We start from the raw sequence: 55,853 nt of genomic DNA, 5'->3' as shown, positions 1-55,853 counted from the left end.
CCGAGTAGTGGGCAAACAGGTCTTCTGTCTTGCCCTCCTCATTGATGAAACCGTAACCCTTGGCATTGTTGAACCATTTCACTTTACCAACAGCCATACCCAACTCCCTCTGCAACAGACTCCATCACTGGAGTATCATCCAGTACATCCGCAGTCACTTCTTAGGAAAAAAGTTGACTCCGCGGACCTTTTTTACCCACTGTGGGCTCTATTGGTTGTAACACCGTTTTGCCGATAGTCAAGGTGACCAGGCAGTCGGAGTTGAAATCGCCCAAGACCGCCCCCACCACTGTATTTGCACAACTGACGAACCTTTCTTTCCATGCATGCAATCAGCCAGATTCGACTAACATTCAATCAGGATCGCCCGTTTCTCCAGAAAGACCGCCCGGAGGAACACGACGACGATTCCGCAGGCATTGCTGTTCAGGAGGCCAAGCCTGCTTTACAGGCACCGCCGATGTACAAGGTGGTTTTGTTCAATGATGACTACACACCGATGGATTTCGTCGTCGAAGTGCTCGAGGTGTTTTTTAACCTGAATCGCGAGCTGGCGACCAAGGTCATGCTGGCCGTCCATACAGAAGGACGGGCAGTATGTGGAGTGTTTACCCGCGACATCGCCGAGACAAAGGCCATGCAGGTCAACCAGTACGCCAGGGAAAGCCAGCATCCGCTACTCTGTGAAATCGAGAAGGACGGTTAATCGCCGACCACTTGGGTATGAGGTGAAGCTATGTTAAACCGCGAGCTCGAAGTCACCCTCAATCTTGCCTTCAAGGAGGCTCGTTCGAAGCGTCATGAATTCATGACCGTCGAACATCTTCTGCTGGCCCTATTGGACAATGAGGCTGCCGCCACCGTTTTGCGTGCGTGCGGCGCGAACCTCGACAAACTCAAGCATGACCTGCAGGAGTTCATCGACTCCACCACGCCATTGATCCCCGTGCATGACGAGGATCGCGAAACCCAGCCAACCCTGGGCTTCCAGCGTGTACTGCAACGTGCTGTGTTTCACGTACAGAGCTCGGGCAAACGCGAAGTGACTGGCGCCAACGTGCTGGTCGCGATCTTCAGTGAGCAAGAGAGTCAGGCAGTGTTCCTGCTGAAACAGCAGAGCGTTGCCCGTATCGATGTCGTCAACTACATCGCCCACGGCATTTCCAAGGTGCCAGGGCACGGCGATCACTCTGAGGGTGAGCAAGATATGCAGGACGACGAGGGCGGTGAGTCTTCATCTTCAGGCAATCCACTGGATGCTTATGCCAGCAACCTTAATGAACTCGCGCGCCAGGGTCGAATCGATCCATTGGTAGGCCGTGAGCTGGAAGTCGAGCGCGTCGCCCAGATCCTGGCGCGTCGTCGCAAGAACAATCCGTTGCTGGTGGGCGAGGCGGGCGTGGGTAAAACCGCGATTGCCGAAGGCCTGGCCAAGCGCATTGTCGACAACCAGGTACCGGACCTGCTGGCCAACAGCGTGGTTTACTCCCTTGACCTGGGTGCCTTGCTGGCCGGGACCAAATACCGCGGCGATTTCGAGAAGCGCTTCAAGGCGTTGCTCAATGAGCTGAAAAAACGTCCGCAGGCGATCCTGTTCATCGACGAAATCCACACCATCATCGGTGCGGGTGCCGCGTCCGGTGGCGTCATGGATGCCTCGAATCTGCTCAAGCCGCTGCTGTCGTCCGGTGATATCCGCTGCATCGGTTCGACCACCTTCCAGGAATTCCGCGGGATCTTCGAGAAGGACCGAGCCCTGGCCCGGCGCTTCCAGAAGGTTGATGTGTCGGAGCCTTCGGTGGAAGACACCATCGGTATCCTGCGCGGCCTGAAAGGGCGTTTCGAGACCCATCACAATATCGAATACAGTGATGAGGCCCTGCGCGCCGCTGCCGAGCTGGCTTCGCGCTACATCAATGACCGGCACATGCCGGACAAAGCCATCGACGTCATCGACGAAGCGGGTGCCTTCCAGCGCTTGCAGCCGGTGGAAAAGCGGGTCAAACGCATCGAAGTGCCTCAAGTCGAGGATATCGTCGCGAAAATCGCACGGATTCCGCCAAAACACGTCACCAGTTCCGACAAAGAGCTGCTGCGTAACCTTGAGCGTGACCTGAAGCTGACGGTGTTTGGTCAGGACGCGGCGATCGATTCGCTGGCGACCGCGATCAAGCTGTCCCGTGCCGGCCTCAAGTCGCCTGACAAGCCAGTCGGTTCGTTCCTGTTCGCAGGTCCTACCGGTGTCGGTAAAACCGAAGCGGCGCGTCAGCTGGCCAAGGCGCTGGGTGTCGAATTGATTCGCTTCGACATGTCCGAGTACATGGAGCGCCACACCGTATCGCGTCTGATCGGTGCGCCTCCAGGCTATGTCGGGTTCGATCAGGGCGGTCTGCTGACCGAAGCCATCACCAAGCAGCCACACTGCGTGCTGTTGCTCGATGAGATCGAGAAGGCGCATCCGGAAGTCTTCAACCTGCTGCTGCAGGTCATGGACCACGGGACGCTGACCGATAACAACGGGCGCAAGGCCGACTTCCGTAACGTGATCGTCATCATGACGACCAACGCCGGTGCCGAAACCGCAGCCCGCGCTTCGATCGGTTTCACCCATCAGGACCACTCGTCCGATGCGATGGAAGTGATCAAGAAGAGCTTCACCCCAGAGTTCCGCAACCGTCTGGACACCATCATCCAGTTTGGTCGCCTCAGCCATGAGGTCATCAAGAGCGTGGTGGACAAGTTCCTTACCGAACTTCAGGCGCAGCTGGAAGACAAGCGCGTGCAGCTGGAAGTGACCGACGCTGCACGAGGCTGGCTGGCGGCAACTGGCTACGACACGGCTATGGGCGCTCGCCCAATGGCACGTTTGATCCAGGACAAGATCAAGCGTCCGCTGGCGGAAGAGATCCTGTTTGGCGAACTGGCCGACCATGGTGGCGTGGTTCATATCGATCTGAAGGACGGCGAGCTGACCTTCGAGTTCGAAACCACGGCTGAAATGGCCTGACGTTCAGAAGCAAAATAAAAAGGCGCCAATTGGCGCCTTTTTGTTGCCTGTCAAATCACCGCGATCCCCTGTAGGAGTGAGCCTGCTCGCGATGGCGGTATGTCAGTGACATCAATGTTGGCTGAAATGACGCTATCGCGAGCAGGCTCACTCCTACAGGGGGGCAATGAAATCCCAGGCAAACAAAAACGCCCGGCATAAGCCGGGCGTCTTGTATTGACTTGATTAGCGAGCGCGGTAAGTGATGCGCCCTTTGCTCAAGTCATAGGGCGTCAGCTCGACGCGCACTTTGTCACCGGTAAGAATACGAATGTAGTTCTTGCGCATCTTGCCGGAAATATGCGCGGTTACGACGTGCCCATTTTCCAACTCCACACGAAACATGGTGTTGGGCAGGGTGTCGACGACAGTGCCTTCCATTTCGAAGCTGTCTTCTTTCGACATGCAGTAAAGCCCTCGGTGTCCAATGAATGGCCCGGTGCAACTGCGCCAGGCAAAAGCGGCGTGCATTGTGCCCGAAAAGTGGTGTTTAAGCCAAGGGGTTTAGGGCCTGCTCTAGTTCAGGACGACCCAGCGCTGGTTTATCAGCAGTTCGATGGGTCGATACTGGGTCTTGTAGCTCATTTTTTTGCAGTTCTTGATCCAGTAGCCCAGGTAAACCGCGTCCAGCCCCAGGCGCCGGGCTTCGGCGATTTGCCAGAGGATGGCGTAGCGCCCCAAGCTGCGGCGCTCTTCGGCAGGCTCATAGAAGGTGTAGACCGCCGACAGACCGTTCGGCAGAAGATCGGTGACGGCGATGGCCAGCAGTCGACCCTCAAGGCGAAATTCGTAGAACCGCGAAAACGGCAGGTCGCGAACCAGGAAGGTGGAAAACTGATCGCGGCTGGGCGGGTACATGTCGCCATCGGCATGGCGTTCTTCGATGTAGCGCTGGTAAAGATCGAAATATTCTTCGCTGAAACCCGGCTTGGCGGGGCGCACCTGCAAATCGGCGTTGCGTTTGAAAATACGTTTTTGCTGACGATTGGGTGTGAATTGCCCTACAGGGATGCGCGCCGGTACGCACGCATTGCAATTCTGGCAGTGCGGGCGATACAGATGGTCGCCGCTGCGCCGAAAACCCATTTCAGACAGATCTGCGTACACGTGCACATCCATGGGCTGGCTAGGGTCGAGAAACAGGGTCGTGGCCTGCTCCTCGGGCAGATAGCTGCAGGAGTGGGGTTGAGTGGCATAAAACTTCAAGCGCGCCAACTCGGTCATGATCAACCCTCGGGATAAGCTTTTGAATAAGTGTAAGCCACACGGGCAAAAGTCGCTCAGCAAACCCAGGTTGCACGATTGGGCTTATCCAGATGCTGCGCCAGGTAATCGGCGAACACCCGGCGCGGAATCGCTCGTGCACCCAGGCTGTGCAAATGATCGGTGGGCATCTGGCAATCGATGAGCACGAAACCCGAGTCTTTCAGATGTCGCACCAGTGTGGCAAAGCCAAATTTCGAGGCATTGTCGGCCAGGCTGAACATGGATTCGCCGAAAAATAGCTGGCCCATCGCCAGTCCATACAGCCCGCCCACCAGTTCATCCTGGTCCCAGACCTCCACCGAATGCGCATGGCCGCGTTTGTGCAGTTCGATGTAGGCGTCCTGCATGGCTTCGGTGATCCAGGTGCCGTCCGCATATTCCCGGGGGGCGGCGCAGGCGCGGATGACCGCGGCAAAATCCTGGTCGAAGGTCACCTGGTAGCGTTGTTGGCGCAGCAGTTTGTTCAGGCTGCGGGACACGTGCAGTTCATCGGGAAACAGCACGGTGCGAGGGTCCGGCGACCACCAGAGAATCGGCTGGCCTTCGGAAAACCAGGGGAAGCAGCCATGGCGGTAGGCCTGGATCAGTCGATCGGCGGACAGGTCGCCACCGGCTGCCAGCAACCCATTGGGATCGCGCATGGCCTTTTCCAGGGCCGGGAACGTCAGGGTGTTGCGTTGTAACCAGGTCAGCATGGCGTCAGGGCTTACAGAAGGGGAGGGCGATGGCGGGCGTCGGGCCCGCCGTGAAGTGTGCCGTCAAACGGCGGGAATGTCGTCGAGGTATTTTTCCGCGTCCAGGGCGGCCATGCAGCCGGCGCCGGCGGAGGTGACGGCCTGGCGATAGACGTGGTCGGCGACGTCACCCGCGGCAAACACGCCTTCGATGGCGGTGGCCGTCGCATTGCCTTCGCTGCCACCGTTTACCAGCAGATAGCCGTCACGCATCTCCAGTTGGCCGGCGAACAGGTCGGTATTGGGCTTGTGACCGATGGCGATGAACACGCCAGTCAGCGCAAGCTCGGTGATGGCGCCGCTATGACTGTCGCGCAGGCGTGCGCCGGTCACGCCACTGGCATCGCCCAGCACCTCGTCCAGGTTCTGGTTCCAGTGCAGGCGAATATTGCCCTTGGCGGCTTTTTCGAAGAGTTTGTCCTGGAGAATCTTTTCCGAGCGCAACTTGTCGCGACGGTGGATCAGATGGACTTCGCTGGCAATGTTCGACAGGTAGAGCGCCTCTTCAACGGCGGTATTGCCGCCGCCCACCACCGCGACCACCTGGTTGCGATAGAAGAAGCCGTCGCAGGTCGCGCAGGCAGAAACCCCTTTGCCGGCAAAGGTCTCTTCCGAGGGCAGCCCCAGATACTGTGCCGAGGCGCCAGTGGCGATAATCAACGCGTCGCAGGTATAAGTGCCGCTGTCACCGATGAGTTCGAAGGGGCGCTGTTGCAACTTGGCGGTATGGATATGGTCGTAAACAATCTCTGTGGCAAAGCGCTCGGCGTGTTTTTGCATGCGCTCCATCAGGACCGGGCCGGTCAGGCCTTCGACATCGCCTGGCCAGTTATCGACTTCCACGGTGGTGGTGAGCTGGCCACCGGCCTGTATGCCGGTAATGACAACGGGCTTGAGGTTGGCGCGAGCGGCATACACGGCTGCGCTGTAACCCGCGGGGCCGGAACCGAGGATGATCAGGCGGGAATGCTTCGCTACACTCATAAAAACACCTCATAAGCCTTTGTCACAAAAGAGAATGCGTGCTCAAATTGAGTCGCACGTAATGTGCTGTTGACTATGCTACACCCAAGAGTTGCCAGCATGGCATCGGACGTACAAACCCGTACAATGCCTGGCTGTAACAGTGTTTGTAACAAAATTGGCATCGCGTTTCGTGTTTATGAAAACCGATGCGCAGTGTTAAAAGTAGTCCCGGTTACGCCTGTTAACTTTTTTACCTGCCTGGATTGGGCAGTTTTATAGTCATTCAACAGATGGACGCGCCCGTGGCGCAGGAAAAACAGGTTTTGAAGAAATCCACCGCAGCACCCAAGACAGTTGTTCCACTCTGGCGTCAGCACTTGCACTACCGCCTCAAGGAAGGTGCATTGATCGCCATCGGTGCGCTGTGCCTGTTCCTGATGATGGCCTTGCTGACCTATGGCAAAGATGATCCGGGCTGGAGCCATAACAGCAAGATCGACGACGTTCAGAACTTCGGCGGCCCGGCAGGCTCCTACAGCGCCGATATCCTGTTCATGGTGCTGGGTTACTTTGCCTATATCTTTCCGCTGTTGCTGGCGATCAAGGCCTATCAGATCTTCCGCCAACGCCACGAGCCGTGGGAGTGGAGCGGCTGGCTGTTTTCCTGGCGCCTGATCGGCCTGGTGTTCCTGGTACTGTCCGGTGCCGCGCTGGCGCACATCCATTTCCATGCCGCGACCGGTCTGCCGGCCGGCGCCGGCGGGGCGCTGGGCGAGAGCCTTGGCGACCTGGCGAAAAACGCGCTGAACATCCAGGGCAGCACGCTGCTGTTCATCGCCCTGTTCCTGTTCGGTCTCACGGTGTTCACCGACCTGTCATGGTTCAAGGTGATGGACGTTACCGGCAAGATCACCCTCGACCTGTTCGAACTGTTCCAGGGCGCCGCCAATCGCTGGTGGGCGGCCCGTACCGAGCGCAAGCAACTGGTGGCGCAGCTGCGTGAAGTCGATGAGCGCGTGCACGATGTGGTCGCGCCGACCGTCACCGACAAGCGTGAGCAGGCCAAGGTCAAGGAGCGCCTGATCGAGCGCGAGCAGGCCCTGAGCAAGCACATGTCCGAGCGCGAGAAGCAGGTACCGCCGGTGATTGCCCCGGCGCCACCCAAGCCGCCAGCGCCGAGCAAGCGCGTGGAAAAAGAAAAACAGGCGCCGTTGTTCGTCGACAGCGCCGTGGAAGGCACCTTGCCGCCGATCTCGATCCTCGACCCGGCGGAAAAGAAACAACTCAATTACTCGCCCGAATCCCTGGCGGCCGTCGGCCACCTGCTGGAAATCAAGCTCAAGGAATTCGGCGTCGAAGTCACCGTGGATTCGATTCACCCGGGTCCGGTGATTACCCGTTACGAGATCCAGCCAGCGGCCGGGGTCAAGGTCAGCCGTATCTCCAACCTGGCGAAAGACCTGGCGCGTTCCCTGGCCGTGACCAGCGTACGTGTGGTGGAAGTGATTCCGGGCAAGACCACGGTCGGTATCGAGATTCCCAACGAAGACCGGCAGATCGTGCGTTTCTCCGAAGTGCTGTCGACCCCCGAGTACGACAACTTCAAGTCCCCGGTAACCCTGGCCCTGGGCCATGACATCGGCGGCAAGCCGGTAATCACTGACCTGGCGAAGATGCCGCACCTGCTGGTGGCCGGTACCACCGGTTCCGGTAAGTCGGTGGGGGTGAACGCGATGATCCTGTCGATCCTGTTCAAGTCTGGCCCGGATGACGCCAAGCTGATCATGATCGACCCGAAAATGCTTGAACTGTCGATCTACGAAGGCATTCCGCACCTGCTGTGCCCGGTTGTGACCGACATGAAGGACGCCGCCAACGCCCTGCGCTGGAGCGTTGCCGAGATGGAGCGACGGTACAAGCTGATGGCGAAGATGGGCGTGCGTAACCTGTCCGGCTTCAACGCCAAGGTCAAGGAAGCCCAGGACGCCGGCGAACCATTGAGCGACCCGCTGTACAAGCGCGAAAGCATCCACGACGAAGCGCCATTGCTGCAGAAGCTGCCGACCATCGTGGTGGTCGTCGACGAATTCGCCGACATGATGATGATCGTCGGCAAGAAGGTTGAAGAACTGATCGCCCGTATCGCCCAGAAGGCGCGGGCGGCGGGCATCCACCTGATCCTCGCGACCCAGCGTCCGTCGGTGGACGTGATCACCGGCCTGATCAAGGCCAACATCCCGACCCGTATGGCGTTCCAGGTGTCGAGCAAGATCGACTCGCGGACCATCATCGACCAGGGTGGCGCCGAGCAATTGCTGGGTCACGGTGACATGTTGTACATGCCGCCGGGTACCAGCCTGCCGATCCGGGTTCACGGTGCGTTCGTGTCCGACGACGAGGTTCACCGCGTGGTCGAGGCCTGGAAACTGCGCGGTGCGCCGGAATACAACGACGACATCCTCAACGGTGTCGAGGAGGCCGGCAGCGGCTTTGAAGGCAGCAGCGGTGGCGGCGATGGCGATGATCCCGAGGCCGACGCGCTGTATGACGAAGCGGTACAGTTCGTCCTGGAAAGCCGTCGCGCGTCCATCTCCGCGGTTCAGCGCAAACTGAAGATCGGCTACAACCGCGCCGCACGCATGATCGAAGCCATGGAAATGGCCGGGGTCGTGACGTCCATGAACACCAACGGTTCGCGTGAAGTCCTGGCCCCTGGCCCGGTACGCGACTGACCCGATACTGAAAAGGGGCGGCGCCTCAAGGCGCCGCCCGCACTCCCACGAATGTTATGAGGACTCCCATGCGTCTGATCCGCATGCTGTTGCTGCCGGTACTGGCTTTGAGCACGCTCTCGGCCCACGCCGATGACAAGGACGTGGCACGCCTGACCCAATTGCTGGAAAAATCCCAGACCCTGACCGCGCGTTTCTCCCAGCTGACCCTGGATGGCACCGGTACCCAGTTGCAGGAAACCGCCGGCGAGATGTCGCTGCAGCGCCCGGGCCTGTTCTATTGGCACACCAATGCGCCTGCCGAGCAGACCATGGTCTCCGACGGTAAAAAGGTCACCCTGTGGGACCCGGACCTGGAGCAGGCCACCATCAAGAACCTCGATCAGCGCCTGACCCAGACGCCAGCGCTGCTGCTGTCCGGTGACGTGTCGAAGATCAGCCAGAGCTTCGACATCAGCGCCAAGGAAGCCGGCGGCGTGATCGACTTCACCTTGAAGCCGAAAACCAAGGACACCCTGTTCGACAGCCTGCGCCTGTCGTTCCGCAATGGCCTGGTCAATGACATGCAGCTGATCGACAGTGTCGGCCAGCGCACCAATATCCTGTTCACCGGGGTGAAGGCCAACGAGCCGATCCCGGCCTCCAAGTTCAAGTTCGACATTCCCAAGGGTGCGGACGTGATCCAGGAATAAAACACAGAACCCTGTAGGAGTGAGCCTGCTCGCGATAGCGTTGGGTCAGTCAACATTGATGTTGAATGTAATGCCGCCATCGCGAGCAGGCTCGCTCCCACAGGGTATGGTGTTTGGCTAAGTGAGGTTTCATAAGTTGTGATGGACCTGTTTCGCAGTGCCCCGATCGCCCAGCCCCTGGCCGCCCGCTTGCGCGCGACCAACCTGGACGAGTATGTCGGTCAGGAACACGTGCTCGCTCGCGGCAAGCCCTTGCGCGAAGCGCTGGAGCAGGGTGCCCTGCATTCGATGATTTTCTGGGGACCGCCGGGGGTGGGCAAGACCACCCTGGCGCGGTTGCTCGCGGAAGTCTCGGAAGCGCATTTCGAAACGGTGTCGGCGGTGCTCGCCGGCGTGAAGGAAATCCGTCAGGCGGTGGAAATCGCCAAGCAGCAGGCCGCCCAGTACGGCCGACGGACGATTCTGTTCGTCGACGAAGTGCATCGCTTCAACAAATCCCAGCAGGATGCGTTCCTGCCGTATGTCGAAGACGGCACGCTGATTTTCATCGGCGCGACCACGGAAAACCCTTCCTTCGAACTCAACAACGCCTTGCTGTCCCGTGCACGGGTCTATGTGCTCAAAAGCCTCGACGAAAGCGCGTTGCGCAAACTGGTGCACCGCGCGCTGACCGAAGAGCGTGGCCTGGGCAAGCGCAATCTGACCCTCAGCGACGAAGGCTTCCAGATGCTGCTGTCGGCCGCCGATGGCGATGGCCGGCGCTTGCTCAATCTGCTGGAAAACGCTTCGGACCTGGCCGAAGACAACAGCGAGATCGGCACCGAGCTGCTGCAAAGCCTGCTCGGTGATACCCGTCGGCGTTTCGACAAAGGTGGCGAAGCTTTCTACGACCAGATCTCCGCGCTGCACAAGTCCGTGCGCGGCTCCAACCCCGACGGCGCGTTGTACTGGTTCGCGCGCATGATCGATGGCGGTTGCGATCCGCTGTACCTGGCCCGGCGCGTGGTGCGCATGGCCAGCGAAGACATCGGCAATGCCGACCCGCGTGCGCTGAGCCTGTGCCTGGCGGCGTGGGAAGTGCAGGAGCGGCTCGGCAGCCCCGAAGGCGAGCTGGCGGTGGCGCAGGCCATCACGTATCTGGCTTGCGCGCCGAAAAGCAACGCGGTGTACATGGGCTTCAAGACCGCACTGCGTGCCGCCGCCGAACACGGTTCGCTGGAAGTGCCACTGCACCTGCGCAACGCGCCGACCAAGCTGATGAAACAGCTCGGCTACGGTGACGAATACCGTTATGCCCACGACGAACCCGATGCCTACGCCGCCGGGGAAGACTATTTCCCGGAAGAACTCGACCCTATCCCGTTCTATCAGCCGGTGCCCCGTGGCCTGGAGCTGAAGATTGGCGAAAAGCTCAATCACCTGGCGAAACTTGACCGTTTGAGCCCCCGGCAGCGGAGAAAATAGTGCTTCCCTTGATCCTTGCTGTTTCCGCCGGCGGTGTGGCCGGTACCTTGCTACGCTTTGCCACCGGCAACTGGATCAACGCTAATTGGCCGCGGCACTTCTATACCGCGACGCTGGCCGTTAATATCGTCGGCTGTTTGCTGATCGGCGTTTTATACGGTCTGTTTTTGCTACGCCCGGAGGTGCCGATCGAGGTGCGCGCCGGGTTGATCGTCGGCTTCCTCGGAGGGCTGACGACTTTTTCATCTTTTTCACTGGATACGGTGCGCCTGCTGGAAAGCGGGCAGGTGCCGCTGGCCCTGGGCTATGCTGCCATCAGCGTATTCGGCGGGCTGCTCGCCACCTGGGCTGGCCTGTCCTTGACCAAACTTTGATAACGAGAGACCGACATGCTCGATTCCAAACTGTTACGTAGCAACCTTCAGGACGTAGCGGACCGCCTGGCATCCCGAGGCTTTACCCTGGATGTCGCGCGCATCGAAGCGCTGGAAGAACAGCGCAAGACCGTCCAGACCCGCACCGAAGCCCTGCAGGCTGAACGTAACGCGCGCTCCAAATCCATTGGTCAGGCCAAGCAGCGCGGCGAAGACATCGCGCCGTTGATGGCGGACGTCGAGCGCATGGGTGGCGAGTTGAGTGCCGGTAAAACCGAACTGGACGCGATCCAGACCGAACTGGACTCGATCGTGCTCGGCATTCCCAACCTGCCGCACGAATCGGTGCCGATCGGCGACGACGAAGACGGCAACGTCGAAGTGCGCCGCTGGGGCACGCCGACCGCGTTCGAATTCCCGGTTCAGGACCACGTCGCCCTGGGCGAAAAGTTCGGCTGGCTGGATTTCGAAACCGCCGCCAAGCTGTCCGGCGCGCGCTTTGCGTTGCTGCGTGGGCCGATCGCCCGCCTGCACCGCGCCCTGGCGCAGTTCATGATCAACCTGCACGTCACCGAGCACGGCTATGAAGAGGCCTACACGCCTTATCTGGTCCAGGCCCCGGCGCTGCAAGGCACCGGCCAGTTGCCGAAATTCGAAGAAGACCTGTTCAAGATCGCGCGCGAAGGCGAAGCCGACCTGTACCTGATCCCGACCGCCGAAGTGTCGCTGACCAACATCGTCGCCGGCGAAATCGTCGATTCGAAACTGCTGCCGATCAAGTTCGTTGCCCACACGCCGTGCTTCCGCAGTGAAGCCGGTGCGTCCGGTCGCGACACCCGCGGCATGATCCGCCAGCACCAGTTCGACAAGGTCGAGATGGTGCAGATCGTCGAGCCGTCGACCTCGATGGACTCGCTGGAAGGCCTGGTCGCCAACGCCGAGAAAGTCCTGCAACTGCTGGAACTGCCTTTCCGCACCATCGCCCTGTGCACCGGCGACATGGGCTTCAGCGCGGTCAAGACCTACGACCTGGAAGTGTGGATTCCAAGCCAGGACAAATACCGCGAAATCTCGTCGTGCTCCAACTGCGGCGACTTCCAGGCCCGCCGCATGCAGGCGCGTTTCCGCAACCCGGAAACCGGCAAGCCGGAACTGGTACACACCCTGAACGGTTCCGGCCTGGCAGTCGGTCGTACCCTGGTGGCGGTGCTGGAGAACTACCAGCAGGCCGACGGTTCGATCCGTGTGCCTGAGGTGCTCAAGCCGTACATGGGTGGCCTTGAGGTCATCGGCTAAATGAACTATCTGCCGCTGTTCCATAACCTTCGCGGCAGTCGTGTGTTGGTCGTCGGTGGGGGGGAAATTGCCTTGCGCAAATCCCGCCTGCTGGCCGATGCCGGTGCGCTGCTGCGGGTGGTCGCACCTGAAATCGAAACGCAGCTGCGCGAACTGGTCAGCGCCAGCGCTGGCGAGTGCCTGACGCGCGGTTACCTCGAGGCGGATCTGGACGGTTGCGCGCTGATCATTGCCGCCACCGACGACGAAGCGCTCAATGCCCAAGTGTCTGCTGATGCCCATCGGCGTTGTGTGCCGGTCAATGTGGTGGACGCGCCGGCCTTGTGCAGCGTGATCTTCCCGGCCATCGTCGACCGTTCGCCGCTGATCATTGCCGTGTCCAGCGGTGGCGATGCGCCGGTGCTGGCGCGTTTGATCCGCGCCAAGATCGAAACCTGGATTCCTTCGACCTACGGTCAGCTGGCTGGCCTGGCGGCGGGTTTCCGTCACCAGGTGAAAAAGCTGTTCCCGGACGTGCAGCAACGTCGCGCGTTTTGGGAAGACGTGTTCCAGGGCCCGATTGCCGACCGGCAACTGGCCGGGCAGGGCGGTGAAGCCGAGCGTTTACTGCAGGCGAAAATCGCTGGAGAAGCGCCGGTGGCCACCGGTGAGGTGTATCTGGTGGGCGCCGGTCCCGGTGATCCCGACCTGCTGACCTTCCGTGCCTTGCGCCTGATGCAGCAAGCCGATGTGGTGCTGTACGACCGCCTGGTGGCGCCGGCGATTCTCGAGTTGTGCCGGCGCGATGCCGAGCGTGTCTACGTCGGCAAGCGCCGCGCCGATCACGCCGTGCCGCAGGACCAGATCAACCAGCAGTTGGTCGACCTGGCGAAGCAAGGCAAGCGTGTGGTGCGGTTGAAGGGCGGCGATCCGTTCATCTTCGGCCGTGGCGGTGAAGAGATCGAAGAGCTGGCGGCCCATGGCATCCCGTTCCAGGTCGTACCGGGCATCACTGCAGCCAGCGGTTGCGCGGCCTATGCCGGGATACCGCTGACCCATCGTGATTATGCGCAGTCTGTACGGTTCATTACCGGTCACCTGAAGGACGGTTCCACCGATCTGCCGTGGGCCGACCTGGTCGCGCCGGCGCAGACCCTGGTGTTCTACATGGGGTTGGTGGGCTTGCCGAGCATCTGCGAGCAGTTGATCAAGCATGGTCGCGGCGCCGATACCCCGGCGGCGTTGATCCAGCAGGGCACGACGGTCAATCAGCGGGTGTTCACCGGCACGTTGGCGGACCTGCCACGGCTGGTGGCGGAGCATGAAGTGCATGCGCCGACGCTGGTGATCGTGGGTGAAGTGGTGCAACTACGCGAGAAACTGGCGTGGTTTGAAGGGGCTCAATCACAAGTCTGAGCACCGCGTTGCAGCCATCGCCAGCAGGCTGGCTCCCACAGGGGATTTGTGAAACGACACAGATCAAATGTGGGAGCCAGCCTGCTGGCGATGGGGCCCTCAAAACCTGCAAATATCTCAGGCCTTGCGCCAAACCCCTTTCCCACTCAACCGCTCCCGATCATGGGCCGCGGTGAAATCCTGCTGCGGCCCCTTGGGCACAATCCCCGTCGGGTTGATGGTCTTGTGGCTGCCGTAGTAGTGGTTTTTGATGTGTTCGAAATCCACCGTCTCGGCAATCCCCGGCCACTGGTAAATTTCGCGCAGCCAGTTCGACAGGTTCGGATAATCGGCAATGCGCCGCAGGTTGCACTTGAAGTGACCGAAATACACCGCGTCGAAACGAATCAGCGTGGTGAACAGGCGAATGTCCGCTTCAGTCAGGTACTCGCCGGTCAGGTAGCGATTGGCGCTTAACAGCTGCTCCAGCCGATCCAGTTCCGCGAACAGTTCATCGAAGGCTTCTTCATAAGCGGATTGCGAGGTGGCAAACCCGGCGCGGTACACGCCGTTGTTCACTGCCGGATAGATCCGCTCGTTCAGCGCATCGATTTCGCCGCGCAACGGTGGCGGATAGAAATCCAGGCCATTGCCGGTCAGCTCATCGAAGGCACCATTGAACATGCGGATGATTTCCGCCGACTCATTGTTGACGATGCGCTTTTGCTGTTTGTCCCAGAGCACCGGCACCGTGACGCGGCCGGTGTAGTCGGCGGTATCGGCGGTGTAGCGCTGGTGCATGAAGTCAAAGTGGTCGAGTTTGTCGCCGGTGGAGCCGTGGGACTTGTCGAATGTCCAGCCGTTCTCGAGCATCAGGTAGCTGACCACCGACACATCGATCAGGCTTTCCAGGCCCTTGAGTTTGCGCAGGATCAGCGTGCGATGGGCCCAGGGACAGGCGAGGGACACGTAGAGGTGATAGCGCCCAGGCTCGGCGGCAAAACCACCGATGCCACTGGGGCCGGGTTGGCCGTCAGCGGTGACCCAGTTGCGGCGTTGCGCCTGTTCGCGCTGGAACGTGCCGTCCTTGCTTTCGTACCATTTGTCCTGCCAGCGACCTTCAACTAACAAACCCATGTCCGAGACTCCTCAACCGATAAGCGTTGGAGAGGAGTCTATGCTGATAGGTTCGATAAAATAGCGCAAAGTTTGCCGGGTTATGATCGACTAAATCGATTTGTCCCGCGCATCCCAGAATTTCTGGGCGGTCTCGAACGCCTGCTCGCGGTTCTGGCCGAGGCCGCGCAGCGCCAGGGCCATGGTCGAGATCAGGGCCATTTGCGGGTAGCTGTCCACCACCTCGCCACGCCATACGGCCTTGAGATGCGCCGGTTCTAGGCTGGCGGGTTTGACGTGGCGCTGACTCGACAGTTGCGGCCACTCCTCATCCCAGCTCTCGCCGCCGCTGGTGCCGTACAAGTGGCTGTCGGCGTCGGGGTTGATCTCGATCTCGCCGCCATCGCCCTTGACCACGATCGCGGTGTCGCCGAGCAGTCCGCTGGCATCGCGATGCACCGCCTGGTAGCCGGGGTGGAAAATGCTTTGCAGGCCGCAACGGGCGCCCAGCGGGTTGAGAATGCGCGCCAGCGAGTGGATCGGCGAGCGCAGGCCAAGGGTGTTGCGCAGGTCGATCATGCGTTGCAGTTGCGGCGCCCAGTCCACCAGCGGCATGAAGGCCAGGCCGCCATTGTCCAGCGCCACGCCCACCTGCTGCCAGTCGCGGCACAACGGGATGTTCAGCTCATCGAGCATTTGTTCGCTGTAGAGCCGGCCGGCGGTGTGCGCGCCGCCGCCGTGCATGAACACCCGCACACCGTTCTGCGCCAGGCACTTGGCCGCCAGCAGGTACCAAGGCAGATGGCGCTTCTTGCCGGCATAGGTCGGCCAGTCGAGGTCGACCGCCAGTGCCGGCGCTTTTAAGCGTTCGCGCAGGGCCTCGGTAAAACCTGCCATTTCCTGCGCGCTTTCTTCCTTGTGGCGCAACAGCATCAGGAACGCGCCGAGCTGGGTGTCCTCGACCTTGTCGTCGAGCACCATGCCCATGGCGGTGCGGGCTTCTTCACGCGTCAGGTCGCGGGCGCCACGCTTGCCTTTGCCGAGGATGCGCACGAATTGGGCGAACGGGTGCTCGGCAGGCGTTTCGAGGGTCAACGCTGGGTAGTCGGTCATAAGCAATTCGTCGGTTTGGGCAGGCCCGCCAGTTTCGCGGCGAGTTTGGCAGGGGTGCCTTTGAACAGTCGGTTCAGGTGCAGGCTGTTGCCTTTGTCCGGGCCGAGTTTCAATGCGGTGTACTTGATCAGCGGCCGGGTGGCCGGCGACAACTGGAATTCAGCGTAGAAGCTGCGCAGCAGTTCGAGGATTTCCCAGTGCTCGGGGCTCAACTCGATGTCTTCGGCGGCGGCCAGGGCACTGGCGACGTCCGCCGACCAGTCACTGAGCTCCAGCAGGAAACCGTCCTTGTCCAGCTCGATGGCGCGCGCGCCGACCGTCAATACATTCATAGCCAGCTGTTGACCTTGTCGTGGTGGATCGACAGTTCGACGAAGGCCGGATAATCGACAGCCGTTGCCCAGTCCGGAACCTCGATAGCCCGGGCCTGGGCATCTTCGGCCAGAACGTATAGCGGCAGACCGCGGGCATTCAGCGCCGTGAAAGGTGCGGTGCCTGGCTGCAGGGCATAGGCCGCGTCGCCACACAGCAGCAGCGCGTCGTTGTTACCGATCACTCGCAGGCAACTGTTCAGGCGGTCGTCGCCGAACGGGGAATGAGACAACACATGCAAAGTCGACATCAGAGGGTGATCACCTGGTCGTAACGGTCAATGAGCGCAGTGATTTCGTGGGCGGCCAATACGCGGGCTTCCTCCAGCGACAAGGCGCCAGGGTCCAGGCCACGTTCGGCAGCGCTGTCGGCACAGACAAACAGTTCTTCGACGCCGAACATCGGCAGTGCCTGCAGGTTGGCGCTCAGGTCTTTTTGTTGCAGGGCCTTGGCGTGCTGGTTCGAGGCGAGTTGCAGCACGCCGTCGTCGAGAAACAGCAGGCCGATCGGCAGATCGAAGGCGCCGCCCGCCAGGACGATGTCCAGCGCTTCCCGCGCGCCCGGCCCGGACCACGGCGACTGGCGGCTGATGATCAGCAAGGATTTGGCCATGTCACGCACCTCCGAAGCAGATCAGGCGGTCCGCGTCTTGCACCGCATCATGCAACTGGCCGAGCCCGGACAATTCCCACGGCGCACCGACGGCGACAGCCTCGCGTTGGTAGCGCTTGGCTTCTTCCTCGTTCAACACCCCACGGCGCAAGGCGGCGGCGATGCACACCACGCCATCGAGCTGGTTTTCGCCGACGAAGGTGCGCCATTGTTTGGGCACATCCAGCTCGTCCTGGGGCGTGACCACGCTGCTGGACGCGTTGTAGACGCCATCCTGGTAGAAAAACAGCCGGACGATCTCATGCCCACCGGCGAGCAGCGCCTGGGCGAACAGCAAAGCGCGGCGCGAGGAGGGCGCATGGGCGGCGGAAAATACGGCGATGGCGAACTTCATGGCGGACTCGATCAGCGAAACTGCGGCCATGATAAAGCTTTATCGGCGTTGGGGCTAAATCGATGTCGCCTGTGCGGGCCTCATCGCGAGCAGGCTCACTCCTACAGGGGATCTGTGTCGAATACAAAATTGAAATCCACCACAAAACAACTGTAGGAGTGAGCCTGCTCGCGATGGCGGCCTGACAGGCAGCACAAAAATCAGCGCGGCATATAGCCCAACTGCCAACGCCGCGGAATCTTCAACGACAACACCCCCAGCGCAGCCGCCAGCAACCCGCTGGCAAACAGCGCCTTGAGCCCGAAATGATGTTCCAGTACGGCGCCCAGTACCGCGCCGGCGAACATGCCGGTCCAGGGGATCAGTTGCACGCGCCACCCACTGCGCCGCTCGCCGAGCATCCAGCGACCCAGTCCGCGGCCGAAGCGCGACAGGGCGCCGGTGACATAAGTCAGGCCGACCGGCAGGCCGTTGACCTCTTCCACGGCGGCATTGAGCATGCCCATGGCGATGATGGCCGCCAGCAGGGCGGGCAGTTGCGAGTCATAGGGCCAGGCCGCGGCGGCGCACAGCAGGGCGGCAATGCACAAAAGCAAAGGCAGTGACCGGCGCCCGCCCAGGCGGCTGGCGACAATACCCAGCGCATTGCCAACGATGAAGGTGGCGATGAGGATCACCAGGCGCAGGGTCAACCCCAGGTCGCCGGCACTGATGGCGACGGCCATACGCGTGGTGTTGCCGCTCATGAACGAGACGAAATCGCCGCTGGCCATGAAGCCGATCGCGTCGGTCATGCCGGCCAGCACCGAGAGCATCGCCACCAGGCTCAGGCCGATGCGCCCGCGCCATTTCTGCGTGTGCAGGTGTCCGGGGCTGGCGTGGGTCTTCGAGGGGCTGGGCAGCATCGATTCAGTGATCCTTGCGCAGGGTTACGGTTCTATCCCGTACAGGTCGCAATATTCCAGCCAGCCCAAGCCGGCCATTTCCGCGACTTCCCGGTGCACTTCCAGGCGCTGGGCCTGATAGTCCTCAGGTGTGGCGGCGGTCAGTTGCAGCGTCAGCTCCCAGGCAAACAAACCCAGGCGCTCGGCCTCCGCTTCAAAGGCCTCGTGCAAACGCTCATCGCGAAACTGCGCGAGGGTTTCGCCCTTGGCCTGGGCCAGCAGCGGGTTGAGGTGGTCGAGCTCGTCGCGCAGTTCGGGACGTTCGTCGAGAAACTTTGCCAGTGCCTGTTCGTGTTTCTGCTCGGGTGCCGCCATGGTCACTCCTTGGGAACGGATGACGCAGATTGCTTCTTGCCGGCCTTGGCCGCTGCCGCCAGGCACTCGAGGGCAAACTGCTCGGTATAGGTCATCTGGATCGGTGTGGTTTGGCCCTTGACGGTTCTTTCGCCCTCAAGGATGTAGCGAATCCGCTTGTCGGTGACGCCGATTCGCTTGGCGATCCAGGAAGGTGTCTGACCGATCTGGCTGATCAGCTTGTCGGCATATTCAGTGGTCGGTTTGTAAAACTCGGCGTTGGGTGTCATGGGGCTTCCAGTGAAAATAGCGATACAGCACGATTGGCGCGACAGGGTGCGCGAATCGTCACGCGATGTCGCGGGTTAAATGAAGTAAAGCAGAACGATACGCGCTGCCACGGTGATACAGTCCGCTTTTTCCTGATGAGTGAATGCAATGCGAATTCTGATGGTGGCGCTGGCCGTCACCTTGCTGGCGGGATGCGCGGGCTCGGCGATGAACGATGCTCGTACCAAGGCCCCGTACAAGACCTTGAACTCCGACAAGCCGGCCAAGGACGTCGCCCAGTGCGTGCAATTTTCCTGGCAGGACGAAGGGGTGTTCGGCGTTGACGCTGCCGCGTACCTGGAACCGGGAGAAAAGGGTGGCACCACCGTCTACACCCGCTCGGCGGAATCCTTTGTCGACGTGACCACCGATGCCTCGGGCACCGTGTTGAGTTACTACGCGCAGCAGGACGACTTTGTCGCCAAACGTCGCCTGGCGGCACTGGCCACCTGCCTCTGATCGTATGGCCTGATGCATAGCCCCCGTAGGAGCCAGGCTTGCCGGCGAAGGCGTCCTCAAAATCGCCTTCGCCGGCAAGCCTGGCTCCTACGGGGATGGGGCTGTGATCAGTAATTCAGGCGCTTCTGGAAGAAGAAGTGCTTGTACCCCGGCGGGTAGTCGGTGATGTGGCCGATCTCGCTGTAACCGCATTTGCGGTAGAACTCCGGTGCCTGGAATTCAAAGGTATCGAGCCACAGTCCGACGCACTTCCTCTCCCGTGCCAGGTCTTCGGCCATCTGCATCAGCTTCGTGCCCATGCCCTGTCCCCGGGCCTGCTCCGGCACCGACAGCAGGTCGATGAACATCCACTGGTAAAACAACCTGGCGTAGAGGCCGCCGAGGATCACATCGTTTTCGTCGCGTACCAGCAGGGCAATATGCTCGGGTACCGCGCCGTCGGCCTTCGAGGCGTTGTAGGCGCGCAGCGGCAGCAGGATGGCCAGGCGCTCTTCTTCCGTGGGGGTGGGCGAAAACTCTATTCGCAGGTTCATGGCTACGTCCTTATGGCAGTGAATCGGCAGCCTATCGCGGTTGCCGCGATTGATCCATTACCCTCAGCACGCGGAACCGTCGCCAACGCGCAGAGGTCACTTGTTGTGACGCGCCATTCCCGAGTGCGACCGATGAGGACATTCCGTGAATATTTTCGAAGCCTTGCGCGAAAGCCACGAGCGCCAGCGTACCTACGCCAAAGCCCTGATCCGCACCAGCGGCGATACCCCTGAGCGCGTCGACGCGTACAAGCAGCTCAAGTCGGAACTGCAGGCTCACGAAACCGCTGAAGAACGGCATTTCTACATCCCGCTGATGGAATTCGACAATGGCGTCGACCTCAGCCGCCACGCGATCGCCGAGCATCACGAGATGGATGAAATGATGGAAGAACTGGACGGCTCCGAGATGTCCAGCCCGGGCTGGCTTGCGACCGCGAAGAAGCTGTCGGAGAAGGTTCATCACCATCTCGAGGAAGAAGAGCAGAAGTTCTTCCAGATGGCCGGCAAGTTGCTTGACGACAAGCAGAAAGAGTCGCTGGCGACTCAGTATGAAAAGGAATACAAGGCCCAGCTTGCTTGAGGAAATGGCTCGCTGTTTCCCCTGTGGGAGCGAGCCTGCTCGCGAAAAGCTTCTGGGCAACGGTCATTCAGACAGGGCGCGTTATCGTTGACGTCCATCGCGAGCAGGCTCGCTCCTACAGGGGTTAGAAGCCAGGCAAACGCGCTGTGCCGGGCCAACGCCCGCCTTCCAGGGTCAGCAGCAATTCCTTCGCCTCCAGCCCCCCGGCAAACCCGGTCAATTGCCCCGACGCCCCGATCACCCGATGACAGGGCGCGATGATCGAAATCGGATTCCTGCCATTCGCCGCGCCCACCGCCCGCACCGCGCTCGGGTTGCCGATCTGCTCGGCGATCTGGCTGTAGCTGCGGGTCTGGCCGAAGGGAATGGTGAGCAAGGCCATCCAGACCTTTTTCTGGAAGTCGGTCCCGGAAAAATCCAGGTCGAGCTCGAAAGTCTGGCGTGTGCCGGCGAAGTATTCGCGCAGCTGTTGCGCGGTGCGCAGCAGGACCGGGTTGTCCGGCGCTTCGTGCATCGGGCCGAGGCGCACCCGGCCCGGCTTGTCGTTTTCCCAGAGGATGGCCGCCAGACGTGAATCGTTGGCCACCAGCTTCAGCTCGCCGACCGGGGACGCCAGGGTGATGTAGGTGTAGGTCATGCCGCACGCATCGCCGAATTGCTGAACAGGTGTTAAGCATACTGCCTCGCCGGGGAGGCGCAATACGCAATCCCGACCCTGCTGCCCCTGCTTAACGTGATCGACTACGGCATGAACATCCAGGAAGCGGTCGATGCACCACGTTTCCACCAGCAATGCCTGCCGGAGGAAACCAACCTGGAGACCTTCACCACAAGTCCCGATACGGTGAAGATCCTCGAAAGCTGGGGTCACAAGTTTGCAGGTCCCTAGGATGCCAACCACCTGGCGGCGATCCTGGTGGGCGCACCGTCGCTGGAGGGCAAACCGGTGGGCTAGAATCGATTCTATGGGGCCAACGATCCACGGCGTAATACCGGGTTGTCGCTGGGTTACTGACGATTGTGTTTGAATGGGGGCCCCACGCGCCCCGATTTTTCAACTCATCAAGGAAGGGATCATGACCACCGCACTGTTAATCATCGACGTTCAGCAGGCCCTGTGCTCCGGCGAGTACGAGTGCTTCGAGATCCAGCGCGTCATCGAAACGATCAATGGCCTCAGTGCCCGGGCGAGAAAAGCCGGCGTTGCGGTGGTGCTGATCCAGCACGAGGAAGAGGGCGACCTGTTGAAGCACGGCGCTCCAGGCTGGCAACTGGCTGAAGGGCTGCACACTGCACCCGCCGATCATCGCGTACGTAAAACCACCGGCGATTCGTTCTACCAGACCAACCTGCAGAAGCTGGTGCCGGTGCAGGACATCGAACGCCTGGTCATCTGTGGCCTGCAAACCGATTACTGCGTGAATGCAACCCTGCGCCAGGCGCACCAACTGGGCTACGACGTGGTGCTGGCCGCCGACGCGCATTCCACCGTCGACAATGGCAATACCAGGGCCGAAGACATCATTGCCGAACACAACAGGGATTGGGCCGACCTGAGCGGTTCGGTGGCGCGGATCGACGTTATCCCGGCAGCTGAAATCCGCTTCTGAGAACACCACAGCCCCCCCTTGTAGGAGCGAGCCTGCTCGCGATGGACTTCAAAGCACCGCTGGGCATCTGGTTCCCTGCGTTATCGTTAACGTCCATCGCGAGCAGGCTCGCTCCCACAAGGGGCATTTGTCAGGGGGCGCTGAAGATATCGATCAGCTCATTGAGAAACGCACTGACCAGGTCCCGCTGCCGCGCCGAATGCCTAACCGCCGCATGAAATCCCACCTCGTAGCGCAGCAACTGCGGATTGAGCGGATGCAACTGCCCCAGCTGTTCATGCCGAGCTGCATAATGCTGCGGCAGGAAGCCCAGGTGTTGGCCGGACAGGATCAGCAGGGCGGCCCCGTCCATGCTGTCGGTGAGCACGGTCAGGCGTTCGATCGAGGTCGGCGCCGGCATTTCCGGCAAGGGGTGGCTCGGCCAGACCCAGTCATGGTGGCTGACATCCTCGCGGGTCAGCGCACCCACCTGCCCGAACAGCGGGTGTGACGGCGCGCAGTAGGCGATCTGGGTTTCCTGGAACAACGGGAAGTAGTCGATGTTGGGCAAGCGATGCCAGAAATAACCGATCGCCAGATCGATATGGCCGTTGATGATTTTTTCTTCCAGAAGCGACGACGACAGTTCGGTGAAGTGAAAGTACAAGCCCTCGTGCCGCGCCCTCAGACGGGCAATGGCCAAACCGATCTTGGTGTTCGCCACCGGGTCGATCTGCCCCAGCAGGCCGACGTTGATGTTGCCCGAGACCTTGCGGTTGATGTGCTGCACCTCAACCCTGAAACCCTCGGCGGCGGCCAGTAACCGGCGCGCAGCCTCGACGAACTGACCGCCCTTGGGTGTCACGGAAAATCCGCCGCGACCGCGTTCGCACAGGCGGAAACCCACCCGGGCCTCCAGCGTCGCCAACTGTGCGCTGATGGTCGGTTGCGTGGTGTTGAGGGCGGTTTGCGCCGCCGAAATCCCGCCGGCTTCGACCACCGTGAGAAATACCCGGATCAGGCGCAGATCCAGCTCCGTTACAGTTCCCAGCATGGGGGCTCCCGTGACTCGATTACATTGACGCCGATCTATGTGAACAGTGCGTCGTGGATATTTTACGGCTGAGGCCAACGCCATACATTGCAGGGAAAGCAGGGTCATCGTCAGCTTTTTCTGGAGAATCGACCGCTGCGCTCAAAACAAAAACAATCAACTGCATAGGAATCATCGTATGTCAGGGTCCCCACTTTCCGCGCATGCCGCCGAGGCAAGCAGCGGGTTGGCCATCGAAGGCCACTCGATCGATTACATCCCGGAAAACGAACGTCACGCCAAACTCAGCAGCCAGGGGCCGTTCTGGTTTCTGGGCAACTTCCACTTTTTCACCATCTCCATCGGTTTCGTCGGCCCCAGCCTCGGCTTGTCGGCGTTGTGGACCCTGCTGGCCGGCGCGCTGGGCATCATGTTCGGCACGATCTTCATGGCCTTCCACGGTTCGCAAGGGCCGGAAATGGGTCTGCTGCAGATGATCCAGTCCCGTGCCCAGTTCGGCTATCGGGGGGTGATCCTGGCGTTGATGGCGACGATGTTCGTGTTCGTCGGCTTCAACGTGGTGAACGTCTCGCTGATCATGAACGGGCTGGAGCATGTGTTCGGCATCGACCCGACCATCGTCGCCGTGACCGTGGTGCTGATCGGCGCTCTGCTGTCGATCTACGGCCACGACCTGATGCACAAGGCCTTCAAGTGGGCGTTGCTGGCGACGCTGCCGCTGTATGCCCTTGTCACCATCGCCCTGATGTTCGGCGCGGGTTCCGAGGGCGTCACGCCGGCCACCGACCTGGGCTTCAGCTGGATCGCCTTCGCCACCCTGTTCGCCATCGGCGCCAGCTACAACATTTCCTATGCGCCCTACGTTTCCGACTATTCGCGCTACCTGCCGAAAAATACCAGCCGGCCGAAACTGATCGCGGCGATATTTATCGGCGCGTCGTTGTCGGGCAGCTGGATGATCGGCCTCGGTGCCTGGCTCGCCCAGGAACTCAAAGCGGTGGATGCACTGGTGGCGTTGAACCAGGTAGGTTCCTCGATGATTCCCGGGCTGGGCAATCTGCTGGTGGTGGTCTCGGTGGCAGGCTTTCTGCCGATCATTGCGCTGAACACCTACAGCGCCATGCTGACGTTGCTGACCGGTGTCGATTCGATCAGCAAGATCACCCCGACACCCCGCGCCCGGGTGCTGTCGATCAGCGTGATCAGCCTCATCCTGTTGACCTGCGTGCTGTCGATCAAGGGTGACGGTATCGCGCTGCTGAACACCTTCCTCGTGTTGCTGTTGTACTTCCTCGTGCCCTGGACCGCGGTCAACCTGGTGGACTATTTCTTCGTGCGCAAGGGCCGCTACGCGATCCCGCATTTCTTCACACCGAAGGGCATCTACGGCGCCTGGCAATTTCGCGGCATCGTGGCGTACCTGATCGGCTTTGCTGCGATGGTGCCGTTCTTCTACATCTTTGACGCTGCCGCCGGTAAAGAAGTCTTCGTCGGTCCGCTGGCGCGGGTGCTGGAAGGCGTCGACATTGCCTGGCTGGTGGGCTTGCTGGTGTCGGGCCTGACGTATTTCCTGCTCAGCCGCTCCCTGGACCTGGCTGCCGAGCGCCGGGTCATCGATTCGATCACTGAGCACGACATCGTTGCCATGACCCATTCATCCGCGGAGTCGGTGCGTTGAACACTCCAAGGAATACGCTGGTCGCCTGCTGCCAATTGGCGCCGAAAATCGGCGACCTCGCCTACAACCGCACGCTCACCGAGCGCGCGATCCGCTCGGCGGCCCTGCAGGGGGCCCAGGTCGTGGTGTTGCCGGAACTGGTGCAGAGCGGCTACCTGTTTGCCGACCGCGCAGAAGCACTGACCCTGGCGGAAACCGCCGAGGGGCCGACCTTGCGCCTGTGGCAGGCATTGGCCAGTGAATTGAACATCGTCATCGTCGGCGGATTCTGCGAGCGTCTGGCCGGGGATGAACTGGCCAACAGCGCCGCGCTGATCGATGCCCAGGGTTTGCGCGCGGTGTACCGCAAGGCGCATCTGTGGGATGCCGAGAAGGAAATCTTCACCCCCGGCGATGCCGCGCCACCGGTGATCGAAACCGTCCACGGGCGTATCGGCATGCTGATCTGCTACGACCTGGAATTCCCCGAGTGGGTGCGCCTGCCGGCGCTGGCCGGTGCCGACCTGCTCTGTGCGCCGGTCAACTGGCCCGACGGCCCAAGGCCGCAGACCGAGCGCCCGGCGGAAGTCTTGCGGGTGCAGGCCAATGCCTCGGTCAACCGAATGTTCATCGCCGCCTGTGACCGCCATGGCCATGAGCGCGGGGTGAGTTGGGTGCAAGGTTCGGTGATCGTCGATGCCGACGGTTATCCGTTGGCCGGTCCGGCGGAGCAGGGTGGCGAGCAGATTCTGCTGGCCACCCTGAACCTGGCCGAGGCGCGGAACAAGCGCATCAGCGAGCGCAACGACCTGCACCGGGACCGGCGGCCATCGTTGTATAACTTGAGCAGCGTGGTGCAATGACGCTTGGCCCCACAGGACAATTCGGTGCGCGCTGCTAGTCTTTCAGGTTCCCGTTCGATCCATATCGAGAGGCGAATATGGACGCAGGCAAAGCCCGACCATCCCCCCGGCGAAACCTCACGGCGGAACTGGTCGCCCTTGTCGAACGGTTCGAGCCGGATCCCGGGCCCGAACCTGGTACGGCCGAACACACCCAGGCAGAGTTCGATGCGATGGCGCTGGCGCTATTGCAGGAGTACAGGCCGCAAACGCTTTGGGTGTTCGCCTACGGCTCGTTGATCTGGAACCCGGAATTCGAATTCGAAGAGCGCTGCAGTGCCACCGCTTTCGGTTGGCATCGCTCGTTCTGCCTGACCCTGACCCGCTGGCGTGGCACCCGCGAGCTGCCGGCGTTGATGCTCGCCCTTGATCGCGGTGGCAGCTGTCAGGGCGTGGCTTTCCGCCTGCCCGCAAAGAACCATTTCAAGCAGCTCGGGCTGTTACTGGCGCGGGAAATCGACGCCAATCCGCCGACCAACGTCGCGCGCTGGATCACCGTGAAAACCGCGACCGGGCCCCTGCGAGCGTTGGCATTTGTCGCCGCCCGGGACGGCAAGGCCTATGCTGGCAAGTTGCCGATGGACAAGGTTGCGCAAGTTTTGGCTCGCGCAGCAGGGCATTGGGGATCGGCGGCGCAATACCTGTTTCGCACAGTGACCATGCTCAAGGAGCAAGGAATCCGTGACCGCAATATGATCTGCCTTGAAAGCCTGGTCGCCGAGGAAATCGAAGGCTCCTTGGAACTCATCCAGAAATCACCCACTTCGTAGACGCCATCGCGGCGCCTGTGGCATGGTCCCGGCGACAAACCAAGCTGCGAACAGGATCGGCACGATGGAGGAGGTTAATCAGGTCGGTGTCGACACCTCGATGACCACGCTGCAGGCGTTCAACCGTTGTCTGCTGGCGCTGGGGCGTCTGGCGCGAGAACGCGGTGCCGCCGAATTCATTGCCGACGGCTTGCAGGCGTTCCGTCAACTGGTGCCATTCGCTTCGGCGTGGTGGGGCGAGATGTCCACCTCGGTCGCCAGCGCACCGCCGCAAAGCTGGATGCACGGGCGCATTGACCTGCCTGATTCGTTTGCCGGCGAATGGCAACAGAGCGCCGGCAGCGACAGGTTTTCCCATGACACCTTGAGCCGTCCCGGCGAAGTCATCCGCGTTAGCGGCTTCGGCGACCCCCACATCGAAGTCGAAGCCTTTGCTCGACGCCATGATCTCTACCACCCGATGTGCATCACCTTCGAGCTGCCGGAAAGCGGCTTGATGTTTTTCGTTTGCCTGTACCGTGGGGCTGAGGCAACGGCCTTCAGCGACGCTGAGGCCGGTCTGTTTTCGGCGTTCTGCGATCACCTGCTACAGCTGTGGCGGTTTCAGGTGCAGGACATGATCCGCGTCGACACCGGTAACGGCGCCAGCGACTTCGGGGTCGCGCGGCGCGACGGTGACCTGCTCTACATCGGCGCCGGATTGTGCGCGCTCATTCAACGGGAGTTGCCCGGCTGGAACGGCTCGACGCTGCCCGCCGAGGTCATCGCGCAGTTATCCAGAGCACCTTGTGTGATGCGCCTGGGGCGTTCGGCACTGACCCTCAGCCCGAACGCCGAGCACGTCATCTTGTCGCTGGAAACGCAGCCGCAAGGCGTAGTGCTGGCGCCCCGGGAGCGGACGGTGGCGATGCTGTTCGCTGCGGGCCATTCCTACAAGGAAATTGCCAAAATCCTCGCCCTCAGCCCGGCGACCGTGCGCACTTACCTGCGCAACTGCTACCTGCAACTCGGGGTGAAGAGCAAGGTGGAGCTGGGTTCGGTGCTGCGCTCTCCAGGTTCCCCCGCATAAGGACATTTACCTTACCCCTCCTCATTTGCAGAGGTCCATTCGAGCGCCGTGCTCTATAGGGTATGCCCTGCATATCAAGGACATGCGCGGCCGCCCGGCTGAGTCCTTGCAAAAACTATAAAAAGGGGTGAGGCAATTGAAATTGTCCAGGCTATTTATCGCCGTGGCCGGCGCAACGGCCGTGTCCTGCGTGGCGCTGGTGGGGTGCCAGACACAAGGTTCAACCGGCGCCGACATGGTCATGCGCAACGGTTACGTATACACCGTCGACGGCCAGGATTCGGTGCAACAAGCGGTCGCCGTCAAGGACGGGAAGATAGTGTACGTCGGCAGCGATGACGGCGCGGCTTCTTACATTGGCACCCAGACGCAACTGATCGATCTGGCAGGGCGCATGCTGATGCCGGGCTTCATCGATGCGCACATGCATCCGGGGGACGGCGGTCGCGCCATGACGTTGTGCGACCTGAAGTACCAGACGATGACCCGCAAGGTGTTCCAGGAATCCATCCAGGCCTGTCTGGACGCGGACAAGGACAAGGGCCCCGACGTCTGGCTCGAAGTCGGCAGTTGGGATCGCATGGGCATGACCGGCCTGGACGGCGATGCCGACAAATCGACCCTCGATGCGCTCAAGACCCAGCGCCCGATCCAGGTACGCTCCACCGACTTCCACACTGTGCTGCTCAACTCCCGCGGCCTCGCGGTGGCGGGCATCGACAAGCGCACGGCCAACCCCGGCGATGGCAAATACGTGCGCGACAGTGCCGGCAACCCGACCGGTATCTGCGAGGACGGCGCGGCGGATGCCATGGCCGCCGTGGTGCCGCCCGCTACCGATGCCGAGAAGCTGATCCAGAGCCGCACCGCGCTCGACGCAATGCGCCAGCAAGGCATCACCAGTTTCTTCGATGCAATGTCGGGACCGGAGAACGCCAAGGCGTTCACCACCCTCGCGCAGTCCGGCGAACTGACCGCCCGGGCCTTGCTGGCAATCAAGCTTGACCCGGCCGCCGCCACTGCAGACCCGGATAAAACCATCGCCGAGGCCAAGGCCCTGGCCAGCACCTACGACCAGGGCGAAACCAAGGTCGCGCCGGGTGTGAGCATGCGTCACGTCAAGTTGTTCATGGACGGCATCATCAATGCGCCGGCCGACACCGGGGCGATGTTGACGCCGTATCTGCATAACGCCGGCACCGAGCATGCGCCGAAATGGACCCCAGGCAAAAACCGTGGCGAACTGTATTTCTCGCCGCAGGTACTCAATCCGCTGCTGCTCAAAGCCGTTCAGGCCGGTCTCGACCCGCACCTGCACGCCACCGGCGACCGCGCGGTACGCGACTCGCTCAATGGCATCGAATACGTGCGCCAGCAATTGCCCGGCCATCCATTCCGCCCGGCCATCACCCACGCCGAATCGGTGGACCCCGCCGATTACGGGCGCTTCAAGGCGTTGGACGTGACCGCCAACATGTCGTTCCAGTGGGCGCAGCAGGCACCGTCCACGGTGGATGGGACCAGCGATCATCTGGGTGCCGAACGGTTCTCCCGCATGGAACCGTCGGGCAGCATCACCCGTGCCGGCGGCCGGGTGGCGTATGGCAGCGACTGGCCGGTCGACCCGCTCGACGAGTTTCTCGCGTTGAAGATCGGTGTCACCCGCGCGGGCGATCCACAGAACCCGCACAGCTACGGCCCCAAATACGCGGGCAGGCTCAATGGCGACCCGGCGTTGTCCCGTGCCGAGGTGCTGCGCACCATCACGCTGAATGCTGCCGAGCAGCTGAGGCTGGAAAAGGTGACTGGATCGGTCGAGGTGGGCAAGTTTGCCGACCTGATCGTGCTGGACAAGAACTTCATGCAGGTACCTGAGGACGAATTGGGGCGCAATCAGGTGTTGCTGACACTGGTGGGCGGCAAGGTGGTGTGGGCCAAGGCGCCGTTTGTGGGGCAGGTGGCTGCTGCCGAACCTGCCAGCTAAACGTATCCCCCTGTAGGAGCGAGCCTGCTCGCGATGGCGGTGGCACATTCAATACTGATGCAAGCTGACACACCGCTATCGCGAGCAGGCTCACTCCTACAGGATTTGTGTGATGCCTTTTACTTTCGAAGAGAACAACAATAATGACCGATAGTCAGCAACGAAGTCCCCTGATCGAAACCCGTTCGATCGATTACATCCCCGAGGCCGAGCGCCATGGCAGCCTGTACAGCCAGTTCACCCTGTGGCTCGGCGCCAACCTGCAGATCACTGCGATCGTCACCGGGGCGTTGGCCGTGGTGTTGGGCGGTGACGTGTTCTGGTCACTCATCGGCCTGCTGATCGGCCAGGTACTGGGCGGGGCCGTGGTGGCGCTGCATGCTGCCCAAGGGCCGAAGCTCGGCTTGCCGCAGATGATCTCCAGCCGCGTGCAGTTCGGGGTCTACGGCGCGGCGATCCCGATTGTGCTGGTGTGCCTGATGTACCTGGGCTTCAGCGCCACCGGTGCGGTGTTGTCGGGGCAGGCGATTGCCCAGTTGATCAGTGTCAGCGACAGCACGGGCATCCTGATTTTCGCCGCGTGCATCGCGCTGCTGACGATGTTCGGTTACCGGGTGATCCACCTGGTCGGGCGGGTGGCCAGCGTGCTGGGCGTGATCGCGTTCGTCTATCTGTTCGCGCGCTTGATGAGCCTCAACGACATCGGCCTGTTACTGGAAAACCGCCACTTCAGCTGGAGCACCTTCCTGCTGGCGGTGTCGCTTGCGGCTTCCTGGCAGATCGCCTTTGGCCCGTACGTGGCGGACTATTCGCGCTACTTGCCGAGCACGACCTCCTCCTGGAAAACCTTCACCGCCGTCGGCCTCGGCACAGTGCTGGGCGCCCAGGCGTCGATGGTGCTGGGCGTGTTTGCCGCAGCGTTGGCGGGGGCGAACTTTCGCGGGCATGAAGTGGCGACCATCGTCGGGCTGGGCAGTACCGGGGTGGTGGCGTCCTTGCTGTACCTGAGCGTGGTGTTCGGCAAGGTCACAGTGTCGACCCTCAATGCCTATGGCAGCTTCATGTGCGTGGCCACTATCATCAGCGGCTTTCGCGGTCGCCTGCAAATCACCGCCGGCCAGCGCATGCTGTTCGTGCTGGTGATTGTCGCGGCGTCCACCACCCTTGCATTGCTGGGCCAGCACTCGTTCCTCAACTCGTTCAAGTACTTCATCCTGTTCCTGCTGACGTTCTTCACCCCCTGGAGCGCGATCAACCTGGTGGACTACTACTTCATCAACAAGGAGCGTTATGACATCCCGGCGTTGTCCGACCCGGCAGGGCGCTATGGCCGCTGGAACCTGCAGGGGATCAGCGTGTACGTGATCGGCGTGTTGATCCAGCTGCCTTTCGTCGACACCCATTTCTATTCCGGACCGATGGTCGCGCAACTGGGCGGCGTGGACATTTCCTGGATCGTCGGGCTGGTGGTGCCGGGAATCCTGTATTTGCTGCTGGCCAGGACATCGGCAGGGGTTATGCCGGTTGCTGAAATCTCAAGACCTGAATAAGATACATCCGCAATAATATCCTGCAGGAGCCGCAAGCCGTGCTCCTGCGACAAGCGTTTTTCCAACCGACTCACAACGCTCTACTTTCAGCAGGGGGCAGCCTTTCGTGGATGTTCTCGAACCGATCGACCAGTACCTGTACAGGTGGGTGATTGCGCCTGTCAGCGATCAGTTCCTGGGGCTCTTCGACCTGAATGGCCGTCTCTGCGTGGCCTTTCTGTTCACCTCCTACGTCGTGGCTTACGGCTTGTTCCGCTGGCGCCAATCCCGTGGGCTGACGGACGCGCATAGCTTCTGGCAGTTCATCGGCGGCAACCGCGTGCATTTTCATCCCTCGGCGCTGCTCGATTACCGCTATTACTTCGTGCGCGGCATTCTGAAAGTCGTGCTGGTGGTGCCCATCGTTGGGCTGGTGGACCCGTATGTGTTGCGCTCCGGGGACTACGTGCGTTTTTTCACTCACCTGTGGGGCGCACGGGTGCAGGTCGAGGAGCACCTGGCCCTGTCCTTGCTCTATGGCCTGGGCGTGTTTCTGCTGCAGGACTTCATCCATTACTGGGCCCACCGCGCTTACCATTCGCGTTACCTGTGGGCGTTCCACAAAGTCCATCATTCGGCGACGGTGCTGGTCCCGGTGACGGCGAGCCGGGTGCATTTTCTCGAGAAAGTGGTCGAGCGGCTGATCGACCTCGTGTTCATCAGCGCCTTTGCCGGCCTCTTCTGGTACGCCTGCGGCGGGGAGATCAGCCGCTACACGCTGTTCGGCGTGACCTACATCGTGTTCATCCTCAACGCCCTGGCGGCCAACCTGCGCCACAGCCATGTCTGGCTGTCCTTCGGGCCGGTGGTCGAGCATGTGTTGAACAGCCCGGCCCAGCACCAGATTCACCACAGCGATGCGCCGCAGCACTTCAACAAGAACTTCGGGGTCAACCTGTCACTCTGGGACTGGATGTTCGGCACGCTCTACGTCACACAGGCGAAACCCGAGGTTATCCAATTCGGCACCGGCGACCAGGAACGTTACCTGACGCTCCACAGCCTGATCGTCACGCCCTTCGTAGAAACGGCCCACAAGCTGCGTCAGGCCAGGCGCCCGATTCAACGCCCTGACCTGTCGATGGGAGAAGAACCCTTGATCAACGTTCAGGAAGCTTCCAGCGTTCGCGCAACTGTTCGTATTGCGCCTCGGGTAATTGCACCAGCAGCGGGGACTGGCGCGGGTCCAGCCAACTGAACAGGCGAGCGATATCCGTAGGGCTCATCGCCGTGCAGCCCCGTGTTGGTGTCGTGGGGCCACGCCAGATGTGGAAGAAAATGCAGGAGCCGGCGGCGGGGGATGCCGGGGTGTTGTGCTCGATGACAATGCCCTGGCGATACAAGTCATCAGGGCGGCGCATGCGTTCGGAGCTGTTCCAGTCCCTGGCAATCGTGGCGCCGTCGACCAGTTCGTTGTAGCGCGTGGACTGGCTGTCATCCACGCATTCGATGGTCGGGGTCAACGCGAGATAGGGCAGGCGCGTTTCAGCTGAGGCGTCGTAGCCAAATGCGCTGCCCAGCTTGAACATCCCGGCTGGCGCCTTTCCATCACCTTCCTGTTTCACCGGCCCCTCAAGTGGCCGAGTGTCGAGCAGTCCCTTGCCCCAGCCCATGCCGTTTTTTCCCAGCACGACGGCAAAGGGCGCTTCGACTTTCTGGAAGCTATCTCCGTGCCGTTCATAACGTTGGGCGCTGCCCTGGATGTCATCCCAGTGCTTGCTGGTGACCACGATCAACTGGCCACTTGCTTCGAGCCCTTGGGCCATCGCGGCACAGGGCAGCAGCAGGATCAGCAGCGTGCAGATTCTGCCAAGCCTGTTCATGGCGCCAGCGGGGTGATGGGGAAGTTCATGACGCTGTTCAACGTCGCATCCCGGGTGTAAGTGAAGTGCCACCACTCGGCGGAGTAACCGGTGAATCCCTCCTGCTCCATGGCGCGGGTCAGTCGTTGGCGATTGTCCATGGCCGTCGCCGTGATCGACGTCGAATCGGAATGGGCGCGCTCGTCGAAGCAATCAAAACCGGTGCCCATGTCGACGGCGCCGTCGTGCCAACGCTGACCATAAGGCGCCGTGCAGTCGACGGGCGTGGCTGAGGGCGTCCAGGTATCGGCGGGCAGGGCGCCCGGGCCTGTCATGCTCAGGTCGACGGTGCCGCCTTTGGAGTGATTGGATACCCGCGCCACATAGCCCAGGCGCCAGAAGTCCTGCTTGTCCACCCGGGGATAGAATTCTGCCTTGCGTGGGTCGCCCGGCTCCGTGGCGAAGCGCCCCATGTCCGCGACCGCGCGGCTGGGGCGATAGCAATCAAATACCTTCAAGCCGTAGCCTTGCGCCTGCAGTGCCGTTTGTACCCGGGACAGGGCTTTGGCGGCCTCCTGCGACAACAGGCACTCGGGCGCTTCGTAGCCCTCGAGGGGATGCCCGGTGAAGTTGTGGGCGCTGGCATAGCGAATGTCCTGCTCGATACCCGGGTCGATCGTGCGTAGATACACCATGTGCCCGGGCCTGGGCTCGGCAGCGACGACGCCCGACAAGGCGAGACTCAGGATCGGGAGCAATGTTCGAACGACAAATGGCATCGGGCCGGGCCTCCACAATGGCATGACAAGTCACTTCATCATGGCTTGAAACCGGCGGCACCTCCATGAAGTTGTTGATCGGCGTGATAGGACGAGCGCACCAGTGGTCCCGACGCCACGTTCTTGAAGCCCATGCGCGCGCCTTCCTCGGCGAACCAGGCAAACACGTCCGGGTGCACGAAACGCTGGACCGGCAGGTGACTGCGCGACGGTTGCAGGTATTGGCCCAAGGTGAGCATGTCGATATCGTGCTCGCGCATGCGCTGCATGACTTCGATGACTTCCTCGTCAGTTTCGCCGAGGCCCAGCATCAGCCCGGACTTGGTTGGCACCTGCGGCACCCGTTGCTTGAACTTCTGCAGCAGATCCAGCGACCACTCGAAATCCGAGCCTGGCCGCGCGGCCTTGTACAGGCGCGGGACGGTTTCCAGGTTGTGGTTGAACACATCGGGCGGCTCAAGGGCGGTGATCGCCAGGGCGACGTCCATCCGGCCACGGTAGTCCGGCACCAGGGTTTCCAGTTGAATGCCAGGCGACAGCTTGCGGATCTCGCGCAGGCAGTCGACGAAGTGTTGGGCGCCACCGTCGCGCAAGTCGTCGCGGTCCACCGAGGTGATCACCACGTATTTGAGGCGCAGTTCGGCGATGGCCACGGCGAGGTTGCGCGGTTCATCCACGTCCAGCGGTTTCGGCCGTCCGTGGCCGACATCGCAGAACGGGCAGCGACGGGTGCAGATGTCACCCATGATCATGAAGGTGGCGGTACCCCCGGAAAAACACTCGCCCAGGTTCGGGCACGAGGCTTCCTCGCAGACGCTGTGCAGCTTGTGTTTGCGCAGCAATTGCTTGATCCGGTCGACCTCGGGGGAGGTCGGCATGCGTACCCGGATCCAGTCGGGTTTGCGCGGGAATTCCTCGGTGGGAATGATTTTCACTGGAATCCGCGCAACCTTTTCCGCGCCGCGCAGTTTGGTGCCGACTTGCACTGTATTCATAGGTGTTCCCAAAGTCTGTCAGACAAGAACCGGACCTGTAGGAGCGAGCCTGCTCGCGATGGACGTGAAGCTGACGCGTGTTCATCAGGAAGCCCGCGTTATCGTTAACGACCATCGCGAGCAGGCTCGCTCCTACAGGGGGGGTGGGTGCGATCAGTCGCGATAGACCGGGAAATCCGCACACAGAGCGGCAGCCTGGCGGGCGACCTCAGCCTCCACATCGGCATCGCCGAGATGATCGAGGATGTCGCAGATCCAGCCTGCCAGCTCGATGCTCTGGGCTTCCTTGAACCCGCGACTGGTGATCGCCGGCGTACCGATGCGCAGGCCTGAGGTCACGAACGGCGACTGCGGGTCGTTGGGCACGGCGTTTTTGTTCACGGTGATACCGGCACGGCCCAGGGCGGCGTCGGCGTCTTTGCCGGTCAGGCCCTGGCGGATCAGGCTGACCAGGAACAGGTGGTTGTCGGTGCCACCGGACACCACGTCATAGCCGCGTTCGATAAAGACCTGCGCCATCGCCTGGGCGTTGCGGATCACTTGCGCCTGGTAAGTCTTGAACGCCGGCTCCAGTGCTTCCTTGAAGCACACGGCCTTGGCGGCGATCACATGCATCAGCGGGCCGCCCTGGCCGCCGGGGAATACGGCGGCGTTGAGCTTTTTCTCCAGCTCCGGATTGGCCCTGGCCAGGATCAGGCCACCGCGCGGACCGCGCAGGGTCTTGTGGGTCGTGGTGGTGACCACGTCGGCGTAGGGCAGCGGGTTCGGGTACAGACCTGTGGCCACCAGCCCGGCGACGTGGGCCATGTCGACGAACAGCCAGGCACCGACCTTGTCGGCGATTTCACGGAAACGCGGGAAGTCCAGGGTCTTGGAGTAGGCGGAGAAGCCGGCGATGATCATTTTCGGCTGGTGCTCGACGGCCAGGCGTTCGACTTCGTCGTAGTCGATCAACCCGGTCGCGGTGTCGATACCGTATTGCACGGCATTGTAGAGCTTGCCGGAAAAACTCACCTTGGCCCCGTGGGTCAAGTGACCGCCATGGGCCAGGCTCATGCCCAGCACGGTGTCGCCAGCCTGCAGCAACGCCAGGTACACCGCCGCGTTGGCCTGGCTGCCGGAGTGCGGCTGGACGTTGGCGTAGTCGGCGCCGAACAGTTGCCGGGCGCGGTCGATGGCCAGTTGCTCGACCACGTCGACGTGTTCGCAACCGCCGTAGTAGCGCTTGCCCGGATAACCTTCGGCGTACTTGTTGGTCAGGCCGCTGCCTTGCGCCTCCATGACCCGTTGGCTGGTGTAGTTCTCCGAAGCGATCAGCTCGATGTGGTGTTCCTGCCGTGCGTCCTCGGCGTTCATCGCTGCCAGCAGTGCGTCGTCGTAGCCTTTGATCTGGTCCTGCTTGCTAAAAAGGGTGCTGAACATGGTGATTTCCTCTGGTGTTCTTGAATAGGGGGGCACTGCTCTTCTGTAGGAGCGAGCCTGCTCGCGATGGACTCCAGAGCGCTGCGGGGTGCCAGGTTTCCCGCGTCATCGTTGACGACCATCGCGAGCAGGCTCGCTCCTACAGGGGTTATGCGTTTTCGTAGTCGGCGATTGAAGGGCAGGCGCAAATCAAGTTGCGGTCGCCAAACACGTTGTCGACCCGGCCCACGGGCGGCCAGTACTTGCCGTCGATCAAGCTGTCCAGCGGATAAACCGCCTGCTCACGGCTGTACGGGTGCGACCACTCGCCGACCAGCTCCGCCGCGGTATGCGGGGCGTTTTTCAGTGGGTTGTCGTCCTTGTCCAGGGTGCCGTTTTCCACCGCGCGGATTTCTTCGCGGATGCGGATCATGGCGTCGCAGAAGCGGTCCAGTTCTTCCTTGGATTCGCTTTCGGTCGGCTCGATCATCAGCGTGCCGGCCACCGGGAAGGACATGGTCGGGGCGTGGAAACCGAAGTCGATCAGGCGCTTGGCCACGTCATCGACGCTGATGCCGCTGCTGTCTTTCAGTGGGCGCAGGTCGAGGATGCATTCATGCGCCACCAGGCCGTTGCTGCCGGTGTACAGCACCGGGTAGTGCTCTTCCAGGCGACGGGAAATGTAGTTGGCGTTGAGGATCGCCAGCTGCGAAGCGCGCTTGAGGCCGGCGCCGCCCATCATGCGGATGTACATCCAGGTGATCGGCAGGATGCTCGCGCTGCCGAATGGCGCGGCGCAGACCGCGCCTTCCTTGCGTTCCATGTGGCCATGGCCTGGAAGGAACGGAGTCAGGTGCGACTTGACGCCGATCGGGCCAACGCCCGGGCCGCCACCGCCGTGGGGGATGCAGAAGGTCTTGTGCAGGTTCAGGTGCGACACGTCGCCGCCGAACTTGCCCGGGGCGCAGAGGCCGACCATGGCGTTCATGTTGGCGCCGTCGATGTACACCTGGCCGCCGTGGTCGTGGATGATGCCGCAGATTTCGCGGATGCCTTCCTCGAACACGCCGTGGGTCGACGGGTAGGTGATCATCAGCGCGGCGAGGTGTTCGCGGTGCTCGATGGCCTTGGCGCGCAGGTCTTCGATGTCGACGTTGCCGCGGGCGTCGCAGGCGGTGACCACTACGCGCATGCCGGCCATCTGGGCGGTGGCCGGGTTGGTGCCGTGGGCCGAGGACGGGATCAGGCAGATGTCGCGACGGTCTTCGCCACGGCTCTGGTGGTAGGCGCGGATCGCCAGCAGACCGGCGTACTCACCCTGGGAACCGGCGTTCGGTTGCAGCGAGATCGAGTCGTAGCCGGTGGCGGCGCAGAGCATCGCTTCCAGTTCGTCGGTCAGTTGCTGGTAGCCAGCGCTTTGCTCGGTCGGGGCGAACGGGTGCAGGGCGCCGAATTCGGCCCAGGTCACCGGGATCATTTCGCTGGCGGCGTTGAGTTTCATGGTGCACGAGCCCAGCGGGATCATGGTGCGGTCCAGCGCCAGGTCCTTGTCCGCCAGCTTGCGCAGGTAGCGCATCAGCTCGGTTTCCGAGTGGTAGCGGTTGAACACCGGGTGGCTGAGGATTGGCGACTGGCGAACCAGCGAAGCCGGAATGGTGCTTTGCGCAGCAGCGGCGAGGGCGGCGAAGTCCGGCAGGCTCTGGCCAGCGGCGAACAGGGCCCACAGGGTTTCCACGTCGGCCTGGGTGCTGGTTTCGTCGAGGGACAGGCCCAGACGCTCGGCATCCACTACGCGCAGGTTGATCTGCTGGGCGTGTGCCTGGTCATGCAGGGCGGCGGTTTGCGCGCAGGTGTTCAGGGTCAGGGTGTCGAAGAAGCTCGCTTGCTCGACGTTCAGACCCAGCGCGCTCAAGCCCTTGGCCAGGATCGCGGTCAGGTGATGTACACGCTGGGCGATTTGCGTCAGGCCCTTCGGACCGTGATACACGGCGTACATGCTGGCGATGTTGGCCAGCAGCACCTGTGCGGTGCAGATGTTCGAGGTGGCCTTCTCGCGGCGGATGTGTTGCTCGCGGGTCTGCATCGCCAGGCGCAGGGCCGGCTTGCCGAAACGGTCCACCGAAACACCGACCAGACGGCCCGGCATGTCGCGCTTGAACGCATCCTTGGTGGAGAAGTACGCGGCGTGCGGGCCACCGAAGCCCAGCGGCACGCCGAAACGTTGCGCGCTGCCGATGGCCACGTCGGCGCCGAATTCGCCCGGCGCGGTCAGCAGGGTCAGGGCCAGCAGGTCGGCGGCCACGGCCACCAACGCGTTGGCGGCGTGGAAACGCTCGGTCAGCTCGCGGTAGTCGAAGACGTCACCGTTGCTCGCCGGGTATTGCAGCAGGGCGCCGAAGAACGGCGTCACGTCGCTCAGCTCGCGCTCGTCACCGACCACCACCTCGATGCCCAATGGCTCGGCACGGGTGCGCAGCACGTCGAGGGTCTGCGGGTGGCAATGCACGGAGGCGAAGAACTGGTGGCTGCCCTTGTTCTTGCTCAGGCGCTTGCAGAAGGTCATGGCTTCGGCGGCGGCGGTGGCTTCGTCGAGCAGCGAGGCGTTGGCGATCGGCAGGCCGGTGAGGTCGCTGATCAGGGTCTGGAAGTTCAGCAGCGCTTCAAGGCGGCCCTGGGAAATTTCCGGCTGGTACGGGGTGTAGGCGGTGTACCAGGCCGGGTTTTCCAGGAGGTTGCGCAGGATCGGCGACGGCGTGTGGGTGCCGTAGTAGCCCTGGCCGATGAAGGTCTTGAACAGCTGGTTCTTACCGGCGATGCCTTTGATCAGCGCCAGGGCGTCCGCTTCGCTCAGGCCGTCTTCGAGGCCGAGCACGCTGGTGCCCTTGATGCTGTCGGGAATGACGCTGGCGCCCAGGGCTTCGAGGGAGTCGAAACCGAGAGTGTTGAGCATGGCCTGCTCGTCACCGGCGCGGGGGCCGATGTGGCGGGCGATGAATTCGTTACGGGTGTCGAGGAGGGTGGTCATGGGCAGTCCTCAGGCGTCGGTCTGTTCTTGGATCAGGCGGTCGTAGGCGGCCTGGTCCAGCAGTTTGGCGACAGCCGATGCGTCGCTTGGCTGGAAACGGAAGAACCAGCCTTCGCCCAGCGGGTCTTCGTTGACCAGCTCCGGGTTGCTGTCCAGTTCCGAATTCACGTGCAGCACCTCACCGTCCAGCGGCATGCCGATGCTGCTGGCGGCTTTCACCGACTCCACGACCGACACTTCGGTACCGGCGTCGAAGCTGCCCAATTCAGGCACCTGAACGAACACCACATCCCCCAATGCCTGTTGGGCAAACGCCGTGATGCCAACGGTAACCGTGCCGTCAGCTTCGGTACGCAGCCATTCGTGTTCGACGGTAAAACGCAATTCGCTCATATCAACTCCTCATTGTTCAGACTCATCCGCTGCAGGTGGCGGAGGCGATGGGCAGGCTCGGGTGTGGGTAACGAGCTTGTCTGGAGGAGAGATAGCAAGGGCGGTGCCAAGGTTGATTACTTGTTTTAAATCAATGGTTTAGTGATTTATTAGGCAAATTGATGCGCGGTTGCCGTATTGAAATCAAGACAGGCACGGGAAGGGAAGGGGCCGAAGTCCGATATAGACAGGTCGAGGAGGTTTTGTCTTGGTTTCGATACGCTGTATCGATTTGCACACAACACAACAGGCGCACCCCATTCCCTGTAGGAGTGAGCCTGCTCGCGATTGCGGTGCAACAGAAAACAATGATGTTGACTGACAGTACGCTATCGCGAGCAGGCTCACTCCTACAGGGGGGCGGGGTGATTCAGGAGTTGGCGGAGTCAGGACTTGTTGGGAATCCCGTATTTGCGCAGCCGAATGGCTATCGCACTATGGGATGTTTGCAAACGTGCAGCCAGCAATCGGCTGGATGGATAACTGCGATAAAGCTGCTCCAGCAGATTCTTTTCAAACCCTTCGACAGCCTCCTCAAGGCTGCCCACCTCGCCATCGTTTCGGCGCTCCACAGCGGTCCTGGCGATGTCGAGGTCGTCGATGTCCACCAGCGGGTTTTCGCAGATCGCCGCAGCGCGAAAGATCACGTTTTGCAGTTGCCGCACGTTACCCGGCCAGCGGTTGCCGAGCAGGGCGGGAAAGGTGCTGGGCGCCAGGCGACAGACCGGGCGCTGGATCTGCGCGCAAGCCTGCTGCATGAAGTGCTGGGCCATCAACAGGATGTCGTGGCCACGTTCGCGCAGCGGCGGTACTTGCAGGTTGAGGACATTGAGGCGGTAGAACAGGTCTTCGCGAAAGTGTCCTTCGCCGACCATTTTTTCCAGGTCACGGTGGGTCGCGCTGAGGATCCGCACATTGACCTTGACCTCACGATCGCCACCGACCCGACGGAAGCAGCCATCGCTCAAAAAGCGCAGCAGCTTGGCTTGCAGGTACGGCGACATCTCGCCGACTTCGTCGAGGAACACCGTGCCCTGGTCCGCCAGTTCCAGCAGCCCGAGCTTGCCGCCCCGTTGCGCCCCGGTGAACGCGCCGGGGGCGTAGCCGAACAGCTCGCTTTCGGCCAGGCTCTCCGGCAACGCCGCACAGTTCAGGGCCAGGAACGGTTTTTCACGGCGACCGCTGATTGCGTGACAGGCGCGGGCCACCAGCTCCTTGCCGGTGCCGGTTTCGCCCTGGATCAACAGCGGTGCGTCGAGGGCCGCCACCCGTTGCGCGCGGGCCTTGAGCGAGCGGATCGGCGGCGACTCGCCGAGCAGCGCATCGAAACCTTCGGCGTGGTCATGGTGCAGTGCCGAGAGGCGTTCGCCGATGCGGTTCGGTTGATAGAGGGTGAGCAGGGCGCCGGCGTCGGTGATCGGCATGGCATCGAGCAGCAAGGTGTGGCCGCCGAGGCTGACCTCGTGCATGGGCAGGCGAAAATGGTGGGCGATCAAGGTGCGTTGCAAGTCGGCGTCGTCGAACAGCGTGCCCAACGATTCACCGGCCGGTTCGCGACCGCACAGGGCGATCAATGCCGGGTTGGCCAGCAGCACGTGCCCACGATCATCGACCGCCAGCACCGGGTCGGAACTGGCGGCGAGCAAGGCATCCAGTTGCAGGCGCCGACGTTGCCCGGGAAGGATGTCGACCATGGTCACCGCCTGCACGCCGCGCACGCCGAACAGGGCCTCGCGCAACTCTTCCAGCACCTCGGTGCCCAGGGTCGGGGCGTCGATGTAGACGTTCGGCGGCACCATCTCCACGGCGTCCAGATTGAAGCTGCGCCCGCCGAGCAGGGCGAGTACTTCCTGGGTGATACCGACGCGGTCGATGAAGGTGACGTGGATGCGCATGACAGGCCTGCAAGATGGGCGAACGAAAATCAGTATGCCGGGGTGAATTCGAATTTGGCGAGTGTCACGTCATCCGCTGGCGGTTTTGCGCGCGCTGGCGGCCAGGTCCTCGAGGAACGCCTGGAGGATCGGCGGCGGCGCCACGCCGCGCCGGGTGATCACGTCGAACGGCGACTTCAGGCGCAGGCTCGCCGGACCCAGTTGATGCATCTCCCCTGACTTGAGCCACTGGGCGGCGAAGTGCTCCGGCAAAAAGCCCATGTAGGCGCCGGAGATGATCAGGATCGCCGAGGCCTCGATGTTGTCCACGGTGGCCGCCGCCTTGTTCACGCCCAGGTGTTCCAGGTCGTATTGCTGCATGTAGCCGCGCACGACGATGCGGCCCGCGCCGATTTCTTCAAGCAGCTCGGCACCTTCGGCATTGCTTCCGTACAGCGGATGTCGGCGCCCGCAGTACAAGCCCAGCGCCTCCTGATACAGCGGCGCTTGCAGCAGGCCCGGGACATGGATCGGGAAGTGCCCGATGGCCAGGTGCAGGCGGCCGTCGAGCACCCGTTCTTCGAGTTCTGCTGGAGTGCCGACGTACACGTTCAGGTGCACGTCATGCCCGCGCGAGACGAAGCGCTGGGTGGTGCGCGGGATCGGCGAATCGGGGTCGGTGATGGTGGTGTCGATGATCCCCAGGTTGAGCTTGCCGCTGATGTGCTGCTTGAGCACGTCGGCGTCCATGCAGAAATTTTCCACCGCCGATAGCAGGCGCTGGGTGGCTTCGTGAATCGCCACCCCTTGCTCGGTCAGGCGGAAGCCGCTGCGCCCGCGCTGGCAGAGTTTGACGCCGAGGCGGGTTTCCAGGTGGGTCATCTGTTCGCTGATGGTCGACTGCCCGGCGTTCAACGCCGCCTGGGCGGCCGAGAAACCGCCGCAGCGGACAATCGTGGCAAATACCCTGAGCAGTTTCAGGTCGACATCGTGCAGCTGGATCATCGGGAACCTCCGGCATGGGGATGCATCGGGAATACCGATATGAGTATCTGATGTTTAGCATTTTTTCCACGAAAACCTGCGCTCATAGTCTTTCCAACGGCGGTCGCCTTGCAGTCCGTCAAGCCGATAACAAGAAGTGGAGAGGCTAGAAATGTCGAACAACGGTTATGAATCCGGTCGCCTGAACCTGCCATTCGTAGGTCATTGCACCTTTGGCAAATCCCCGGTGTGCACCGATTGGGACGCGCTGGATGCCGACGTCGCGGTGCTTGGCGTACCCAATGACATGGGCACCCAGTGGCGCTCCGGGGCACGCTTCGGACCACGCGGGATTCGTGAAGCATCGACGCTGTTTTCCTTCGGCCACGCCGGCGCCTATGACCACGAAGATGACGTGATGTACCTGACGGCGTCAGACGTGCGCATGGTCGACGTCGGTGATGCCGACATCGTCCACACCGACATGGAAACCAGTAACAAGAACACCGAATACGCCGTGCGCAAGATTCTCGATGCCGGTGTGATGCCGGTGGTGCTGGGCGGCGATCACTCGGTGCACGCGCCGGTGATCAAGGCCTTCGAAGGCCGCGGCCCGATCCATATCATCCACTTCGATGCACACCTGGATTTCGTCGACGAGCGCCATGGCGTGCGTTACGGCCACGGCAACCCGCTGCGCCGCGCCTCGGAAATGAACCACATTGTCGGCATGACCCAGATGGGTATCCGCAACGTCTCGTCGTCCAACCGCGACGACTACGAAGCGGCCCACGAAGCCGGTTCGAAGATCCTCTCGGTGCGCGATGTGCGTCGCCTCGGCGTCGAAGGCGTACTGGCGCTGATCCCGCAGAACATCAACTACTACATCACCATCGACATCGACGGTTTCGACCCGTCCATCGCCCCCGGCACCGGCACCCCGAGCCACGGCGGCTTCCTCTACTACGAAGTGCTGGAAATCATCCAGGCCCTGGCCAAGCGCAGCAAAGGCAACATTGTCGGCATGGACCTGGTGGAGGTTGCACCGGTGTATGACCCGACCGGCATGACCTCGATTCTTGCCGCGCAGCTGCTGCTCAACAGCATCGGTTTCATCTTCCATGAGCGAGGAAAGGTACGAGCGGCCGCTGAAAGCGAAACCTCTCCAGCCTGAACATCGAAACCACAAAGCCCCGGCAGTGCCTGACTGCCGGGCAGAGAGAATAAAAATGGACACGATCGTCAAGAATTACCTGCAGAAGTTCGGCATCAGCGAAGCCACCCAGACCTTCCTCGGCAAAGCGCAAAAGATGTTCATTGGCGGCGCCTGGGTCGACGCCAGCGACGGCCAGACGTCCGCAGTCATCGAGCCCTCGACCGAAGGCCTGATCACCCGCATTCCCATGGGCACCACTGAAGACCTGGACCGCGCCGTGCAAGCCGCCCGTGCGCAGTTCGACGGTGGCGAATGGAGCCAGGCCAAACCGGCGCAACGCGAACGCCTGATCCAGCGCCTGGCGGACTTGATCGAACAGAACGCCGCGGAACTTGCGCAAATCGAATCGATCGACATGGGCAAGTCAGTCGCCTTCGCCAGGGACGTCGATATCCAGGGTACCGTCGATACCCTGCGTTACTTCGCCGGGTGGGCCACCAAGCTCCACGGGCGCACCGTCGAGCCGTCGCTGCCGGGCAATTACCTGGCCTATACCCGCAAGGAAGCGGTGGGCGTGGTCGGCGCCATCGTGCCGTGGAACTTCCCGCTGCAAACCATGGCCTGGAAACTCGGCGCGGCGCTGGCCACCGGTTGCACAGTGGTCGTCAAGCCCGCCGAGCTGACCTCGCTGTCGGCCCTGCGTTTCGCTGAGCTGGTGCAGGAAGCGGGCATTCCCGACGGCGTGATCAACATCGTCACCGGGCGCGGCAGCGTGGTCGGCGCAGCCATGACCACCCACCCCGGCATCGACAAATTGACTTTCACCGGTTCGACCCCGGTAGGCCTTACCGTTGGCCGCGCGGCGCTGGACGACATGAAGCGGCTGACCCTTGAGCTCGGCGGAAAGTCGCCGGTCATCGTGTTTGCCGATGCCGACATTCCGGCCGCGGCACAAGCGGTCGCCAATGGCGTGTTTTTCAACTCCGGGCAGGTATGCGATGCCGGCACGCGGGCTTATATTCATAGCAGCGTCCATGACGAATTCCTGCGTGAACTGATCGCCTACACACGCACCCTGAAAATGGCCCCGGGCCTGGACCCGGACTGCTTCATCGGCCCACTGGTCTCGGCCCTGCAAAAGCAGCGCGTGACCGAGTACATCGAGACCGGCAAGGCCGAAGGCGCCGAGCTGGTCTACGGCGGCCAACCGGTCGATGGCCCTGGCTTCTTCGTCGAGCCGACCATCTTCGCCAACTGCCGCAACGACATGCGCATCGTCCAGGAAGAGATCTTCGGCCCGGTGCTGGTCACCGCTCCCTTCGACGATGAGGAAGAGGCGCTGGCCCTGGCCAATGACTCGCCCTTTGGCCTGGCGGCAGCCCTGTATTCCAACGACCTGGGCAAGGTGCACAGCCTGATACCCCGCCTCAAGGCCGGCTCGGTCTACGTCAACGCCCACGGCACCCTCGACCCGTCGATGCCGTTCGGTGGCTACAAGCAGTCCGGGTTCGGCAAGGACCTGGGCGCCGAGCAGCTCGATTACCTGCTCGAAACGAAGGCGGTGTGGATCACGCTGCCAGGCTGACGCCAGCCCTTTGTAGGAGCGAGCCTGCTCGCGATGAACTCAAGAGCACCACAGGGTGTCAGGTTGCCAGCGTTATCGTTGACGACCATCGCGAGCAGGCTCGCTCCTACAGGTTAATCGGCACGGACGCGAAAAGAACGCGGTTATCTCGTCATGATCTTCCAACAATAAGAGTCCATCATGAACACTAACGCCAAGTCCGCCACGAGTGTCTCTTCCCTCGACGACAAGTCCGTCGTCGAGGGGCATTCGATTGACTTCATCCCCGAGAACGAGCGCACCGACAAACTGTCGAGCCAGGGCCCGTTCTGGTTCCTCGGCAATTTCACCTTCTTCACCATGACCATCGGCTTCGTCGGCCCCAGCGTCGGCCTGACCGCGCTCTGGACCACACTCGCCGGCACCCTGGGCATCATGTTCGGCACGCTGTTCATGGCGTTTCACGGTTCGCAGGGCCCGCACCTCGGCCTGCCGCAGATGATCCAGTCCCGTGCGCAGTTCGGTTACCGCGGCGTGATCCTGGTGCTTTTGGCAACGCTGTTCGTGTTCGCCGGGTTCAACATCGTCAATCTGGTGCTGATGATGCAGGGCCTGCACACGCTGTTCGGTTTCAACCCCGCGGTGATCGCGGTGGCGGTGACCATCCCGGCGGCGGTGTTGGCGATCCTCGGCCATGACTGGATGCACCGCAGCTTCAAATGGGCGTTGTACCTGTCGTTGCCGCTGTACGGCCTGGTGACCCTGGCGGTGTTGATGGGCTGGGTGCCGGATGCCGTGTTGCCGGCGCTCGCCGAGGGCGAAGCGGCCCCGGCGCCGCTGGGCTTCAACTGGACCGGTTTCATCGCGCAGTTCGCGGCGGCGGCGAGTTACAACATCGCCTATGCCCCGTACGTGTCGGACTACTCGCGTTACCTGCCGAAGAACACCTCCAGCGGCAAGCTGATCGCCGTGGTGTTTCTCGGGGCGTCGTTGTCCGGTGCGTGGATGATCTCCGTCGGTGGCTGGCTGGCCGATCACCTGCATTCGACCGATGTGCTGGTGGCCTTGGGTCAAGTCGGCAACACCGTGTCGCCGCTGATGGGCACCGCGGTCGTGGTGGTGACCATCCTGGCTTTCCTGCCGGTGATCGCGATGAACATCTACAGCGCCAAGCTGACGACCCTGACCTGTGTCGATTCGATCAAGCACATCGAGCCGACCCGCAAGGCGCGGATCCTCGCCATCGCTTTCGTGATCCTGCTGCAACTGGGCGTGGCCCTGAGCATCCAGAGTTCCGGCAAAGGCCTGTCGGTGCTCGGCATCTACCTGGTGGTGATGCTGTACTTCCTGGTGCCCTGGACCTCGGTCAACCTCACGGACTACTTCTTCGTGCGCAAGGGCCGCTACGCCATCCCGCACTTCTTCATGCCCCACGGCAACATCTACGGCAGCTGGGGCTTGCGCGGCATCGTCGCCTACGCCATCGGCTTCATCTCGATGATTCCGTTCTTCTACATCTACGACGGCGTCGAACAACGCGAAGTGTATGTCGGCCCGCTGGCCAAGGCCCTGGGCAGCATCGACATCGCCTGGCTGGTGGGGCTGATCGTTTCGGGGCTGGCGTACTACTGGCTGAGCCGCTCGATTGACCTCAAACGCGAAGAAGCGGTGATCCAGCAGATCGAAAAGACCTCCCCGCAATACACCACCGGCGACACGTTGACCCACAAACAGCAACCACGGCCGGTATTCACTGAATCGACGGTCGGGAGATAGCCATGACCACGCAAAAATACGACTACATCATCATTGGCGCAGGCTCGGCAGGTTGTGTGTTGGCCAACCGCCTGAGCGAGGACCCGGCCACCTCGGTGCTGGTCCTGGAATTCGGCGGCAGCGACAAGAGCGTGATCATCCAGATGCCCAGCGCGTTCTCGATCCCGATGAACACCAAGAAGTACAACTGGCGCTACGAAACCGAGCCGGAAACCTACCTCAACGGCCGGCGCATTCATTGCCCACGGGGCAAGGTGCTGGGTGGTTCGTCGTCGATCAATGGCCTGGTGTATATCCGCGGCCATGCCCTGGATTTCGACGAATGGGAATCCCTAGGTGCCCAGGGCTGGGGTTACAAGAACTGCCTGCCGTACTTCAAGCGTGCCGAAAGCTACGAGTCCGGTGGCGACAGCTATCGCGGGCAGACCGGACCGCTGCACACCACCAACGGCAACCACATGAAAAACCCGTTGTACGGGGCCTGGGTCGAAGCCGGCGCGGAGGCGGGCTACATCAAGACCGAAGACTGCAACGGCTACATGCAGGAAGGTTTCGGCGCGATGCACATGACTGTGAAGAATGGCGTGCGCTGTTCCACCGCCAATGCGTACCTGCGTCCAGCCATGGGCCGTCCGAACTTGACGGTGATCACCCATGCGATGACGCGGCAGGTCATCCTCGAAGGCAAGCGTACGGTCGGGGTCATGTATGACCACGGCGGCCAGACCCACCAGGTGTACTGCAACCGCGAAGTACTCATCTCGTCCGGGCCGATTGGTTCGCCGCACCTGCTGCAACGCTCCGGTATCGGCCCGGCCGAAGTCCTGCGCAAGGCCGGGATCAACGTGCGCCACGACCTGCCGGGGGTAGGGGAGAACCTGCAGGATCACGCCGAGGTGTACATTCAGTTCGGCTGCAAGGAGCCGGTGACGCTCAACAGCAAGATGGACCCGCTGAGCAAACTGATGATCGGCTTGCGCTGGCTGCTGTTCAAGGACGGCCTGGGCGCCACCAACCACTTCGAGGCCGGTGGTTTCATCCGCTCCGAGAAGGGCCTGCGCTGGCCGGACATTCAGTTCCACTTCCTGCCGGCCGCGATGCGCTACGACGGCAACAAGCCGATCAAGGGCCACGGTTTCATGGTGCTCACGGGCCCGAACAAACCGAAAAGCCGTGGTTATGTGCGGGTGCGTTCGGCCGATCCGTACGAGCACCCGGAAATCCGCTTCAACTACCTGGAGCGCGAGGAGGACCGCGAAGGCTTCCGCCGTTGCATCCGCCTGACCCGGGAGATCATCGGGCAGAAGGCGATGGACCGTTTCCGCGACGGCGAAATCGCCCCTGGCGCGCTGGTGACCAGCGATGAAGACCTCGATGCCTTTGTCCGTGACAACCTCGAAAGCACTTACCACCCCTGTGGCTCGTGCCGCATGGGCGAGGACGACATGGCGGTGGTGGATTCCGAGCTGCGGGTGCATGGCATCCAGGGGTTGCGGGTGATCGACTCTTCGGTGTTCCCGACCGAACCGAACGGCAACCTCAATGCGCCGACCATCATGCTCGCCGAGCGGGCTTCGGACCTGGTTCGCGGGGTGAAGATGTTGCCGGCGTCGGATGTGCCGGTGGGGCTGGTGGAGAACTGGGAGAACAGCCAGCGCACGACCTTGCCGGGGCGTAACGTACGGGTCTGATCGCGATCCAATGTGGGAGCCAGCCTGCTGGCGATGAGGCCTTCAGATTCAACAGTGATGTTGACTGAAAGTCCGCTAACGCGAGCAGGCTCGCTCCCACAGGGGGGACGGTGATGTGAGGATTTTTTTCGTTGCTGTTGCTAGGCTGTAAATCCTTGAGACCGCAATGGAGCACCCTCATGGCTATCCTGGCCCTGCGCGCCGACGCCTCCCACATCGACATCATCGCCCCATTATTCGACGCCTATCGTGGTTTCTACGGCCAGCCGTCGAACCTGCCCCAGTCCCGCCACTTCATCGCCGAACGCATCGCTCGCGACGAGTCGGTGATCTTCTTCGCCGAGGACGCCAACGGTCAGGCGCTGGGTTTCGTGCAGATGTTCCCGACCTTTTCCTCCATCGACGCGCACCGCACCTGGCTGCTCGGCGACCTGTTCACCACGCCCGCCGCCCGAGGCAAAGGCGTTGGCACACTGCTGATGAACACCGCACGTGACTTTGCGCGGTTGATGGGCGCCAAGGGCATGACCCTGGAAACCGCCACCGACAACTTCAGTGCCCAGCGCCTGTATGAGTCGCTGGGCTATGTGCGCGATCCGGGCTACTACACCTATTGCCTGGATCTGCGCCAAGACTGAATCAGCGATCCCGGTCGCCAAACACCGGCCGCAAAAAGCTCCGCTCATAGCTGAGGATGAACTTTTTATCTTCGGCGAGTTTGAAGGCGGCAATGCACTCTGGGTCGCTCATCGATTGTTGGCGGTAACTTTCGTAGGCCGCCAGGCTTGGAAAGGTGAACATCGCCATGGCGATGTTGTTGGCGCCTTCGGACGGCAGGAAATAGCCGTGATGCTGGCCGCCGAATTTTTCCACCAGGGGAATCCACAGTTTGCCGTAATGCTCGAAGGCCTCGAGCTGGTAGGGGTCGATAACGTATTTCAGGTAGCACGTGATCATCGGTTCTCTCTCCGGGTTAAAAATTTTCAGCAGATTGTATGACCCGCGCCGTCAGCGGCGGCACGTCTTTGCCTGTTTCACAGCCATCGCGCTTGAGCCATTCGGCCGGCGGCAAACCCACCACATTGAGGAAGGTTCGGGAAAACGAGGCTTGCGAGCTGTAGCCGACCGTCGCGGCAATCACCTTGATCTGCACCCCGTCGCGCAACAGGTCCTGGGCCAGTTTCATGCGCCAGGCGGTGACGTAGCCCATCGGCGAAATGTCCATGATCCGGGTAAAACATGCCGAGAACCTGGACCGGGACATGTTCGCGAGGTGGGCCAGCTTCTCGACGGTCCAGAGCGTTTCGGGCTCCTGGTGAATCCGGTTGAACACCGCCCCGAGGCGGCCGTCCTGAAGGGCATACAGCAAGCCGCTGGATATCTTTCCCTCCATGACCGAACGCCGCACCAGCAGGACGAAAAGGTATTCGAGCAGCAGGTTCAGCGCCTTGGTCCGGCCGGGGGCCTGGCCGTGGAATTCGCCGACCAGGTTGCCGATCAGCGGAGCAAGGTTTTCCAGCGCCAGGAACGGAAATACCAGCGTCTCCTTGAGCCCGAGCGGGAAGGGCTGCAGGGCATTGCGTCCGAACCGGAACGAAGCGCAGATCAGTTCGGCGCCCTCGACCGAACTTGAGCGCAACTGGTAGCGACAACTGCTGGGGCAAAACAGCACGCTGGGTTCGCTGATCGCGATTTTCGGCAGCCCCGGCTGCACCATGTCGATGCCGCCGCGACTGATCACATGGATGAACGCCATGCCCGGCGGCTTGTCGAGTACCAGGGTGCCATCCACTATGCCGGCAAAAAACAGCCGGCCCTGCAGGTGGGTGCGCTCGAAAAATTCGGAAAGGATATCCATGTTAGAGACGCCCGGGTAAAGACGCTGTACGTCCTGGCAAAAGTGCAGCAGGGCGCGGCCGTAGGATGTAGTTCTCGCCGCCGATGGTAGACAACAGCCCTTGTTGGCGCCATGGCGCAGCGCGATTTTCTCGTCCACCACCGGAGTCTTTTGCCATGAGTAACGATTCGAGCCGCACCGTCCCGCCGTACGCTGACCCGGCAGAGCCAGCGCTGCCGGACCCGGGCATGAAGCTCGACCTGTCCCGCGCTGCGCTGGTGGTCATCGACCCGCAGATCGACTTCCTCAGCCCCGAGGGCGTGAGCTGGAGCGTGTTCGGCAAGAGTGTCGTCGAGCACGACGTGGTCAACCACCTCGGGCAGTTGTTTGCCGCTGCCAAGGGCGCGGGCATCACCGTCGCCGTTTCCCCACATTACTACTACCCGTGCGACCACCAATGGGATTTCGGCGGGCCGCTGGAAAAGGTCATGCACAGCATCTGCATGTTCGATCGCAAGGGACCGCTGACCCTCGACGGTTTCGAAAACTCCGGTGCCGACTTCATGCCCGAGTTCAAGCCGTACATCCTCGACGGCAAGACCATCATCGCTTCGCCGCACAAGGTGTATGGTCCTGAAACCAATGACCTGGCGCTGCAACTGCGCAAGCACGGCGTTTCGCAGGTCATCCTGGCGGGCATGGCGGCGAACCTGTGTGTCGAGTCGCACCTGCGTGAGTTGCTGGAGCAGGGCTTTGAAGTGGCCGTGGTCCGCGACGCCACCGCCGGGCCGAGCACGCCTGAAGGCGATGGTTACCTGGCTGCGCTGATCAATTACCGCTACATCGCCAATGCGCTGTGGACCACGGCGCAGACGCTGGACTATCTCAAGGCCTGATCGCCTTATTGGTTGGGGGCGGTTGTACCCGATCTCCTTGTAGGAGCGAGGCTTGCCCGCGAAGGCGGCCTTGGACTTTGCACTGGTCTTTCGGACGCCTTCGCCGGCAAGCCTGGCTCCTACAGGTCCAAAAACGCTATCGTGAACCGACCTCCCGAGCCGCTCGGGCAAATTCGATGAACGCCTTGAGCGTTGCCGGCACATGCCTTCGGCTTGGGTAGTACAGATGCAGGCCGGGGTAGTAGGGACACCAGTCGCCCAGCACCTGGATCAGGCTGCCGTCGGCAATCTGCGCCTTGACCATGTCTTCGAAGATGTAGGCAAGGCCCACCCCTTGCAACGCCGGGCCGACCATCAGGCTGACGTCGCCCAGGGTCAGTGGGCCGTCTATCTCGATTTCCTGGGCGATCCCACCCCGTTCGAACTCCCAGCGATACAACGCGCCACTGGGGAAACGATGGCGGATGCACGGCAGGCCATGCAAGTCCTCGGGTTTTTGCGGAACGGGATGTTTGCGGAAAAACGCCGTTGAACCCACGACCACGGAGCGCATGAAACTGCCAATCGGCAGGGAGACCATGTCCGCCTCCAACCGAACGCCGAAGCGCACGCCGGCGTCAAAACCCTGCGCCACCACATCGACCAGCGCGTCGTCCGTCACGATCTCAAGTTTCACGTCCGGGTAGGCTTCGAGGAACCTGCTGGCCATTGGCAGCAGCACCAGTTCGGCGGCCTGGCGACCCGCGGTGATTCTCAGGTTGCCCGAGGGTTTGTCGCGATAATGGTTCAGGTCTTCCAGGGCATCGTCGATATCGCGAAAGGCCGGTTTGAGCCGGGCAAAGAGGCGCTCGCCGGCTTCGGTCAGGCCGACGCTGCGGGTGGTGCGATTGAACAGCCTGACCCCGAGTCGGTTCTCCAGGGTGCGCACCGCATGGCTCAGCGCAGAAGGCGTCAACCCCAGTTCCACCGCTGCCCGGCTGAAATTCAGGTGAGTGGCCACGCACAGGAAGGTCGAAAGGTCAGCTGCCGAAGGCACTTTCATATGTGAATACCTTTCACAAAGTCATGCAAAATTACTGGGGTTATCACATCAGTAAGGCAGTTTTAAAGTGGCGTCAACTCATCGAGAAGGCCCGGCAATAACGCTCGGGTCGCTGACAGGAGGAGTTGAAATGCGTACTTGGTTCATTACTGGGGCTTCCCGTGGTTTTGGTACTCTCATCGCAGAACGTGCTCTGCGTGCCGGCGACGCGGTGATTGCCACGGCCCGTAAACCCGAAGAAATAATCGCCAGGCTCGGCGACCATCCCAACCTGCTGGCCGTGCGCCTGGACGTGACCCGCGAGGAGCAAGCGCATCAGGCCGTGGCAGAAGGCATCAAGCGTTTCGGCCGCATCGATGTACTCATCAACAATGCCGGGTTCGGCGTGTTGGGGGCGGTAGAGGAAACCAGCGCCAGCGAGACCGAGCGTCTGTTCGCCACCAACGTCTTCGGCGTACTCAACGTGACCCGGGCGGTGCTGCCGCACATGCGTCGTCAACGCAGCGGGCATGTGATCAACATTTCTTCCATCGGCGGCTACCAGGCCTACATGGGCTGGGGGGTCTACGGTTCCACCAAGTTTGCGGTAGAAGGCATTACCGAAGCGCTGCACCAGGAACTGGCGCCGCTGGGGATACACGCCACGGTGGTCGAGCCGGGCTTCTTCCGCACGGACTTCCTCGACGAGCAGTCGCTGGTGAAGACCGCGCTGGAACTGCCGGACTACGATGAAACCGTGGGCGCCATGCGCAAGCACGCCGAAGCCGCCAACCATGCCCAGCCGGGCGATCCGGTGAAGTTCGCCGAGGCCATGCTGGCCCTGGTCAATGCGCCGAAGCCGCCACAACGACTGGCACTGGGCAGCGATACCATCGCGCGCATCGAAGCGAAGAACCGCTTTGTCGCCCAGGAATTGGCGCAGTGGAACGAGCTGGCACTGTCTACCGATTTCAACGACTGATTGCAGAGCATAAAAATCCGGACCCCTTCACAGGGCTCCGGATTTTTTTGCATGAAATCAATCGACCGGAATGACCGGCGGCTTGCCCTGCTCCTTCAACAGGAATACGACAAATTTGGCCGGCTTGTCCTTGCTGGCATTGCGGCCCACCGTGTGGATGTCATTGGGACCTTCGTGGAAGCTTTGCCCCGGCGTCAGCGTGACTTCCTTGCCACCCTTGACCCCCATGACGACGGAGCCTTCGAGCACATAGACGAAGCCGTGGGCGTCATGCCGATGGACCGGGTCGGCACCGCCCGGTGGGTACTCGACGGTGAGCATCAACACTTCCTTGCCGGGGTAATCGGGAAGGGCGGTGACCGACACTTCCTTGACGTCCGGGGGCGGCGCGTCGGCGGCCAGGACCCGGGCCGGCAGGGTGGACAGTGCAAGCAGGGCGAGGAGAACGTGGGTTCGCATGGGACGCTCCTGATGAAGTTGGCGGGTTAGTGCTGACTGCTAGGCGCTGGTGCTCTTGAGCCACTGATCGAAGTGAATCTTGCCGAGGAGCGGATTGGCACCGGGTGTCAGCGACTGGTCATTGATAATCGCGCCGTAGTATCCGGCGCTATCGTCGGTGATCACTTCGCGCAAATCGCCGCTGTGTTGCAGATAGGTTTTGGCAAATGACACTAGCGGTTGCTTGTCGGGACCGGCGACTTCCTCGGTCTTGCCAGTGGGCGGCGCCACGGCAATTTTGGCCAGTGCCGCGGCGACATCGGCCGAGGCAATCGGCTGCAGGGCGGCCGAGGTCAGGCGAGCGCTGTCGCCTTGCATGCTGTATTGGACAATGGCACCAATGAATTCGAAAAACTGCGTGGCGCGCAGGATCGAGTAGGGCACACCGGCGTTCTTGATCAATTCCTCCTGGGCCATCTTGGCGCGAAAGTAGCCGCTTTCGAGCATCCGCTCCGTGCCCACTACCGAAAGCGCAACGTGATGCTTGACCCCGGCGGCCTTCTCGGCGGCGGCCAGGTTGCGCCCGGATTTTTCGAAGAATTCGAGCACGGCGGCATCTTCGAACGAGGGTGAGTTGGCGACGTCGACCACCACCTCGGCGCCTTGCAGGGCGGCCTGCAATCCTTCCCCGGTGACGGCGTTGACCCCGGTACTCGGCGTGGCGGGCACCACATCATGGCCACCTTCGCGCAGGAGTTTGCACAATTGTGTTCCGATCAAGCCGGTACCGCCGATGACGACAATTTTCATGATTGAGCCTCCGTCTGTTGGTGTGGGCGTGCCACGCACGATGTGAGTAGCTAGTCTAGGCGGGCGAAAGCGGGGCGTCGGTTGGCGGGATGGACGGCAGGCTCGGGCCTCGTGCGTCTGAAAAGCTTCGGTTTGGGGCCCTGGTCATGCTCAAATGGCGGCCATTTTTTTCGCTGCAGGCTGGAAGCTGGAAATGAACAAAGCGGCCGTGATGACCCTCGTACTGACCCTCGGCTTCGCCACGCAGGCGAGCGCGCAGGGTGATGCCGAGGCGGGCGGCAAACTGTTCAAGCGGGTGTGCGGCGGCTGCCATCAGATCGGCGAGTCGGCGCGGGCGTTTTTTGGTCCGCAACTCAACGGTGTCGTCGGACGGGTTGCCGGGAGCACCACGGACTATCAGTACTCCGACGCGATGAAGTCATCGGGCATTGTCTGGACCCGGGAAAAACTGGCGGCTTACATCGAAGACCCGAAAGCGGTGGTGTCGGGCACGCGGATGATTTTCTGGGGGATCAGCGATCAGGAGAAGATCGATGATTTGTTGGCTTACATAGAGACTTTTCCGACACCTTGAAGTTCAAGAGATCGCAGCCTGCGGCAGCTCCTACAGGTAATCGGGTAAATCTGTAGGAGCTGCCGCAGGCTGCGATCTTTTGCTGTTTAACGACCAAATGTCGCGCAATGATCCTGCTCCGGCTGCTTTGCGGTATACCACACGTAATCCACGCTTTCGGCGCTCACGGTCTTGCCCACTTCAGCCAACACCAGCACCGCATTGCCTTCACCTGCACCCAGGTCTTGCAGGTGCAGCGGCACCCCCAGATCCTTGCGCACATGGAACGCCCCGGCCAGCAACAGCGCAGGCGTCGGCGCCGCCAGCAGGCGCTCGGCCATGCGCCGGTCACGCTGTTGCTGCACTGCGAGCATCGCCGGCATTTGCGCTTCAGGCAGCAAGCCGCAATGGGACTCGCGGATGTCGTCCAGCAATGTCGCCTGCACCTGTTGGGTGGTGGACGCTTCGCCGCTCAGCGTCGGCCGCTGTTTGTAGATTTGCATGATCTGCGCCCGGTCCAGGTTGGCCG

Annotated in this window: 57 protein-coding genes and 1 pseudogene (2 of these 58 only partly in view); 27 read left to right on the top strand and 31 right to left on the bottom strand. The window is 61.8% G+C overall.

From position 1 onward, the window contains the following. Nucleotides 1-97, bottom strand: the start of a protein-coding gene (cspD, locus tag OH720_RS21420; protein ID WP_272602826.1) for a cold shock domain-containing protein CspD. 158 nt of this gene lie to the left of the window's left edge; 97 of the gene's 255 nt are visible here — the first part of the coding sequence; the start codon lies at nt 95-97; its stop codon lies beyond the left edge, outside the window. Between the two features lie 225 nt (nt 98-322). Between cspD and clpS the strand changes: the two genes are divergently transcribed. Both clpS and clpA read left to right on the top strand, forming a co-directional pair. Beyond that, complete coding sequence (gene clpS / locus OH720_RS21415; protein ID WP_008062017.1) at nt 323-706, top strand: ATP-dependent Clp protease adapter ClpS; 384 nt, start codon at nt 323-325, stop codon at nt 704-706. Between the two features lie 30 nt (nt 707-736). Beyond that, a complete protein-coding gene (gene clpA / locus OH720_RS21410) occupies nt 737-3,007 on the top strand; it encodes an ATP-dependent Clp protease ATP-binding subunit ClpA (protein ID WP_008062019.1) in 2,271 nt (756 codons plus the stop codon). A 225-nt stretch (nt 3,008-3,232) separates the two neighbouring features. Here clpA and infA read toward each other — a convergent pair whose 3' ends face one another. The 4 genes from infA to trxB form a co-directional block, all read right to left on the bottom strand. Next, nucleotides 3,233-3,451, bottom strand: a complete 219-nt coding sequence (gene infA, locus OH720_RS21405) for a translation initiation factor IF-1 (protein WP_002553999.1) — start codon at nt 3,449-3,451, stop codon at nt 3,233-3,235. Nucleotides 3,452-3,562: 111 nt separating this feature from the next. After that, complete coding sequence (locus OH720_RS21400) at nt 3,563-4,270, bottom strand: arginyltransferase (RefSeq protein WP_008062021.1); 708 nt, start codon at nt 4,268-4,270, stop codon at nt 3,563-3,565. A 56-nt stretch (nt 4,271-4,326) separates the two neighbouring features. Further along, on the bottom strand, nt 4,327-5,007 hold the full coding sequence (aat, locus tag OH720_RS21395; RefSeq protein ID WP_272602825.1) for a leucyl/phenylalanyl-tRNA--protein transferase: 681 nt from the start codon (nt 5,005-5,007) through the stop codon (nt 4,327-4,329). A 63-nt stretch (nt 5,008-5,070) separates the two neighbouring features. Beyond that, nucleotides 5,071-6,030, bottom strand: a complete 960-nt coding sequence (gene trxB / locus OH720_RS21390) for a thioredoxin-disulfide reductase (protein ID WP_272602824.1) — start codon at nt 6,028-6,030, stop codon at nt 5,071-5,073. Between the two features lie 305 nt (nt 6,031-6,335). Between trxB and OH720_RS21385 the strand changes: the two genes are divergently transcribed. The 6 genes from OH720_RS21385 to cysG all read left to right on the top strand — a co-directional run bounded on the left by OH720_RS21385 (nt 6,336) and on the right by cysG (nt 13,965). Next, nucleotides 6,336-8,744, top strand: a complete 2,409-nt coding sequence (locus OH720_RS21385) for a DNA translocase FtsK (RefSeq protein WP_180206869.1) — start codon at nt 6,336-6,338, stop codon at nt 8,742-8,744. 68 nt (nt 8,745-8,812) lie between these two features. Then, nucleotides 8,813-9,436: an outer membrane lipoprotein chaperone LolA gene (gene lolA, locus OH720_RS21380; RefSeq protein WP_008062032.1), complete on the top strand. Its 624-nt coding sequence runs from the start codon at nt 8,813-8,815 to the stop codon at nt 9,434-9,436. Between the two features lie 141 nt (nt 9,437-9,577). Continuing rightward, complete coding sequence (locus tag OH720_RS21375; RefSeq protein ID WP_272602823.1) at nt 9,578-10,900, top strand: replication-associated recombination protein A; 1,323 nt, start codon at nt 9,578-9,580, stop codon at nt 10,898-10,900. Then, the gene (gene crcB / locus OH720_RS21370) at nt 10,900-11,274 is read left to right on the top strand and encodes a fluoride efflux transporter CrcB (protein WP_008062037.1); all 375 of its coding nucleotides are present in this window, start codon (nt 10,900-10,902) and stop codon (nt 11,272-11,274) included. Before OH720_RS21375 ends, crcB begins: the two co-directional genes overlap by 1 nt. 15 nt (nt 11,275-11,289) lie before the next feature. Then, nucleotides 11,290-12,570, top strand: a complete 1,281-nt coding sequence (gene serS, locus OH720_RS21365; RefSeq protein ID WP_272602822.1) for a serine--tRNA ligase — start codon at nt 11,290-11,292, stop codon at nt 12,568-12,570. Further along, complete coding sequence (gene cysG, locus OH720_RS21360) at nt 12,571-13,965, top strand: siroheme synthase CysG (protein WP_272602821.1); 1,395 nt, start codon at nt 12,571-12,573, stop codon at nt 13,963-13,965. A gap of 117 nt (nt 13,966-14,082) precedes the next feature. On the opposite strand, the gene OH720_RS21355 is transcribed toward cysG, so the two are convergent. The 9 genes from OH720_RS21355 to OH720_RS21315 all read right to left on the bottom strand — a co-directional run bounded on the left by OH720_RS21355 (nt 14,083) and on the right by OH720_RS21315 (nt 19,079). Next, nucleotides 14,083-15,081, bottom strand: coding sequence for a glutathione S-transferase family protein (locus OH720_RS21355; protein WP_272602820.1), 999 nt, complete (start codon nt 15,079-15,081; stop codon nt 14,083-14,085). A 90-nt stretch (nt 15,082-15,171) separates the two neighbouring features. Continuing rightward, the gene (locus OH720_RS21350; protein ID WP_272602819.1) at nt 15,172-16,173 is read right to left on the bottom strand and encodes a glycosyl transferase family protein; all 1,002 of its coding nucleotides are present in this window, start codon (nt 16,171-16,173) and stop codon (nt 15,172-15,174) included. Continuing rightward, a complete protein-coding gene (locus tag OH720_RS21345; RefSeq protein ID WP_008062047.1) occupies nt 16,170-16,505 on the bottom strand; it encodes a TusE/DsrC/DsvC family sulfur relay protein in 336 nt (111 codons plus the stop codon). Before OH720_RS21345 ends, OH720_RS21350 begins: the two co-directional genes overlap by 4 nt. Further along, nucleotides 16,502-16,795: a sulfurtransferase complex subunit TusB gene (gene tusB, locus OH720_RS21340; protein WP_008062050.1), complete on the bottom strand. Its 294-nt coding sequence runs from the start codon at nt 16,793-16,795 to the stop codon at nt 16,502-16,504. The genes OH720_RS21345 and tusB overlap by 4 nt, the downstream gene beginning before the upstream one ends. Continuing rightward, nucleotides 16,795-17,157, bottom strand: a complete 363-nt coding sequence (tusC, locus tag OH720_RS21335; RefSeq protein ID WP_272602818.1) for a sulfurtransferase complex subunit TusC — start codon at nt 17,155-17,157, stop codon at nt 16,795-16,797. The genes tusB and tusC overlap by 1 nt, the downstream gene beginning before the upstream one ends. A gap of 1 nt (nt 17,158) precedes the next feature. Then, nucleotides 17,159-17,551, bottom strand: a complete 393-nt coding sequence (tusD, locus tag OH720_RS21330) for a sulfurtransferase complex subunit TusD (protein ID WP_008062056.1) — start codon at nt 17,549-17,551, stop codon at nt 17,159-17,161. Nucleotides 17,552-17,751: 200 nt separating this feature from the next. Next, nucleotides 17,752-18,456 carry a YoaK family protein gene (locus OH720_RS21325; protein WP_272602817.1) on the bottom strand — a complete coding sequence of 235 codons (705 nt, stop codon included), beginning with the start codon at nt 18,454-18,456 and terminating at the stop codon, nt 17,752-17,754. A gap of 24 nt (nt 18,457-18,480) precedes the next feature. Then, complete coding sequence (locus OH720_RS21320) at nt 18,481-18,810, bottom strand: DUF6388 family protein (RefSeq protein ID WP_272602816.1); 330 nt, start codon at nt 18,808-18,810, stop codon at nt 18,481-18,483. A 2-nt stretch (nt 18,811-18,812) separates the two neighbouring features. Next, nucleotides 18,813-19,079 (bottom strand): hypothetical protein, encoded by a 267-nt coding sequence (locus tag OH720_RS21315; RefSeq protein ID WP_180206879.1) that lies wholly within the window; start codon nt 19,077-19,079, stop codon nt 18,813-18,815. A gap of 148 nt (nt 19,080-19,227) precedes the next feature. Here OH720_RS21315 and OH720_RS21310 point away from each other — a divergent pair, with 148 nt between their 5' ends. Continuing rightward, nucleotides 19,228-19,578: a hypothetical protein gene (locus tag OH720_RS21310; protein ID WP_180206880.1), complete on the top strand. Its 351-nt coding sequence runs from the start codon at nt 19,228-19,230 to the stop codon at nt 19,576-19,578. A 107-nt stretch (nt 19,579-19,685) separates the two neighbouring features. On the opposite strand, the gene OH720_RS21305 is transcribed toward OH720_RS21310, so the two are convergent. Next, on the bottom strand, nt 19,686-20,111 hold the full coding sequence (locus OH720_RS21305; RefSeq protein WP_272602815.1) for a GNAT family N-acetyltransferase: 426 nt from the start codon (nt 20,109-20,111) through the stop codon (nt 19,686-19,688). Between the two features lie 145 nt (nt 20,112-20,256). Between OH720_RS21305 and OH720_RS21300 the strand changes: the two genes are divergently transcribed. Beyond that, on the top strand, nt 20,257-20,694 hold the full coding sequence (locus OH720_RS21300; protein ID WP_272602814.1) for a hemerythrin domain-containing protein: 438 nt from the start codon (nt 20,257-20,259) through the stop codon (nt 20,692-20,694). Nucleotides 20,695-20,818: 124 nt separating this feature from the next. Here OH720_RS21300 and OH720_RS21295 read toward each other — a convergent pair whose 3' ends face one another. Next, nucleotides 20,819-21,331: a methylated-DNA--[protein]-cysteine S-methyltransferase gene (locus tag OH720_RS21295; RefSeq protein ID WP_272602813.1), complete on the bottom strand. Its 513-nt coding sequence runs from the start codon at nt 21,329-21,331 to the stop codon at nt 20,819-20,821. A gap of 72 nt (nt 21,332-21,403) precedes the next feature. On the opposite strand from OH720_RS21295, the pseudogene OH720_RS21290 reads away from it, so the two are divergent. Beyond that, nucleotides 21,404-21,649: pseudogene (locus tag OH720_RS21290) on the top strand (gamma-glutamyltransferase); the annotation flags it as partial. 121 nt (nt 21,650-21,770) lie between these two features. Further along, entirely contained in the window at nt 21,771-22,304 is a 534-nt protein-coding gene (locus tag OH720_RS21285) for a cysteine hydrolase family protein (protein WP_272602812.1), read from the top strand. A 130-nt stretch (nt 22,305-22,434) separates the two neighbouring features. On the opposite strand, the gene OH720_RS21280 is transcribed toward OH720_RS21285, so the two are convergent. Further along, nucleotides 22,435-23,337, bottom strand: coding sequence for a LysR family transcriptional regulator (locus OH720_RS21280; protein ID WP_272602811.1), 903 nt, complete (start codon nt 23,335-23,337; stop codon nt 22,435-22,437). Between the two features lie 178 nt (nt 23,338-23,515). Between OH720_RS21280 and OH720_RS21275 the strand changes: the two genes are divergently transcribed. The 7 genes from OH720_RS21275 (at nt 23,516) to OH720_RS21245 (ending at nt 32,506) form a co-directional block, all read left to right on the top strand. Then, nucleotides 23,516-25,015: a purine-cytosine permease family protein gene (locus OH720_RS21275; RefSeq protein WP_272602810.1), complete on the top strand. Its 1,500-nt coding sequence runs from the start codon at nt 23,516-23,518 to the stop codon at nt 25,013-25,015. After that, nucleotides 25,012-25,857, top strand: a complete 846-nt coding sequence (locus OH720_RS21270; protein ID WP_272602809.1) for a nitrilase family protein — start codon at nt 25,012-25,014, stop codon at nt 25,855-25,857. Before OH720_RS21275 ends, OH720_RS21270 begins: the two co-directional genes overlap by 4 nt. A 77-nt stretch (nt 25,858-25,934) precedes the next feature. Further along, nucleotides 25,935-26,666, top strand: coding sequence for a gamma-glutamylcyclotransferase (locus tag OH720_RS21265; protein WP_272602808.1), 732 nt, complete (start codon nt 25,935-25,937; stop codon nt 26,664-26,666). Between the two features lie 64 nt (nt 26,667-26,730). Continuing rightward, the gene (locus tag OH720_RS21260; protein WP_272602807.1) at nt 26,731-27,735 is read left to right on the top strand and encodes a helix-turn-helix transcriptional regulator; all 1,005 of its coding nucleotides are present in this window, start codon (nt 26,731-26,733) and stop codon (nt 27,733-27,735) included. 136 nt (nt 27,736-27,871) lie between these two features. Next, complete coding sequence (locus OH720_RS21255) at nt 27,872-29,719, top strand: amidohydrolase (protein WP_272602806.1); 1,848 nt, start codon at nt 27,872-27,874, stop codon at nt 29,717-29,719. Between the two features lie 143 nt (nt 29,720-29,862). Then, the gene (locus OH720_RS21250) at nt 29,863-31,269 is read left to right on the top strand and encodes a purine-cytosine permease family protein (protein ID WP_272602805.1); all 1,407 of its coding nucleotides are present in this window, start codon (nt 29,863-29,865) and stop codon (nt 31,267-31,269) included. Nucleotides 31,270-31,375: 106 nt separating this feature from the next. Continuing rightward, a complete protein-coding gene (locus OH720_RS21245; RefSeq protein ID WP_272602804.1) occupies nt 31,376-32,506 on the top strand; it encodes a sterol desaturase family protein in 1,131 nt (376 codons plus the stop codon). On the opposite strand, the gene OH720_RS21240 is transcribed toward OH720_RS21245, so the two are convergent. From OH720_RS21240 to OH720_RS21205, 8 genes are all read right to left on the bottom strand, one after another. After that, nucleotides 32,409-33,131 carry a L,D-transpeptidase family protein gene (locus OH720_RS21240; protein WP_272602803.1) on the bottom strand — a complete coding sequence of 241 codons (723 nt, stop codon included), beginning with the start codon at nt 33,129-33,131 and terminating at the stop codon, nt 32,409-32,411. The two genes, OH720_RS21245 and OH720_RS21240, sit on opposite strands and share 98 nt — an antisense overlap. Then, a complete protein-coding gene (locus OH720_RS21235) occupies nt 33,128-33,889 on the bottom strand; it encodes a M15 family metallopeptidase (protein WP_272602802.1) in 762 nt (253 codons plus the stop codon). The genes OH720_RS21240 and OH720_RS21235 overlap by 4 nt, the downstream gene beginning before the upstream one ends. 38 nt (nt 33,890-33,927) lie before the next feature. Further along, nucleotides 33,928-34,884, bottom strand: coding sequence for a lipoyl synthase (gene lipA / locus OH720_RS21230; RefSeq protein ID WP_272602801.1), 957 nt, complete (start codon nt 34,882-34,884; stop codon nt 33,928-33,930). A gap of 153 nt (nt 34,885-35,037) precedes the next feature. Continuing rightward, complete coding sequence (gene glyA / locus OH720_RS21225) at nt 35,038-36,306, bottom strand: serine hydroxymethyltransferase (RefSeq protein ID WP_272602800.1); 1,269 nt, start codon at nt 36,304-36,306, stop codon at nt 35,038-35,040. Between the two features lie 148 nt (nt 36,307-36,454). Further along, nucleotides 36,455-39,310 carry an aminomethyl-transferring glycine dehydrogenase gene (gcvP, locus tag OH720_RS21220; RefSeq protein ID WP_272602799.1) on the bottom strand — a complete coding sequence of 952 codons (2,856 nt, stop codon included), beginning with the start codon at nt 39,308-39,310 and terminating at the stop codon, nt 36,455-36,457. Between the two features lie 9 nt (nt 39,311-39,319). Next, nucleotides 39,320-39,703, bottom strand: a complete 384-nt coding sequence (gene gcvH, locus OH720_RS21215; RefSeq protein WP_272602798.1) for a glycine cleavage system protein GcvH — start codon at nt 39,701-39,703, stop codon at nt 39,320-39,322. A gap of 425 nt (nt 39,704-40,128) precedes the next feature. Then, on the bottom strand, nt 40,129-41,637 hold the full coding sequence (locus tag OH720_RS21210; RefSeq protein WP_272602797.1) for a sigma-54-dependent transcriptional regulator: 1,509 nt from the start codon (nt 41,635-41,637) through the stop codon (nt 40,129-40,131). Between the two features lie 69 nt (nt 41,638-41,706). After that, nucleotides 41,707-42,621, bottom strand: coding sequence for a LysR family transcriptional regulator (locus OH720_RS21205; RefSeq protein ID WP_272602796.1), 915 nt, complete (start codon nt 42,619-42,621; stop codon nt 41,707-41,709). 151 nt (nt 42,622-42,772) lie between these two features. Between OH720_RS21205 and speB the strand changes: the two genes are divergently transcribed. The 5 genes from speB to OH720_RS21180 all read left to right on the top strand — a co-directional run bounded on the left by speB (nt 42,773) and on the right by OH720_RS21180 (nt 49,425). Further along, the gene (gene speB, locus OH720_RS21200; protein WP_272602795.1) at nt 42,773-43,774 is read left to right on the top strand and encodes an agmatinase; all 1,002 of its coding nucleotides are present in this window, start codon (nt 42,773-42,775) and stop codon (nt 43,772-43,774) included. A gap of 55 nt (nt 43,775-43,829) precedes the next feature. Further along, nucleotides 43,830-45,341, top strand: coding sequence for an aldehyde dehydrogenase family protein (locus OH720_RS21195; RefSeq protein ID WP_272602794.1), 1,512 nt, complete (start codon nt 43,830-43,832; stop codon nt 45,339-45,341). Nucleotides 45,342-45,521: 180 nt separating this feature from the next. Further along, complete coding sequence (locus tag OH720_RS21190; RefSeq protein WP_272602793.1) at nt 45,522-47,096, top strand: purine-cytosine permease family protein; 1,575 nt, start codon at nt 45,522-45,524, stop codon at nt 47,094-47,096. 2 nt (nt 47,097-47,098) lie between these two features. Further along, on the top strand, nt 47,099-48,787 hold the full coding sequence (gene betA, locus OH720_RS21185) for a choline dehydrogenase (RefSeq protein ID WP_272602792.1): 1,689 nt from the start codon (nt 47,099-47,101) through the stop codon (nt 48,785-48,787). Between the two features lie 179 nt (nt 48,788-48,966). Continuing rightward, nucleotides 48,967-49,425: a GNAT family N-acetyltransferase gene (locus OH720_RS21180; RefSeq protein WP_272602791.1), complete on the top strand. Its 459-nt coding sequence runs from the start codon at nt 48,967-48,969 to the stop codon at nt 49,423-49,425. Between the two features lies 1 nt (nt 49,426). Here OH720_RS21180 and OH720_RS21175 read toward each other — a convergent pair whose 3' ends face one another. Both OH720_RS21175 and OH720_RS21170 read right to left on the bottom strand, forming a co-directional pair. Beyond that, nucleotides 49,427-49,744, bottom strand: a complete 318-nt coding sequence (locus tag OH720_RS21175) for an NIPSNAP family protein (protein ID WP_008055757.1) — start codon at nt 49,742-49,744, stop codon at nt 49,427-49,429. Between the two features lie 16 nt (nt 49,745-49,760). Then, on the bottom strand, nt 49,761-50,645 hold the full coding sequence (locus tag OH720_RS21170; RefSeq protein ID WP_272602790.1) for an AraC family transcriptional regulator: 885 nt from the start codon (nt 50,643-50,645) through the stop codon (nt 49,761-49,763). Nucleotides 50,646-50,800: 155 nt separating this feature from the next. Between OH720_RS21170 and OH720_RS21165 the strand changes: the two genes are divergently transcribed. Further along, nucleotides 50,801-51,520: a cysteine hydrolase family protein gene (locus OH720_RS21165; RefSeq protein ID WP_272602789.1), complete on the top strand. Its 720-nt coding sequence runs from the start codon at nt 50,801-50,803 to the stop codon at nt 51,518-51,520. 136 nt (nt 51,521-51,656) lie between these two features. Here OH720_RS21165 and OH720_RS21160 read toward each other — a convergent pair whose 3' ends face one another. Then, nucleotides 51,657-52,562, bottom strand: coding sequence for a LysR family transcriptional regulator (locus tag OH720_RS21160; RefSeq protein ID WP_272602788.1), 906 nt, complete (start codon nt 52,560-52,562; stop codon nt 51,657-51,659). 130 nt (nt 52,563-52,692) lie between these two features. On the opposite strand from OH720_RS21160, the gene OH720_RS21155 reads away from it, so the two are divergent. Then, nucleotides 52,693-53,523, top strand: a complete 831-nt coding sequence (locus OH720_RS21155) for an oxidoreductase (RefSeq protein WP_272602787.1) — start codon at nt 52,693-52,695, stop codon at nt 53,521-53,523. Nucleotides 53,524-53,580: 57 nt separating this feature from the next. Here OH720_RS21155 and OH720_RS21150 read toward each other — a convergent pair whose 3' ends face one another. After that, the gene (locus OH720_RS21150) at nt 53,581-53,982 is read right to left on the bottom strand and encodes a cupin domain-containing protein (RefSeq protein WP_272602786.1); all 402 of its coding nucleotides are present in this window, start codon (nt 53,980-53,982) and stop codon (nt 53,581-53,583) included. A gap of 39 nt (nt 53,983-54,021) precedes the next feature. Continuing rightward, a complete protein-coding gene (locus OH720_RS21145) occupies nt 54,022-54,771 on the bottom strand; it encodes an SDR family oxidoreductase (protein WP_272602785.1) in 750 nt (249 codons plus the stop codon). A 193-nt stretch (nt 54,772-54,964) separates the two neighbouring features. Here OH720_RS21145 and OH720_RS21140 point away from each other — a divergent pair, with 193 nt between their 5' ends. After that, the gene (locus OH720_RS21140; RefSeq protein ID WP_272602784.1) at nt 54,965-55,345 is read left to right on the top strand and encodes a c-type cytochrome; all 381 of its coding nucleotides are present in this window, start codon (nt 54,965-54,967) and stop codon (nt 55,343-55,345) included. Between the two features lie 86 nt (nt 55,346-55,431). Here OH720_RS21140 and OH720_RS21135 read toward each other — a convergent pair whose 3' ends face one another. Further along, nucleotides 55,432-55,853: the 3' portion of a ChaN family lipoprotein gene (locus tag OH720_RS21135; protein WP_272602783.1), read on the bottom strand. It continues 463 nt past the right edge of the window; the window shows 422 of its 885 coding nt (coding positions 464-885); the start codon falls outside the window, past its right edge; it ends in the stop codon at nt 55,432-55,434.

Source organism: Pseudomonas sp. WJP1 (assembly GCF_028471945.1).
Lineage (GTDB): Bacteria > Pseudomonadota > Gammaproteobacteria > Pseudomonadales > Pseudomonadaceae > Aquipseudomonas.
The sequence above is the reverse complement of the archived record's forward strand: the minus strand, read 5'-3'. Positions and strand labels throughout refer to the sequence as shown.

Coding starts and splice junctions, on each gene's coding strand:
- clpS (WP_008062017.1), top strand. CDS start 323: ATGCATGCAATCAGCCAGATTCGACTAACATTCAATCAGGATCGCCCG.
- clpA (WP_008062019.1), top strand. CDS start 737: ATGTTAAACCGCGAGCTCGAAGTCACCCTCAATCTTGCCTTCAAGGAG.
- infA (WP_002553999.1), bottom strand. CDS start 3,451: ATGTCGAAAGAAGACAGCTTCGAAATGGAAGGCACTGTCGTCGACACC.
- OH720_RS21400 (WP_008062021.1), bottom strand. CDS start 4,270: ATGACCGAGTTGGCGCGCTTGAAGTTTTATGCCACTCAACCCCACTCC.
- aat (WP_272602825.1), bottom strand. CDS start 5,007: ATGCTGACCTGGTTACAACGCAACACCCTGACGTTCCCGGCCCTGGAA.
- trxB (WP_272602824.1), bottom strand. CDS start 6,030: ATGAGTGTAGCGAAGCATTCCCGCCTGATCATCCTCGGTTCCGGCCCC.
- lolA (WP_008062032.1), top strand. CDS start 8,813: ATGCGTCTGATCCGCATGCTGTTGCTGCCGGTACTGGCTTTGAGCACG.
- OH720_RS21375 (WP_272602823.1), top strand. CDS start 9,578: ATGGACCTGTTTCGCAGTGCCCCGATCGCCCAGCCCCTGGCCGCCCGC.
- serS (WP_272602822.1), top strand. CDS start 11,290: ATGCTCGATTCCAAACTGTTACGTAGCAACCTTCAGGACGTAGCGGAC.
- cysG (WP_272602821.1), top strand. CDS start 12,571: ATGAACTATCTGCCGCTGTTCCATAACCTTCGCGGCAGTCGTGTGTTG.
- OH720_RS21355 (WP_272602820.1), bottom strand. CDS start 15,081: ATGGGTTTGTTAGTTGAAGGTCGCTGGCAGGACAAATGGTACGAAAGC.
- OH720_RS21350 (WP_272602819.1), bottom strand. CDS start 16,173: ATGACCGACTACCCAGCGTTGACCCTCGAAACGCCTGCCGAGCACCCG.
- OH720_RS21345 (WP_008062047.1), bottom strand. CDS start 16,505: ATGAATGTATTGACGGTCGGCGCGCGCGCCATCGAGCTGGACAAGGAC.
- tusB (WP_008062050.1), bottom strand. CDS start 16,795: ATGTCGACTTTGCATGTGTTGTCTCATTCCCCGTTCGGCGACGACCGC.
- tusC (WP_272602818.1), bottom strand. CDS start 17,157: ATGGCCAAATCCTTGCTGATCATCAGCCGCCAGTCGCCGTGGTCCGGG.
- tusD (WP_008062056.1), bottom strand. CDS start 17,551: ATGAAGTTCGCCATCGCCGTATTTTCCGCCGCCCATGCGCCCTCCTCG.
- OH720_RS21325 (WP_272602817.1), bottom strand. CDS start 18,456: ATGCTGCCCAGCCCCTCGAAGACCCACGCCAGCCCCGGACACCTGCAC.
- OH720_RS21320 (WP_272602816.1), bottom strand. CDS start 18,810: ATGGCGGCACCCGAGCAGAAACACGAACAGGCACTGGCAAAGTTTCTC.
- OH720_RS21315 (WP_180206879.1), bottom strand. CDS start 19,079: ATGACACCCAACGCCGAGTTTTACAAACCGACCACTGAATATGCCGAC.
- OH720_RS21310 (WP_180206880.1), top strand. CDS start 19,228: ATGCGAATTCTGATGGTGGCGCTGGCCGTCACCTTGCTGGCGGGATGC.
- OH720_RS21305 (WP_272602815.1), bottom strand. CDS start 20,111: ATGAACCTGCGAATAGAGTTTTCGCCCACCCCCACGGAAGAAGAGCGC.
- OH720_RS21295 (WP_272602813.1), bottom strand. CDS start 21,331: ATGACCTACACCTACATCACCCTGGCGTCCCCGGTCGGCGAGCTGAAG.
- OH720_RS21285 (WP_272602812.1), top strand. CDS start 21,771: ATGACCACCGCACTGTTAATCATCGACGTTCAGCAGGCCCTGTGCTCC.
- OH720_RS21280 (WP_272602811.1), bottom strand. CDS start 23,337: ATGCTGGGAACTGTAACGGAGCTGGATCTGCGCCTGATCCGGGTATTT.
- OH720_RS21275 (WP_272602810.1), top strand. CDS start 23,516: ATGTCAGGGTCCCCACTTTCCGCGCATGCCGCCGAGGCAAGCAGCGGG.
- OH720_RS21265 (WP_272602808.1), top strand. CDS start 25,935: ATGGACGCAGGCAAAGCCCGACCATCCCCCCGGCGAAACCTCACGGCG.
- OH720_RS21260 (WP_272602807.1), top strand. CDS start 26,731: ATGGAGGAGGTTAATCAGGTCGGTGTCGACACCTCGATGACCACGCTG.
- OH720_RS21250 (WP_272602805.1), top strand. CDS start 29,863: ATGACCGATAGTCAGCAACGAAGTCCCCTGATCGAAACCCGTTCGATC.
- OH720_RS21240 (WP_272602803.1), bottom strand. CDS start 33,131: ATGAACAGGCTTGGCAGAATCTGCACGCTGCTGATCCTGCTGCTGCCC.
- OH720_RS21235 (WP_272602802.1), bottom strand. CDS start 33,889: ATGCCATTTGTCGTTCGAACATTGCTCCCGATCCTGAGTCTCGCCTTG.
- lipA (WP_272602801.1), bottom strand. CDS start 34,884: ATGAATACAGTGCAAGTCGGCACCAAACTGCGCGGCGCGGAAAAGGTT.
- glyA (WP_272602800.1), bottom strand. CDS start 36,306: ATGTTCAGCACCCTTTTTAGCAAGCAGGACCAGATCAAAGGCTACGAC.
- gcvP (WP_272602799.1), bottom strand. CDS start 39,310: ATGACCACCCTCCTCGACACCCGTAACGAATTCATCGCCCGCCACATC.
- gcvH (WP_272602798.1), bottom strand. CDS start 39,703: ATGAGCGAATTGCGTTTTACCGTCGAACACGAATGGCTGCGTACCGAA.
- OH720_RS21210 (WP_272602797.1), bottom strand. CDS start 41,637: ATGCGCATCCACGTCACCTTCATCGACCGCGTCGGTATCACCCAGGAA.
- OH720_RS21205 (WP_272602796.1), bottom strand. CDS start 42,621: ATGATCCAGCTGCACGATGTCGACCTGAAACTGCTCAGGGTATTTGCC.
- speB (WP_272602795.1), top strand. CDS start 42,773: ATGTCGAACAACGGTTATGAATCCGGTCGCCTGAACCTGCCATTCGTA.
- OH720_RS21195 (WP_272602794.1), top strand. CDS start 43,830: ATGGACACGATCGTCAAGAATTACCTGCAGAAGTTCGGCATCAGCGAA.
- OH720_RS21190 (WP_272602793.1), top strand. CDS start 45,522: ATGAACACTAACGCCAAGTCCGCCACGAGTGTCTCTTCCCTCGACGAC.
- betA (WP_272602792.1), top strand. CDS start 47,099: ATGACCACGCAAAAATACGACTACATCATCATTGGCGCAGGCTCGGCA.
- OH720_RS21180 (WP_272602791.1), top strand. CDS start 48,967: ATGGCTATCCTGGCCCTGCGCGCCGACGCCTCCCACATCGACATCATC.
- OH720_RS21175 (WP_008055757.1), bottom strand. CDS start 49,744: ATGATCACGTGCTACCTGAAATACGTTATCGACCCCTACCAGCTCGAG.
- OH720_RS21170 (WP_272602790.1), bottom strand. CDS start 50,645: ATGGATATCCTTTCCGAATTTTTCGAGCGCACCCACCTGCAGGGCCGG.
- OH720_RS21165 (WP_272602789.1), top strand. CDS start 50,801: ATGAGTAACGATTCGAGCCGCACCGTCCCGCCGTACGCTGACCCGGCA.
- OH720_RS21160 (WP_272602788.1), bottom strand. CDS start 52,562: ATGAAAGTGCCTTCGGCAGCTGACCTTTCGACCTTCCTGTGCGTGGCC.
- OH720_RS21155 (WP_272602787.1), top strand. CDS start 52,693: ATGCGTACTTGGTTCATTACTGGGGCTTCCCGTGGTTTTGGTACTCTC.
- OH720_RS21150 (WP_272602786.1), bottom strand. CDS start 53,982: ATGCGAACCCACGTTCTCCTCGCCCTGCTTGCACTGTCCACCCTGCCG.
- OH720_RS21145 (WP_272602785.1), bottom strand. CDS start 54,771: ATGAAAATTGTCGTCATCGGCGGTACCGGCTTGATCGGAACACAATTG.
- OH720_RS21140 (WP_272602784.1), top strand. CDS start 54,965: ATGAACAAAGCGGCCGTGATGACCCTCGTACTGACCCTCGGCTTCGCC.